The 56,535-nt window shown below is 61.9% G+C and carries 54 protein-coding genes (2 of these 54 running past the window's edge); 27 read left to right on the top strand and 27 right to left on the bottom strand.

All coding sequences use genetic code 11. The annotated features are described in order from the left end of the window. The 4 genes from HJC04_RS20130 to HJC04_RS20145 form a co-directional block, all read right to left on the bottom strand. A protein-coding gene (locus HJC04_RS20130; protein ID WP_221123060.1) for an AraC family transcriptional regulator crosses the window boundary here: on the bottom strand, nt 1-245 show its start. The gene continues 745 nt to the left of window position 1, outside the view; only the first 245 of its 990 coding nucleotides appear in the window; it begins with the start codon at nt 243-245; its stop codon lies beyond the left edge, outside the window. A 310-nt stretch (nt 246-555) separates the two neighbouring features. Beyond that, nucleotides 556-2,277, bottom strand: a complete 1,722-nt coding sequence (locus HJC04_RS20135; RefSeq protein ID WP_210631580.1) for a DEAD/DEAH box helicase — start codon at nt 2,275-2,277, stop codon at nt 556-558. Between the two features lie 248 nt (nt 2,278-2,525). Next, nucleotides 2,526-3,641 (bottom strand): DNA alkylation repair protein, encoded by a 1,116-nt coding sequence (locus HJC04_RS20140; protein ID WP_221146929.1) that lies wholly within the window; start codon nt 3,639-3,641, stop codon nt 2,526-2,528. Nucleotides 3,642-3,710: 69 nt separating this feature from the next. Next, the gene (locus HJC04_RS20145) at nt 3,711-4,016 is read right to left on the bottom strand and encodes a hypothetical protein (RefSeq protein WP_221146930.1); all 306 of its coding nucleotides are present in this window, start codon (nt 4,014-4,016) and stop codon (nt 3,711-3,713) included. 321 nt (nt 4,017-4,337) lie between these two features. Between HJC04_RS20145 and HJC04_RS20150 the strand changes: the two genes are divergently transcribed. Continuing rightward, on the top strand, nt 4,338-7,733 hold the full coding sequence (locus HJC04_RS20150; protein ID WP_210630342.1) for a response regulator: 3,396 nt from the start codon (nt 4,338-4,340) through the stop codon (nt 7,731-7,733). 4 nt (nt 7,734-7,737) lie between these two features. Here the strand turns inward: HJC04_RS20150 and mnmD are convergent, their stop codons facing one another. Then, nucleotides 7,738-8,466 (bottom strand): tRNA (5-methylaminomethyl-2-thiouridine)(34)-methyltransferase MnmD, encoded by a 729-nt coding sequence (mnmD, locus tag HJC04_RS20155; protein WP_210630344.1) that lies wholly within the window; start codon nt 8,464-8,466, stop codon nt 7,738-7,740. On the opposite strand from mnmD, the gene HJC04_RS20160 reads away from it, so the two are divergent. From HJC04_RS20160 to HJC04_RS20195, 8 genes are all read left to right on the top strand, one after another. Then, on the top strand, nt 8,465-9,643 hold the full coding sequence (locus tag HJC04_RS20160; RefSeq protein WP_221146931.1) for an FAD-binding oxidoreductase: 1,179 nt from the start codon (nt 8,465-8,467) through the stop codon (nt 9,641-9,643). The genes mnmD and HJC04_RS20160 overlap by 2 nt on opposite strands. A 114-nt stretch (nt 9,644-9,757) precedes the next feature. Beyond that, a complete protein-coding gene (locus HJC04_RS20165; protein ID WP_221123053.1) occupies nt 9,758-10,465 on the top strand; it encodes a DUF1045 domain-containing protein in 708 nt (235 codons plus the stop codon). A gap of 113 nt (nt 10,466-10,578) precedes the next feature. Further along, the gene (gene puuE, locus HJC04_RS20170) at nt 10,579-11,502 is read left to right on the top strand and encodes an allantoinase PuuE (protein ID WP_221146932.1); all 924 of its coding nucleotides are present in this window, start codon (nt 10,579-10,581) and stop codon (nt 11,500-11,502) included. Continuing rightward, complete coding sequence (uraD, locus tag HJC04_RS20175) at nt 11,502-12,002, top strand: 2-oxo-4-hydroxy-4-carboxy-5-ureidoimidazoline decarboxylase (RefSeq protein WP_221123051.1); 501 nt, start codon at nt 11,502-11,504, stop codon at nt 12,000-12,002. Before puuE ends, uraD begins: the two co-directional genes overlap by 1 nt. Further along, nucleotides 11,999-12,361: a DUF86 domain-containing protein gene (locus tag HJC04_RS20180; protein WP_210630351.1), complete on the top strand. Its 363-nt coding sequence runs from the start codon at nt 11,999-12,001 to the stop codon at nt 12,359-12,361. The genes uraD and HJC04_RS20180 overlap by 4 nt, the downstream gene beginning before the upstream one ends. Next, nucleotides 12,345-12,866 (top strand): ureidoglycolate lyase, encoded by a 522-nt coding sequence (locus HJC04_RS20185; RefSeq protein ID WP_221146933.1) that lies wholly within the window; start codon nt 12,345-12,347, stop codon nt 12,864-12,866. The genes HJC04_RS20180 and HJC04_RS20185 overlap by 17 nt, the downstream gene beginning before the upstream one ends. Next, entirely contained in the window at nt 12,863-13,219 is a 357-nt protein-coding gene (uraH, locus tag HJC04_RS20190; protein WP_210630353.1) for a hydroxyisourate hydrolase, read from the top strand. Before HJC04_RS20185 ends, uraH begins: the two co-directional genes overlap by 4 nt. Then, complete coding sequence (locus tag HJC04_RS20195; protein WP_221146934.1) at nt 13,220-13,960, top strand: metallophosphoesterase; 741 nt, start codon at nt 13,220-13,222, stop codon at nt 13,958-13,960. It abuts the gene before it with no gap. A 22-nt stretch (nt 13,961-13,982) separates the two neighbouring features. On the opposite strand, the gene HJC04_RS20200 is transcribed toward HJC04_RS20195, so the two are convergent. From HJC04_RS20200 to HJC04_RS20215, 4 genes are all read right to left on the bottom strand, one after another. Then, entirely contained in the window at nt 13,983-15,749 is a 1,767-nt protein-coding gene (locus HJC04_RS20200) for a flotillin family protein (RefSeq protein ID WP_221123048.1), read from the bottom strand. Continuing rightward, nucleotides 15,746-16,393, bottom strand: coding sequence for an OB-fold-containig protein (locus HJC04_RS20205; RefSeq protein WP_221146935.1), 648 nt, complete (start codon nt 16,391-16,393; stop codon nt 15,746-15,748). The genes HJC04_RS20200 and HJC04_RS20205 overlap by 4 nt, the downstream gene beginning before the upstream one ends. Before the next feature lie 5 nt (nt 16,394-16,398). After that, nucleotides 16,399-17,538: a PspA/IM30 family protein gene (locus HJC04_RS20210; protein WP_405047670.1), complete on the bottom strand. Its 1,140-nt coding sequence runs from the start codon at nt 17,536-17,538 to the stop codon at nt 16,399-16,401. 181 nt (nt 17,539-17,719) lie between these two features. After that, entirely contained in the window at nt 17,720-18,331 is a 612-nt protein-coding gene (locus HJC04_RS20215) for a CDP-alcohol phosphatidyltransferase family protein (RefSeq protein ID WP_210630357.1), read from the bottom strand. Between the two features lie 197 nt (nt 18,332-18,528). Between HJC04_RS20215 and HJC04_RS20220 the strand changes: the two genes are divergently transcribed. The 3 genes from HJC04_RS20220 to HJC04_RS20230 are packed head-to-tail and all read left to right on the top strand — an operon-like array spanning nt 18,529 to nt 22,090. Next, a complete protein-coding gene (locus HJC04_RS20220; RefSeq protein ID WP_221146936.1) occupies nt 18,529-20,313 on the top strand; it encodes a bifunctional alpha/beta hydrolase/class I SAM-dependent methyltransferase in 1,785 nt (594 codons plus the stop codon). Nucleotides 20,314-20,324: 11 nt separating this feature from the next. After that, a complete protein-coding gene (locus HJC04_RS20225; RefSeq protein WP_221123044.1) occupies nt 20,325-21,653 on the top strand; it encodes a phosphatase PAP2/dual specificity phosphatase family protein in 1,329 nt (442 codons plus the stop codon). Then, nucleotides 21,650-22,090: a hypothetical protein gene (locus tag HJC04_RS20230; protein WP_210630360.1), complete on the top strand. Its 441-nt coding sequence runs from the start codon at nt 21,650-21,652 to the stop codon at nt 22,088-22,090. The genes HJC04_RS20225 and HJC04_RS20230 overlap by 4 nt, the downstream gene beginning before the upstream one ends. Nucleotides 22,091-22,159: 69 nt before the next feature. Here the strand turns inward: HJC04_RS20230 and HJC04_RS20235 are convergent, their stop codons facing one another. The 3 genes from HJC04_RS20235 to HJC04_RS20245 all read right to left on the bottom strand — a co-directional run bounded on the left by HJC04_RS20235 (nt 22,160) and on the right by HJC04_RS20245 (nt 25,969). Continuing rightward, nucleotides 22,160-23,302: an alpha-hydroxy acid oxidase gene (locus HJC04_RS20235; protein ID WP_210630361.1), complete on the bottom strand. Its 1,143-nt coding sequence runs from the start codon at nt 23,300-23,302 to the stop codon at nt 22,160-22,162. 124 nt (nt 23,303-23,426) lie between these two features. Further along, on the bottom strand, nt 23,427-24,734 hold the full coding sequence (gene guaD, locus HJC04_RS20240) for a guanine deaminase (protein ID WP_221123042.1): 1,308 nt from the start codon (nt 24,732-24,734) through the stop codon (nt 23,427-23,429). After that, the gene (locus HJC04_RS20245) at nt 24,731-25,969 is read right to left on the bottom strand and encodes a urate hydroxylase PuuD (RefSeq protein WP_221146937.1); all 1,239 of its coding nucleotides are present in this window, start codon (nt 25,967-25,969) and stop codon (nt 24,731-24,733) included. Before HJC04_RS20245 ends, guaD begins: the two co-directional genes overlap by 4 nt. A gap of 351 nt (nt 25,970-26,320) precedes the next feature. Here HJC04_RS20245 and HJC04_RS20250 point away from each other — a divergent pair, with 351 nt between their 5' ends. Further along, nucleotides 26,321-26,653: a hypothetical protein gene (locus HJC04_RS20250; RefSeq protein WP_011426364.1), complete on the top strand. Its 333-nt coding sequence runs from the start codon at nt 26,321-26,323 to the stop codon at nt 26,651-26,653. A gap of 54 nt (nt 26,654-26,707) precedes the next feature. Here the strand turns inward: HJC04_RS20250 and HJC04_RS20255 are convergent, their stop codons facing one another. After that, nucleotides 26,708-27,604, bottom strand: coding sequence for a LysR substrate-binding domain-containing protein (locus tag HJC04_RS20255; protein WP_210630364.1), 897 nt, complete (start codon nt 27,602-27,604; stop codon nt 26,708-26,710). A 101-nt stretch (nt 27,605-27,705) separates the two neighbouring features. On the opposite strand from HJC04_RS20255, the gene HJC04_RS20260 reads away from it, so the two are divergent. Further along, on the top strand, nt 27,706-27,900 hold the full coding sequence (locus tag HJC04_RS20260; RefSeq protein ID WP_221146938.1) for a hypothetical protein: 195 nt from the start codon (nt 27,706-27,708) through the stop codon (nt 27,898-27,900). Here the strand turns inward: HJC04_RS20260 and xdhC are convergent. The 4 genes from xdhC to HJC04_RS20280 all read right to left on the bottom strand — a co-directional run bounded on the left by xdhC (nt 27,876) and on the right by HJC04_RS20280 (nt 33,688). Then, a complete protein-coding gene (gene xdhC, locus HJC04_RS20265; RefSeq protein WP_210630366.1) occupies nt 27,876-28,691 on the bottom strand; it encodes a xanthine dehydrogenase accessory protein XdhC in 816 nt (271 codons plus the stop codon). The two genes, HJC04_RS20260 and xdhC, sit on opposite strands and share 25 nt — an antisense overlap. A 114-nt stretch (nt 28,692-28,805) precedes the next feature. Beyond that, a complete protein-coding gene (xdhB, locus tag HJC04_RS20270; protein WP_221146939.1) occupies nt 28,806-31,145 on the bottom strand; it encodes a xanthine dehydrogenase molybdopterin binding subunit in 2,340 nt (779 codons plus the stop codon). Between the two features lie 274 nt (nt 31,146-31,419). Further along, nucleotides 31,420-32,883: a xanthine dehydrogenase small subunit gene (xdhA, locus tag HJC04_RS20275; protein ID WP_221146940.1), complete on the bottom strand. Its 1,464-nt coding sequence runs from the start codon at nt 32,881-32,883 to the stop codon at nt 31,420-31,422. Nucleotides 32,884-32,911: 28 nt separating this feature from the next. Beyond that, nucleotides 32,912-33,688 (bottom strand): 3-hydroxybutyrate dehydrogenase, encoded by a 777-nt coding sequence (locus HJC04_RS20280; protein WP_221123040.1) that lies wholly within the window; start codon nt 33,686-33,688, stop codon nt 32,912-32,914. 255 nt (nt 33,689-33,943) lie between these two features. On the opposite strand from HJC04_RS20280, the gene glpK reads away from it, so the two are divergent. From glpK to sbmA, 9 genes are all read left to right on the top strand, one after another. Further along, nucleotides 33,944-35,437 (top strand): glycerol kinase GlpK, encoded by a 1,494-nt coding sequence (gene glpK, locus HJC04_RS20285; protein ID WP_221123039.1) that lies wholly within the window; start codon nt 33,944-33,946, stop codon nt 35,435-35,437. A 110-nt stretch (nt 35,438-35,547) separates the two neighbouring features. Next, nucleotides 35,548-35,922, top strand: coding sequence for a YciI family protein (locus tag HJC04_RS20290; RefSeq protein ID WP_210630371.1), 375 nt, complete (start codon nt 35,548-35,550; stop codon nt 35,920-35,922). Then, complete coding sequence (locus HJC04_RS20295) at nt 35,919-37,178, top strand: RNA polymerase sigma factor (RefSeq protein WP_210630372.1); 1,260 nt, start codon at nt 35,919-35,921, stop codon at nt 37,176-37,178. The genes HJC04_RS20290 and HJC04_RS20295 overlap by 4 nt, the downstream gene beginning before the upstream one ends. Nucleotides 37,179-37,266: 88 nt before the next feature. Further along, the gene (locus HJC04_RS20300; protein WP_221123038.1) at nt 37,267-37,734 is read left to right on the top strand and encodes an SRPBCC family protein; all 468 of its coding nucleotides are present in this window, start codon (nt 37,267-37,269) and stop codon (nt 37,732-37,734) included. A 131-nt stretch (nt 37,735-37,865) separates the two neighbouring features. Then, a complete protein-coding gene (locus HJC04_RS20305; protein ID WP_210631581.1) occupies nt 37,866-38,156 on the top strand; it encodes a GIY-YIG nuclease family protein in 291 nt (96 codons plus the stop codon). Nucleotides 38,157-38,546: 390 nt separating this feature from the next. Continuing rightward, entirely contained in the window at nt 38,547-39,608 is a 1,062-nt protein-coding gene (locus HJC04_RS20310; protein ID WP_221123037.1) for an LLM class flavin-dependent oxidoreductase, read from the top strand. Nucleotides 39,609-39,647: 39 nt separating this feature from the next. Then, a complete protein-coding gene (map, locus tag HJC04_RS20315) occupies nt 39,648-40,406 on the top strand; it encodes a type I methionyl aminopeptidase (RefSeq protein ID WP_221123035.1) in 759 nt (252 codons plus the stop codon). A gap of 398 nt (nt 40,407-40,804) precedes the next feature. Beyond that, on the top strand, nt 40,805-41,989 hold the full coding sequence (locus HJC04_RS20320; protein ID WP_210630378.1) for a YbfB/YjiJ family MFS transporter: 1,185 nt from the start codon (nt 40,805-40,807) through the stop codon (nt 41,987-41,989). Nucleotides 41,990-42,112: 123 nt separating this feature from the next. Next, the gene (gene sbmA / locus HJC04_RS20325) at nt 42,113-43,378 is read left to right on the top strand and encodes a peptide antibiotic transporter SbmA (RefSeq protein ID WP_210630380.1); all 1,266 of its coding nucleotides are present in this window, start codon (nt 42,113-42,115) and stop codon (nt 43,376-43,378) included. A gap of 270 nt (nt 43,379-43,648) precedes the next feature. Here sbmA and HJC04_RS20330 read toward each other — a convergent pair whose 3' ends face one another. Then, complete coding sequence (locus HJC04_RS20330; RefSeq protein WP_210630382.1) at nt 43,649-44,638, bottom strand: polysaccharide deacetylase; 990 nt, start codon at nt 44,636-44,638, stop codon at nt 43,649-43,651. Between the two features lie 120 nt (nt 44,639-44,758). Between HJC04_RS20330 and HJC04_RS20335 the strand changes: the two genes are divergently transcribed. From HJC04_RS20335 to der, 3 genes are all read left to right on the top strand, one after another. Beyond that, a complete protein-coding gene (locus HJC04_RS20335) occupies nt 44,759-45,343 on the top strand; it encodes an NnrU family protein (RefSeq protein ID WP_221123034.1) in 585 nt (194 codons plus the stop codon). A gap of 105 nt (nt 45,344-45,448) precedes the next feature. Beyond that, nucleotides 45,449-46,132, top strand: a complete 684-nt coding sequence (locus HJC04_RS20340) for a tetratricopeptide repeat protein (RefSeq protein WP_210630386.1) — start codon at nt 45,449-45,451, stop codon at nt 46,130-46,132. A 16-nt stretch (nt 46,133-46,148) separates the two neighbouring features. Next, entirely contained in the window at nt 46,149-47,570 is a 1,422-nt protein-coding gene (der, locus tag HJC04_RS20345; RefSeq protein WP_221123032.1) for a ribosome biogenesis GTPase Der, read from the top strand. A 110-nt stretch (nt 47,571-47,680) separates the two neighbouring features. Here der and HJC04_RS20350 read toward each other — a convergent pair whose 3' ends face one another. After that, nucleotides 47,681-48,862, bottom strand: coding sequence for a glycosyltransferase family 1 protein (locus HJC04_RS20350; protein WP_221123030.1), 1,182 nt, complete (start codon nt 48,860-48,862; stop codon nt 47,681-47,683). Between the two features lie 237 nt (nt 48,863-49,099). Further along, nucleotides 49,100-50,140, bottom strand: a complete 1,041-nt coding sequence (locus tag HJC04_RS20355; RefSeq protein ID WP_064804195.1) for a glutamine synthetase beta-grasp domain-containing protein — start codon at nt 50,138-50,140, stop codon at nt 49,100-49,102. A 430-nt stretch (nt 50,141-50,570) separates the two neighbouring features. Between HJC04_RS20355 and gstI the strand changes: the two genes are divergently transcribed. Beyond that, nucleotides 50,571-50,762, top strand: coding sequence for a glutamine synthetase translation inhibitor GstI (gene gstI, locus HJC04_RS20360; protein WP_064804193.1), 192 nt, complete (start codon nt 50,571-50,573; stop codon nt 50,760-50,762). A gap of 84 nt (nt 50,763-50,846) precedes the next feature. On the opposite strand, the gene HJC04_RS20365 is transcribed toward gstI, so the two are convergent. The 7 genes from HJC04_RS20365 to HJC04_RS20395 all read right to left on the bottom strand — a co-directional run. Then, the gene (locus HJC04_RS20365; protein WP_210630393.1) at nt 50,847-51,770 is read right to left on the bottom strand and encodes a sugar kinase; all 924 of its coding nucleotides are present in this window, start codon (nt 51,768-51,770) and stop codon (nt 50,847-50,849) included. A 184-nt stretch (nt 51,771-51,954) separates the two neighbouring features. Further along, the gene (locus tag HJC04_RS20370) at nt 51,955-52,296 is read right to left on the bottom strand and encodes a hypothetical protein (RefSeq protein WP_210630395.1); all 342 of its coding nucleotides are present in this window, start codon (nt 52,294-52,296) and stop codon (nt 51,955-51,957) included. A gap of 175 nt (nt 52,297-52,471) precedes the next feature. After that, a complete protein-coding gene (locus tag HJC04_RS20375; RefSeq protein ID WP_210630396.1) occupies nt 52,472-53,458 on the bottom strand; it encodes an ABC transporter ATP-binding protein in 987 nt (328 codons plus the stop codon). Beyond that, complete coding sequence (locus tag HJC04_RS20380; RefSeq protein WP_221146941.1) at nt 53,451-54,452, bottom strand: ABC transporter ATP-binding protein; 1,002 nt, start codon at nt 54,450-54,452, stop codon at nt 53,451-53,453. Before HJC04_RS20380 ends, HJC04_RS20375 begins: the two co-directional genes overlap by 8 nt. A 1-nt stretch (nt 54,453) precedes the next feature. Continuing rightward, complete coding sequence (locus HJC04_RS20385; protein ID WP_221146942.1) at nt 54,454-55,371, bottom strand: ABC transporter permease; 918 nt, start codon at nt 55,369-55,371, stop codon at nt 54,454-54,456. Beyond that, the gene (locus HJC04_RS20390; protein ID WP_210630401.1) at nt 55,368-56,291 is read right to left on the bottom strand and encodes an ABC transporter permease subunit; all 924 of its coding nucleotides are present in this window, start codon (nt 56,289-56,291) and stop codon (nt 55,368-55,370) included. Before HJC04_RS20390 ends, HJC04_RS20385 begins: the two co-directional genes overlap by 4 nt. Nucleotides 56,292-56,339: 48 nt before the next feature. Then, nucleotides 56,340-56,535, bottom strand: partial view of a peptide ABC transporter substrate-binding protein gene (locus HJC04_RS20395; protein WP_221102657.1) — the final stretch only. 1,385 nt of this gene lie beyond the right edge of the window; the window shows 196 of its 1,581 coding nt (coding positions 1,386-1,581); the start codon falls outside the window, past its right edge; the stop codon is at nt 56,340-56,342.

Here is a 56,535-nt window from a genome sequence, read left to right on the forward strand (position 1 = left end):
AGCAGCACCAGATCGCCATCGTTCAACTCCTGCCAACCGTGGGCTTCGGTATGGATCCAGCACGGACCCTGGCTGACGAAGTGAAAACGAAGCAGCTGTTGTTGCGGAAAGGCGATGCTCCATGGATGCCTGAGCTCACAGCGTCCATAGTTGACTCCACTCAAGCGAAAGTCCTGCAGGACTTCGCTCAGGGCATCCATTGGGATGGTTGACGGCGACAACGGCCGGGACGGATGGTCAAGCATGGAGCCAATTTAGGTCTCAAGCGTCCGGGATGCAAGCGGTCCGGCTTCTCGGCGCGGTCTTTGCGGCGTTATGCTGCCCGTCGACGGCGGCTTCACAGCGCATTGTTTTGCAAGGCTCCCGCCAGTGCTGCGAAGGCGGCTTCGATCTCCTCAACCGGGGCCGTTCAGAAAACGGGAAGCGCGACCGAGTACTGCCGTCGCGGTGTTGCCGTCTGCACGCTGAGAAAAGGCCGGGGCATCTCACCCAATGCTCCGGCCTCATATTCAAGACCGAAGCACCGGCCTTTTCGCCTTGAAATCAATCGGCGCCTCAGGCGCGTTCGCGGCGCTGGCCACCGTTGCGGTTGCCGCCACGGCGGTTGCCGCCGTTGCCGTCGCGGCGCTGTTCGCCGCCCTGGGCCTGGTGTGGGCCGCGATCTTCGCCGTGTTTGCGGGCCGGGCGGCCGTGGGCGTGCCGGCCGTTGCCGCGGTGATGACCGCTCGGCTCCCCATTGGCGTGGTGGCCATTGCCGCCATGGGCGGGGCGCTGCGGCTTTGCCGGGCGGAAATCGGAGGTCGAGGCCAGATCATTGTCGGGGCCGAAATCCGGGGCCGCTTCGCCGCGGCGCTGGCCGCGGAAGTCCGCGTTGCGGCTTGGGCGCTCGGGACGCGGACGGCGCTCACGGCGTTCCTCACCGCCGGCGCGGGTTTCGCTGCCTTCGCCGTCGCGGCGCGGGCGGCGTTCCTGGCGGCTGCCGCGATGTTCCGAACGGTTGGCATCGTCACGGCCTTCGCCGCGGCCCTGGCCGCCGCCGCGATTGCGGTTGTTGCCATTGCCGTTGCCGCGGCGCGGGCCGCTGGCACTGATATGTGCCGGCGGCTCGCCGCTGGCAACTGATATGTCGATGCCCATCAGGCGCTCGATATCGCGCAGCAGCTTGGCCTCGTCGGGGGCGCAGAAGGCGATAGCGATGCCGTCGCGGCCGGCGCGCGCCGTGCGGCCGATGCGATGGACATAGGCATCCGGCACTTCCGGCAGGTCGTAGTTGTAAACGTGGCTGACGGCCGGGATATCGATGCCGCGGGCGGCGACGTCGGTGGCGATCAGCGTCTTGATGCTGCCGTCGCGGAAGGCCTTCAGCGCTCGCTCGCGCTGGCCCTGGCTCTTGTTGCCGTGGATGGAGGCGACGGAATAACCGATATTGTCGAGATGCTTCATCAGCTTCTCCGCACCATGCTTTGTGCGCAGGAAGACGATGGCGCGGCCGTCGGGGTTTTCGGTCAGCGACTTGCGCAGCAGTTCCGTCTTGTCGTTCTTGCCGGCGACGAAATGCACATACTGCTCGACCTTGTCGGCAGCCTTGCCGGGCGGCGTGACTTCGACCTTCACGGGATCGACGAGATATTCGCCGGCGAGATCGGCGATCGCCTTCGGCATGGTGGCCGAAAACAGCATGGTCTGGCGCTTCTTCGGCACCAGCTTGGCGATCTTGCGCAAGTCGTGCACGAAGCCGAGGTCGAGCATCTGATCGGCCTCGTCGAGCACGAGATAACGCACCGTCGTCAGCGTGATGGCGCGGCGGTTGACGAGGTCGAGCAGGCGGCCGGGCGTGGCGACCAGGATGTCGGTGCCCTTTTCGAGCTGCAGTTGCTGCTTGTTGATCGAGACGCCGCCGACGACGACGTTGACGCGCAGATGCGACTTGCGGATGAACTTCTTCAGGTTGTCGGCGATCTGGTTCACCAGCTCACGGGTCGGCGCCAGGATCAGCGTCCGCGTCGTCCGGTTATCAGGGCGGCGCTCGTCAGCGAGCAGCTTTTCGATGAGCGGCAGGCCGAAGGCGGCTGTTTTGCCGGTCCCGGTCTGGGCAAGGCCGATCAGGTCGCGGCCTTCGAGGAGGAGGGGGATGGCCTGTTCCTGGATCGGCGTCGGTGTTTCGATGCCGAGCTGGAACAAGGTTGCGACGATCGGCTTGGAGACACCAAGCGATTCAAAATTAGTCAAGGCATAACCTTTCGGGGCGCCACAATGATTAGCGCCGGAACGCACCATGCGATCCGGTTTCATTCTGGCGTCAAGAACCCCGCGTGAAGTGGGAACTTGCAAGTTGGAAAAAGCTTTCCAGCGCTTCTGGCCGCTGATTGGGAGTGCGGCGTTCTATCGAAATGCGCTTTTGTCCCTTCTTCCTGCGTTTCGTATTTTCTAGCAGGGGCACGCTCACGCGGCGGCCGGAAGGGTGAAAGCTGAGCCGCATTTGGGCTAGTTCGCTGGAAAAGTCAAGTGCAGCGCACAAAAAGGCATTAGCTCCGGTCGGGCGAGGGCATTCTGAGGACGAAACTTTCCGATGCGCTTTCCGCGCCGTTGACAAGGATGGCAATGCGATGCTCGCCGGGATAGTAGCGCCGCGTGGTGATTGGCCGCATGGCGTGGCGGCGTCCGATCGCATGGGTTTGGCGGGGGGCTAATGTAACCGTCTTGCATTTGAAGACCTTGGGCGAAAGCGAGCCATCGGCTTTCACGTGGTGGATGGCGTAGTCGATCATCAGTGAGTGGGTGGTTTCGCCTGAATTGGTCAGGCGGATTTCGAAATCCAGCCCTTCGCCGAACATCACCTCGCCGTTCAGAAGCCGCAGCTCGCACGTCAGCGCGGCAGCGGCACCGAAACCGAAATTGGCAAGCGCCCGCGCATGGCCTTTCTTCAGGAGTGTGCGAGAGGCATGTTTCAGCAGACGGCGGCGCTCGGCCGATGCACCCTCGATGTGGCCGGCGATGAGGGCGGCGACCAGATCCGGATGATCCTTGGCGATATCGTTCAGACTGTTGGCGACGGAGCGGCGCACATAATCCTCCGGATCATCCATCAGCGCGGTGAGGATCGGCAGGATTGGCGCGGGATCTTTCACGAGCTGCGGCAGCCGCATGGCCCAGGGCAGGCGCGGCCGCGTTCCTTCGCTCGCCAGCCGGCGCACATGCTGGTCGGGATCGCCGACCCAGCTGGAGATGATGGTAAGCGCGCGCTCCTGGTCACGATGGATGAAGGGACGGATGCCGAATTCGCCGGTGAAGTGCGGCGTCAGCGCCTTCAGGAGATCAAGGCCGAGATCGAAATGATCAGGGCCACGGGCAGCGATGAACTGATTGACCGGCAACAGCATCCAGCCGGAAAGCCCGGGTCTGCCCGATGCAGGCAGGCTCGCTATCAGGATGGCGGCGGCTTCGGGGAAATCGCCGGGAAGAGTGGCGAACAGCGCGTCGCGGATTAGCGCCGAGCGCTCCATTAGTTCCAGCGCTGCGATGCCGTCGGTCGCGAGCCTTATGAAGCGCTCCCTGTCGAAGGACGGCGCGTTGAAGGCGATGCGATCGGCCATATCGCCAGCCAGCCCTTCATGCAGCAGGTTCTTGAGCGGTTCCGGCATGCTGATCCTCCCTCTGTGGCAGGATTGGACCGGCGCCGCCGGGAGGTCAAGCGGCGCCGGATGCGGTTTTTATTCCGGGCAGACCTTGACGCGGTAGGGGTCGCCCCAATCGTCGTGCCGCCATTCGATGTGGCAAGACGGCCGGTAATAGGTCCGGTAGACGGGATAAGGGCGATAGGCGGGGTAGGCCGGATAGACGGAGTAGGCAGGGCGGGCGGCCTCTGACAGCAGGGCGCCGCCGACGACGCCAGCGGCAAGGCCGCCCCAGAAGGCATCGCGGGGATGGGCATCGGCTGTGGTGGCGGTGGCGAGAGAGGCGCCGGCACAGGTCAGCGCGATCAGGCCCGTCGCCATGGTCTTATGAAGAACGGACATGGTATTTTCCTTGATTTAGACTGGCTTCTCTAAAGCCATGGCCAGACTCCGCCCGGATCGCGGCGGAGCGATGGCCGCACAAGGGCTCTCCGGATTAAATTTTGGTCATGATTTCAACGGCAGTCGAGAGCGAAACGGATTGCGGCCGGCCGCATTTGCTGCCGACGATGCTTCGGGTTCGCGCAGAAAATGCGGCCTCTTCGCCTGATAAGCCGGCGTGTAAAATTCCGCTCTCGAAATTTATGGTTAAAACCTTGTTAAAAGCCTTGGCGTTATAGTCTTTGTCGTTGATATTTCATTCATTGCGGGAGCGACAATTATTTGAAATCAGCCGGCGACATTCTGGAATTGGCTTGCCGCCGGATCGCTGATCTGGACACCCCGGCCTATGTCAAGAATAGCGAGCTGCGCTACATCGCCGTCAACGAGGCCTATGCCGATTTCCTCGGCCGCGAGATTTCCGATTTCATCGGCAGGCGGAGCCGCGAGCTCTTCGACCGTCCCGAGGAAGAGGATCGCGAGGATAAGGAGCGCCGTGCGCTGGTGTTCGGCACCGAGGAAAACGCCGTCTGCTTTGATGCCGCGGGCGTTGGCCACGAGCGCATCCAGATCGAAAGCTTCTCGCCGTCGCCGGAGCGGATTTACGTCCTCGGCATCTTTGAAGACCGCGAGCGCCGGGCCGTTGCCGGCAGGAAGGCCGCCGGCAGCTCTCAGGCTGTAAACGATTCCGGAACTGCCGCCGACCTCGCCCAGGTGCGCGAGGCACTGGAGAATCTCGCTCATCCGATCGGCATCATTGCGGCGGACGGGCGCCCGCTGGTCGTCAATGCAGCCTATCGCAACGGCGCGACGCCGGTGGCCGCCGGCGAATCGGCTTGGGGAGAGAGCGTCAACGAACTCGACGTTCTACGTACCGTCCTGGAGGACCTGCCGGTTGCGGTTTTCGTCCGCGACGACAAGCACCGCCTGGTCTATGCCAACAAATATTATGAGACCTTCAGCGGGCGCGCCCGCTCCGAGTATCTGGGAATGACCGAACACGAAATGTTCGGGCCGGAAGGTGCTGAGGCGATCTACCAGGAAAACCTGCTGGCGCTCAGGGACGGCATTTCGGTGGAGCTCGAGAGCGAGATGCCGAGCAATAGCGGGCATGTCTATCCCGTCATCTCGCGCGTCAACCGTGTCATGACGGCGGATGGGCGAACCTATGTCGTCGGCTCCTTTTCCGACATCTCGCCACTCAAGGAACGCGAAAAGGCGCTGATTGAATCGCGCAAGCAGCAAGAGATACTGCATCGGGACATCGAGAGCATTCTGCGTTCGCTGCCGATCGGCGTGCTGATCCTCGATAACGACCACCAGATTCTCTACGTCAACGACGAATTCTACAGCATCTGGGAACTGCCGCTCGACGATCGCTTCGACGGCCGCCCGTTCATCGACGTCATCCGCCGCAATGACGAGCTCGGCCGCTACGACGGGACGCAGACGCCGGAAGAGATCTACGCCTTCCGCAAACATCTGTTCGAGGCCGAAGAGCCCGAGCCGATCGAGCTTGGCTGGGCGGGCGGCAAATCCGTGATCTTCGACAGCCGCCGCATCTCCAACGATCGTATCCTGCTGACCTATGCCGATATTTCGGCGGTGCGCGAGCGGGAAAAGGAAATCCACGAGACGCGTGCAGCCCTTGAGCGGCTCGGCGAAATGATGCGCGACGCGACGCACGCCATGTCGCAGGGCATTGCCATCGTTCAGGACGGAATCATCAAGATGTCCAATGAGGCGATGGCCGATATCCTGCAGATCCCGCCGCACTATATCGAGGCTGGCCAAGGCTGGCTCGGCATGTTCGAATTCTGTGCGGCGCGCGGCGATTTCCACGATGCGGCGGAACAGATCCTGCAAGAGTGGCGCGCCAACATCGCGGCCAGGCAGCCGATTTCCACCGCCTTCCATGTCGGCGGCGAGCGCTGGGTAAACATGGATGCAACGGTCAGCCGGGGACAGCATTGGGTGGCGCTGTTCACCGACGTCACCGAACTCAAGAGCCGCGAGGAGGAATTGCGCCAGCTCCTGTCGCGCGCCGAAGCCGCCGACCGCGCCAAATCCGAATTCCTTGCCAATATGAGCCACGAGATCCGCACGCCGATGAATGGTGTACTCGGCATGGCGGAACTGCTGGCCAAGACCAATCTCGACGCGCGCCAGAAAACCTTCATCGACATCATCGTCAAGTCGGGCAATGCGCTGCTGACTATTATCAACGACATCCTCGATTTTTCGAAGATCGATGCCGGACAGATGAAACTGCGCAAAGCCGCTTTCGATATCACCGAAGCGGTGGAGGATGTGGCGACACTCCTCTCCTCGCATGCAGCCGAGAAGAATATCGAACTCCTGGTGCGGGCAGCACCGGACCTGCCGGCCGCGGTGATCGGAGACGCCGGTCGTTTCCGCCAAATCGTCACCAATCTCGTCGGCAACGCCGTCAAGTTCACCGAGCGCGGCCATGTCTTCGTCGATGTCGGCTTCGAGACGATCGCTGGTGGGGAGATCATGGCGATCATCCGCATCGAGGATACCGGTATCGGCATTCCCCGAGAAAAGCTCGAAACGGTCTTCGACAAGTTTTCGCAGGTCGACACCTCGTCGACCCGCCGGCATGAGGGAACGGGGCTCGGCCTTGCGATCACTGCCGGCCTCGTCGATCTCTTCGGCGGCTATATCAATGTCGAGAGCGAATGGGGCAAGGGCTCTGTCTTCACCATCAATCTGCCTTTAGCGGTGGCGGCCGCCCGCCTCGAGCCGAAGCCGCTGCCGATCAATGTACAGGGCGCGCGCATCCTCGTCGTCGACGACAATGAGGTGAACCGCCGCATTCTCACCGAGCAGCTTTCGCTCTGGGGCTTCGACGGAGTGGCTGCCGAGGGTGGCGGCACCGGTCTGGCGATCCTCAAGGCAGCGGTCGATCTCGGTGTCACCGTGGACGCTGTCGTGCTCGACTATCACATGCCCGACATGAACGGCGCCGATGTCGCGCGCCGGCTGCGCGCCGATCCCCGCTTCGTCGAACTGCCGATCATCTTCCTGACGTCGATGGATATTTCCGGCACGGAAAAGGAATTCGCGGCGCTGAACGGCCATGCGCATCTGATGAAGCCGGCACGCGCCAACGTGCTGCGCAACACCGTCGTCGAAGTGGTGCGCGCCCGCCGCGTGAAGCAGGCTTCGGAAGCCGAGATCGCCCGCCTGCGGGTTGAGGCGGCCGTGCCGGCGCCCGCGCCTGCCCTGGTGCCGCAGAAGCGGACGGCCGAATTCGTCGACGTCCTCGTCGCCGAGGACAACGAGGTCAACCAGATCGTCTTCACCCAGATCCTGCAGTCGACGGGGCTTTCCTTCCTGGTCGTCAACAACGGGCAGGAGGCGGTTACCGCCTGGGAGAGCCACACGCCGCGCATCATCATGATGGACGTTTCGATGCCCGTCATGAACGGTCATGAGGCGACACGGACGATCCGCGAGAGGGAAAAGGGGCAGGGCCATCGGGTGCCGATCATCGGCGTCACCGCCCATGCGCTCGAAAGCGACCGCGAGGCCTGCCTCGATGCGGGCATGGACGACTACATGTCGAAGCCAATCAGCCCGGAACTGCTGGAGGAGAAGATCCGGCAATGGCTCGGCAAGGACGAGCTGCAGCCGGAGCGCACCAGCTACTGATCTTTTATTCGCTGAACGCCTTTATGCCGCAGAGCATTTCGCGCTTGCCGGCGAAGCCCTTGCGGCGTTCGACGGCAAAGCCGGCGGCGATGAGGTTGCGGCGCACGAAGCCGGCCGCGGCGTAAGTTGCGAAGGTGCCGTCGGCCACGGTCTTTTCGTTAACCTCACGCATCAGTTCCACCGACCACATGTCGCCGTTGCGCGAGGGGGCGAAGCCATCGAGATACCAGGCGTCGAAGCCGGGCTTTGCCGCCGCGACGCCGTCGAGCGCCGCGCCGCAGACGACGCTGAGCCGCGTCTGGGCATCGAGATCGAGCGAGACAGTGCGAACAGGCGTCTGCGGCCATGCCGCCGTCAGGGCTTCCCTCTCGGCATCGATTTCCCCCCAGTGCGAGAGCGCCCGGCCGATCTCTTCGCCGCGCATCGGATGCAGTTCGAAGGAGATGAAATGCAGGTGCTGACCGTCTGCTCGGTGCAGTTTCCATTGCCGCCAGGTCTCGGCAAAGTTGAGCCCGGTGCCGAAGCCGAGTTCGCCGATCACAAATTCGGGCCGCCCACTCCAACGCTCCGGCAGGCCGTTGCCGGCCAGGAAGACGTGCCCGCATTCCAGCCGGCCATCGGTCTGGCAATAAAAATGATCGCCAAAGGCGGTGGAATAGGGCATATCGCCGTCGCGCCATTCGAGCGGCTGCGGCGCGCCCGCGCCAATCTTATCGGGGTTCACGTCTTTCATGGAAAAAGCCGATAGTCCTCAGCAAGCGCCCGGTCAATCTTCTTGCGATTTGCTGATCGTCGGCGGTGGCATCATGGGTCTCTGGGCTGCCGTCCATGCCGAACGCCGCGGCATGAGCACCCTCCTCGCCGACGCCGCCAGCTTGGGCGGAGGCGCGAGCGGCGGCCTGCTCGGCGCGCTGATGCCGCATATGCCGGACCAGTGGTCGGAGAAAAAGCAGTTCCAGTTCGACGCGTTGGTCTCGCTTGAAACCGAAATTGCCACGCTTGAGGCCGAAACCGGGCTTTCGGCTGGCTACAACAGGTCTGGGCGGCTGATCCCGCTGCCGAAGCCGCATCTCAAGCGCATCGCCCGCGGCCATTCCGGGGACGCCGAACGCCATTGGCGGGCAGGCGAACGCCACTTCCACTGGCATGTGCTCGACAGGGCGCCAGTCGGTGGTTGGCCCGACGCATCTGCCGGCGAAAGTGGCTTCGTGCATGATACGCTCGCCGCCCGTGTTGCGCCCCGCTCATTGATCTCAGCGCTCATCGCCTTGCTGCGGCGGGCAAAACACGTGCGTATCATGGAGCATGCGGCCGTTGCCGCCCTCGATCCCGATCGTGGCACCGCGGAAATTGGCGGCGAAACCATTGCCTTCAGCCGCTGCATCCTGGCTGCCGGCCATCAGTCCTTTCCGTTGCTGCAGGAGCTGACGCCGGGGGCGAAAAGGCCGCTCGGCCAGCCAGTGAAGGGGCAGGCGGCGCTGTTGAGGGCCGATGTCGACCCGGCGCTGCCGACGATCTTCCTCGATGGGCTCTACTTGGTGGCGCACGAAGGCGGGTATGCGGCAATCGGCAGCACCAGCGAGAACCGCTTTGACGATCCCGGCTCGACCGACGCGCAACTCGACGCGCTGATCGAGGCGGCGCGGGCGATCGCGCCGGCGCTCCGCAACGCCCCTGTCATCGAGCGCTGGGCAGGGCTTCGCCCGAAGGCCATCGACCGCGATCCGATGATCGGCCGCCATCCCGTCCATCCCCGATTGATCGCACTGACCGGCGGTTTCAAGGTCAGCTTCGGACTGGCGCATCGGCTGGCGGAAGCTGCGATTTGTATCGCCGGCGATACAGATTGTGAATTTTCGCTGCCGGAAAGCTTCGCGATATCAAGCCATATTGCTGTCGCTTCACGTTAAACGTGAATTAGATACAGCTGCGTTTCGTTATTCTGTCATGCAAATCACCTATCTGCTTGCGCATCGGCAGCGCCGGATCTTGCCGGCGCTCACTTCCTTGATGGAGGAAATTGCATGCGCTATGCCATTTGCTTCACGCCTCCGGCGAGCGACCCCCTGTCGCTCGTGGCCGCCAATTGGCTAGGCCGAAACGTGTTTTCGGGCGATATGGTGGAGCCTCCGGCCGTCCGCGGCCTCGGCATTCACGAGATCGCCTTTTATACCGCCGTGCCGCGACGCTATGGTTTTCACGGTGTTTTGAAGGCGCCTTTTCACCTGTCCGCCGGCACGTCGGAATCGCAACTCCTGCGCGATCTCATGCGTTTTGCCGGGACCTATGCCCCTTTCCAGATTCCCCGTCTGGAGATCGCCCGGCTCGGCAGTTTTTACAGCCTGATGCCGAGCGCTCCCTGTGAGCCGATCCAGTATCTGGCTTCGGCGATCGTCCAGGAGTTTGATCGTTTCCGGGCGCCGCTGAGTGAAGCCGACATCGAGCGAAGTGATCCCGACGGATTGTCGGCGGCGCAATTTGCCAATCTGCATCGTTGGGGCAATCCCTATGTGATGGAGGAGTTCCGCTTCCATATGCCGGTGACGGGCCCCATCAATGCGATCGACATGCCCCGCATCGAGCCGGTGCTGCGAACGATCTTCGAGCCCGTCTTGAGGGAGCCGGTGATGGTTTCGAATGTGGCTTTGATGATCGAGGAAGGCACCGGCGGCCCCTTCCGCGTTCACTCGCTCCACCCGATGGGCAAGGTCAGCGCGCGCAGGATCGCCTGAGCCGATATCAAGCTAAGCCATTGTGAATGAGAGAGAAATTTTGCTGCGCAGTTTCCGTCTCGACATTCCGGCTGCGGATGATACCGTTCCCCGTCTTTTCAGAAGGTGATTTGATGGTATCCGAGACCTACCCGCGCAATCTCGTCGGCTACGGGCGTCAGACGCCCGATCCGAAGTGGCCGGGCGACGCCCGCGTCGCCGTGCAGTTCGTCATCAATTACGAAGAGGGCGGCGAAAGCTGCATCCTCGAAGGCGATCCGGCTTCCGAAAACCTGCTGTCGGAGATCGTCGGCGCGGCCGCCTGGCCGGGGCAGCGCAATCTCAACATGGAATCGATCTACGAATATGGTTCGCGGGCAGGCTTCTGGCGGCTCTGGCGGATGTTCACCGGTCTCAAGGTGCAGGCGACCGTCTACGGCGTGACGCTGGCGATGGCCCGCAATCCCGAAGCCGTCGCGGCCATGAAAGAGGCCGGCTGGGAGATCGCCAGCCACGGTTATCGCTGGCTGGAATACAAGGATTTCCCCGAGGATCTGGAGCGCAAGCACATTCTCGAAGCCGTGCGCCTGCATACCGAAATTACCGGCGAGCGGCCCTTCGGGATGTACCAGGGAAAACCTTCCGACAACACGCTGCGACTGGTGCAGGAAGAGGGCGGTTTCCTCTATTCCTCCGATTCCTATGCCGATGACCTGCCTTACTGGGTGAAGGGCATCGACGGGAAGCCCTTCCTGATCATCCCCTATACGCTCGAAACCAACGACATGCGTTTTGCCACGCCGCAGGGTTTCAACGCCGGCGATCAGTTCTTCACCTATCTCAAGGATGCTTTCGATACGCTTTATGAGGAAGGGAAGGACGGCAGCCCGAAGATGATGTCGGTCGGCCTGCATTGTCGCCTCGTCGGGCGTCCGGGCCGGGCGGCCGCTCTGAGGCGCTTCATCGAATATGTGCTGAAGCACGACAAGGTCTGGATCCCGCGCCGCATCGAGATCGCCGAGCACTGGCACAAGCATCATCAGCCGGATGCGCTTTAATGCTGTCGCGCGAGGATTTCGTTTCCCGCTTCGGCGGCGTCTTCGAGCATTCCCCTTTCATTGCCGAACGCGCCTATGACGCGGGCAGCCTAACGGAGCCGCTGACGGCATCAGCTGTGCACGCAGCGCTCACCGCCGTCTTCCGTGCGGCAAGCCGGGATGAGCGTCTCGGCATTCTGCGCGCCCATCCCGATCTTGCCGGGCGTCTGGCGATAGCAGGTGAACTCACGGAAGACAGCCGCAAGGAGCAGGCCGGCGCCGGTCTCGATCGGCTGAGCCCGGCCGAACATGCCCGCTTCACCGAACTTAATGCAGCCTATGTCGAAAAATTCGGCTTTCCCTTCATCATCGCCGTCAAAGGGCTCGATAAGGACGATATCCTTTCTGCCTTCGAAACGCGGATCGGCAATGACCTGGATGAGGAATTCGCGACCGCCACGACACAGGTCGAGCGGATCGCGCTGCTGCGCCTGACATCGATGTTGCCGGAGGGCGAATGAGCGAGCATCGTGCTATCGACTATCTCAATGAAATGCAGAAGGCGGCAGCCGAAGCGCTATACTTCGTGGGCGGAATGGATGAGGCGGCCTTCGCCGAGGACAATCTCACCTTCAAGGCGGTTGCCTTCTGCCACTTCACCATCGGCGCGGCTGCGTCCCGACTGCTCGTAACCCATCCGGAATTCGCAACCGAGCATCCCACTCTGCCGTGGACAAAAATCTGCGGAACGGGCAACCGTATCCTGGAAGACGTCTTCGCCCTCGATGCCTCCGACATCTGGGATGCAACCTATCGCACGCTGCCGGAACTTCTCGTCGAGATCGACGCCATTCGTCACTGGCATGCCGAAGGCGAGTGAACCATTGTCTGATTTTCTCGACATCCGCCCGCTTACCAGATCGGCCTTCGCCCCCTTCGGCGAAGTGATCGAAGCCGATCCAGCCTCGATGCGGCTCATCAACGGCGGCACGACCGAGCGCTTCCATGCATTGGCCGCAGCCGAGGCGGCGGGCGAGGGCGCGCGCGTCATCATCAATATCTTTCGCGGCCAGCCGCGCAGCTTCCCCTATGACGTCGACATGATGGAGCGCCATCCGTTCGGCAGTCAGAGTTTCTCGCCGATTTCCGGCCGCCCCTTCCTCGTCGTCGTCTCCGAGGACGAGGGCGGACGTCCGGGCAGGCCGCAGGTGTTTTTCGCGCGCGGAAACCAGGGTGTGAACTATCGCCGCAATGTCTGGCATCACCCCCTGATGGCGCTCGGCCAGACCTCCGATTTCCTGGTCGTCGACCGCGACGGCCCTGGCAATAATCTTGAGGAATTCTTCTTCGAAACCCCCTATGTCATCAAAGAGCCAGCCCCATGACCGGACTGACGACACATGTGCTCGACACCGCCCTCGGCAAGCCCGCCGAGGGCCTCAGGATCGATCTTTTCCAGCTCGACGGCGAGATCCGCAGACATCTGAAAACGGTGGAGACCAATGCGGACGGCCGAGTCGATGGTGGCCCGATGCTTGCCGGCGAAAACTTTCACGTCGGCACCTACGAATTGGTCTTCCACGCCGGTGAGTATCTCAGGGCCTGCGGCACGCCGCTGCCGCATCCGGCCTTCCTCGACCTAGTGCCGATCCGCTTCGGTATCGCGGATGTCACTGCGCACTATCACGTGCCGCTGCTGCTTTCGCCCTATGGCTATTCCACCTACCGGGGAAGCTAGATGCGTTTTGCCGCAATCGCCGACATTCACGGCAACTATCTGGCGCTCGAGGCGGTGCTTGCCGATATTCAGGCGCAGGGCATCGAGGAGATCGTCAATCTTGGTGATTTCTTCAGCAGTCCGCTGAATGCCGGCCGGACAGCTGATCTGCTGATGGCGCTCGGCCTGACCTCGGTGCGCGGCAATCACGACCGCTATCTCATCGAGCAGGACCCGGCCCTAATGCACGCCTCGGATGCCGTCGCCTACCGGCAACTGACGCCATCCCATCTCGATTGGCTGCGGGGTCTGCCGTTCGATACCGTCTATCGCGGCGAGGCCTATCTCTGCCACGCGACGCCGAAGGACGACAATCTCTACTGGCTTGAGTCCGTCTCGCCGGAAGGGCTTGTCTTCCTGAAGCCGATCGAAGCGATCGAGGCGCTCGCCGAAGGCATCGACCTGCCGCTGATCCTCTGCGGCCACAGCCATGTGCCTCGCGCCGTTCGCGTCTCCAATGGCCGGCTTATCGTCAATCCCGGCAGTGTCGGCTGCCCTGCCTATGATGACGTGCTGCCCTATTATCACAAGGTCGAAGCCGGCCATCCGTTGGCCGGCTATGCCATTCTAGAAAAGACGGCGGCGGGATGGACATGGCAGTTCAGGAACGTCGCCTACGACCATATGGCGATGTCGGCACTGGCCGCCGAAAGGGGCCGTGCCGACTGGGCGAGCGCGCTGGCGACAGGCTGGGTGCGATAGCCCGGACCTGTCTGCGCTCTGATCAATCCTTCTCCGGCGCCTGAGGGGCGATCGTCTGTGCAGGAGCCGCGGCCGGTGCCACAGGCTTTACTGGCGTGGCAGGCGGGGTTGCCTGTTTTGCAGGAGCCGCGGCTGAAATTACCGGTTTTGCGCCATCAAGCTTTCCAAGCAGGGATGAAATGGCATTGTCGCCGTCGAAGCCGGCCTCCTTCAACAATTTGTCGAGGATCGGCTTGTTGGCCTGATAGGAGAGCAACTGGCCGGCCAGCCCATCGCCGAGACCAATGCCGCTTTCACCGTTCGCGCCGTTTCCGCGGCCGAGCATGCCGCCGGTGTCGAAGATCCTGATGTCGGAGATCTTCTCGATCGGCTTGACCGCCTCGGCGAGTGCCTCGGGAATGATGCGGATACGCTCGCGAGTGATCTCGAACTCGATGATGGTCTGGCTGAGCTTGTTGCGGGCTTCGTTGAGCAGGGCTTCGCTTTCAGCCTGAGCCCGGCCGGTTTCGAGAATGCCCTTGGCCTTGATGATCGCCGCATCCGCTTCGGCGGTCGCAAGCGTCTTGATGGCTTCCGCCTGGTCGATCGCGGCCTGTTTCTCGGCTTCGGCGCCGACGGTGACGGCGGTGGCTTCGGTTTCGGCAGTCTTGCGCGCGTCGATCACGGCGATCTGCTTTTCGCGCTCGGCGATTTCGATGGCCTTGGCGGTGCCGACCTTTTCCTCTGCCGCGATGGCGCGGGCGCGGGCCATTTCGGCAGTGGCCTTCGCCTCGGATTCCTCGCGGCTCTTGTTGGCAACGGCGATGGCGCTTTCCTGGGCGACGATCTGAAGGTCGCGCTTGGCTTCGGTATCGCGCTGCTGGACGGCGCGGGCGGCATCGATGTTTGCGCTTTCGCGGGCCTGCTTGGCGGCTGCCTCGCGCTCGGCGATCGCCTGTTCGGAGGCGATGCGGGCCTCCTCCTCGGCGCGTTTGGCCGCCTGTTCCTGCTGCGCGGTTTCGGCGCGGGTCGCGGCGGATTTGTTGGCGATGTCGCGTTCCTGGTTGAGCTCGGCTTCGCGCTTCGTCCGTTCGATCGCCAGCGACTGCTGGCGGGCTTCCAGATCCTTCTGGGCAATGGCGACTTCGGTATCGCGAACGATTTCGTTTCGCTCCTTCTTGCGGCCCTCGGTGATGCGGGTCAGCGCCGCCAGACCCTGGGCGTCGAAGAAGTTGTTGGCGTTGAAATGCTTGATGTCCGTTTGATCGAGGCGGGTGAGCGACACAGATTCCAGCTCGAGACCGTTCGACTGGAGGTCGGCGCCGACGGCTTCCTGCACCGCCTTGACGAAATCCATGCGCTGCTCCTGCAGCGCGTCGAGGTTCATGGTCGCCGCCACCGAGCGAAGGCCATCGACGAATTTCGCTTCGATGAGGATGCGGAGCGCCTCGGCGTCGTTGGTGCGGCTGCCAAGCGTCTGGGCGGCCAGCGCGATCGAGGAGCCGTCGGGTTTGACGCGGACGTAGAATTCGGCGCCGATATCGACGCGCATGCGGTCCTTGGTGATCAGCGCATCGCCTTCGCCGCGGCGGACTTCGAGGCGCAGCGTCTTCAGGTTCACCCGGGCGATCGAGTGGAAGATCGGCAGAACGACTGAACCGCCGTCGAGCACGACCTTCTGGCCGCCGAGACCGGTGCGCACATAGGCCTCGTCGCGGCTGGAGCGCGTATAGAGAGAGGCGAGGACAAAACCGATGCCGAAGATCAGAACGATGCCGATGCCGGCCGGTAGAATAATGTCATACATCATGGCTGCTCCCTGAAAGATTGATTATCCGCTGCAGCGGGATCCGCCAGTGCGGGAATGGCGATAAATACATCTGCCTTGCGATCGACGAGGAGAACCTCGGTGCCGACCTTGAGAGGGCCTTGGTCTCTGGCGGCCTTGGCTCTCAGCACGTGCCAGTTTCCATGCTGGTCCTTGACGCGGACGCGTCCGGGCAGTCCCTGGTCGAGCGGGCCGAGCGATACTTCGGCGGTCCGGCCGATCAGCGCGTCGAGATCGACGGCATAGGTCTCGTCGTGCGGCACGATCCGCGCCACGGTCCTGCTCGATGCCCTGACCATGGGAACCGTGACCAGGATGGCGGGAATGGCGGCGACGGCGGCGGGAAGCGGCGCCCAGAAGGCGTTGGCGACGGCCTGTATGGCAAAGCCCGTCATGGCGAAGAAGCCGAGCGCCAGCATGATGAGGATGAGCAGGGGAACGCCGCCGACATTGAGCCAGGACAGATAGCCCGAAAGCCCGTCATGGCCATGGAAATCCGGTTTTCCCAGAAATTCCATGATCGAAAAACCCATGACGGTCGCAAGCATTTCGATTGCGGTCAGGCCTGCGAGCACGGCGGCGGCGATGGCGAAGGGAGCACATTCGGGGGCGAAGAGAAGTGCCATCGGCGTTACCGGTTATCCGCCTTAAAGCGCGCGAGGCGCGCCTCGATTGCCTGTTCGCGGTGCAGCCGGTCGAGTTCGTCCAGTTCGGAACTATGGATATGCTCGTCTGATGGAACGCCGGTCAGCCGCGAGACCGCGGCGGCGGCGCGGGCCGCACCCGCGCCCGGCGTGGGCCTGCCGTGCCCGGCCGCGGCCTGTTCGGGATGCTGGGCGATGCTACGCTTGAAATCGGCAAGGCGGGCGTCGGCCTCGCGGCGCGTTGCAAGCACAGCCTGCAGGGCTTTCTGGCCGTCGTCCACCTGCTCGCTGGCATCGGCCAGCGCCTTGTCGAGCGCGGCGATCTGGGATTCCAGATCGATCTGGCGGGCGACGCCGGCCTTTGCAAGATCGTCGCGCCCGGAGGAGACGGCGAGGCGGATCTTTTCATCGAGCGCATTCATGTCCTCGACGATTTCGTCCCTGCGGCTCTGGATACGGTATTCCTCGGCGCGCGCCTTGCCGAGGTCGGTGCGGGCCTCGTCCGCCGCCGCATCGATCTCGCGGATCGCCTGTTCGATAACGGCGATCTTGTTGACGCCTTCCGCCTTGTCGACCGCTGCATTCGCGATGCCCGCGATCAGGCGACCCATGCGTGAAAGAATGCCTTCATTCGCCATGTTTTCCTCCATCCGAGCGGAATTCGGCGTGACGCCGATGTGAATCTCGTAATGATTGTGGCCGGCAACAAGATAGGCCGGAAAAATACTCTCCCATCCCCTGGAATAACCTGCGACGTCGAAGGGTACGGCAACGCGTCCGTGCACGGTGGCGATCGTCAGGTCCGCAGGGCCTTTGATGGCGAAGAGCTTGTCGTCGAGCGGCAGCTGCGGCGGATCGGCGATCACGCCGCGATTGGCGGCGAAATCGCGAAGGCCGAGTGTGACCAGCCGTGCCGGCAGGCCCGTCTGGTCGCGAACGGTTTCATAGGCAAGCTCATGCAGGACGACGAGATTGGCGCCCGCCTTGTCGTCGATGATCTCAGTGAGGATGTCGATCATCCTGCGATAGGCGGCAATGGTGTCGTCAAGCGCCTGCCGGGCCTGATGATCCGGCGCCAGTGTGTAGCGCAGCAGCGATGGGTGAGATGTCTTACCTATGTTTGCCATAGCATAAAACATAAAGCACCGCTTTTGTGCTTTCAAGAGGTTGCGCTGAAAATACAACCTGGTTTTAACGGAGGGAGGTTTGGAAGGACCACGTGCCAAGCAACTCGAAAGAAACAGCGTTCGACATAGTTTCCGGAATACCTTGCCGATGCAAGGACCAGCGCCCGATCGGCTCCGCTTCCTATCCGGCGGCCGTTTGCGCCTCACGAATACCGGCGCGGATACGGTTGATGGTGGTCCATACGAGAAGCAGAGCCACAACTGCCCAAAGCCACGAGGTCCACGCTGCAAATGTACCTCCAACCGCGATAAAGATGCCGAGCGCGCCGAACAGCACCGCACGGTCGCTCTTGCCCAGCGGCCCGTCGTAACGCCGGCTTGCGCCGACCGTTTGACCGAGGATGCCGGCAACTTCCGTCAGCGCCGAGAGGAATATGACAGCCATGACCGGCATCAGATCGTTCGGATCGATGAGCGCAAACGGCAAATAAAGGGCGGCATCCGACACGACGTCCCCGATCTCGTTGAGATAGGCGCCCAAAATGCTCGTCTGCCCATGTTCGCGCGCCAGCATGCCGTCAATGGCATTGAGGCCCATGCGCAGCAGAAACCATACAGGCACCAAGAGAAACCAATGCGGAAGCGGGGCGACGCTCAGAAAAAGGCCAAGTGCAACCGAGATGGCGGCAGCAACCGAGGTCACCTGATTGGCGGTGACGCCTCGTGCCGCCAGGGAGCGCACCAGAGGGCGGAGAATATCCTGAAATCGGGACTTCAATTGGTAAACGGACATGCTACCTCAGTGGAATTTCGTGGCATGATCATAGTCTATCGGCTCGGACGTGCAGATCGTCGTACTTGTGAGGAAAGTCCCATTCCATGTCGGTCTTCTCAAGGACTTACATTTGCAGCTAGACTTTTGCAATAAAAGCAAATCACTGTTGCCGCTAATGGTTGCAACTCATCCATCAATCAGAATTGGAGAAGATCATGCTGCAAACTGCCGATAGCGTGCAACCGGCCTTGACGGCCAGACCAGTGCGTGAATCCGAATTTGTCTCGCATGACGGCGCCCGACTGTTTTATCGGACATGGCCTGCGACCGGCGCTGTAGCGAAGGGCGCGATCATTCTTCTCCATCGCGGCCACGAGCACAGCGGCCGGGTCGCCCATCTCGCCACCGAACTCGGCCTCGATGATTTTGCCTTCTACGCCTGGGACGCACGCGGCCACGGGCGTTCGCCGGGAGAGCGCGGTTATTCGCCATCCTTTGCCGCCTCGGCGCGTGATCTCGATTGCTTCGTCCGTCATGTCAGCGAGACCAGCGGCACTGCTGTCGAAAACATCGCCGTCATTGCGCAGAGCGTCGGCGCGGTGCTGGCCAGCACCTGGGTGCACGACTATGCGCCGCCGATCCGTGCGCTGGTGCTGGCCTCGCCGGCCTTCAGCGTCAAGCTTTACGTGCCGTTTGCCAGGGAAGGCATTGCGCTCCGGGAAAAGCTCAAGGGAACGTTCTTCGTCAATTCCTATGTCAAGGCGAGGTTTCTGACGCATGATCCCGAGCGCATCGCCTCCTTTGAAGCCGACCCATTGATATCTAGGCCGATTGCCTCCAACATTCTGTTGCAACTCTATGAGGCGGCAGCCCGCGTCGTCGACGACGCCCGCGCCATCACCGTTCCGACCCAGTTGCTGATTTCCGGCAGCGACTGGGTGGTGCGGCATGCGCCGCAGCACCGGTTTTACGAAAACCTCGGCAGCCGCATCAAGGAACGGCATGTGCTCGCCGGCTTCTACCATGACACGCTTGGCGAAAAGGACCGCGCGATTGCGCTCGCCGAGATCCGCCGTTTCATCGATGCGCGTTTCGCCGAGCCTCGGGCGCCTGCCGACCTTCGCACAGCCCATGTCCAGGGCTATACCAAGGACGAGGCCGACCGGCTCGCGAGCCCTCTGGAGGCCACATCCCCGCGCGGCATCTACTGGGCGCTCAGTCGTCTCAACATCAGGCTCGGCGCGCTGGTGTCCGAAGGCATAAAGACCGGGGTGAAGACCGGTTTCGATTCCGGCTCGACGCTCGATTACGTTTACGAGAACGAGCCGCGCGGGCTCGGTCCCGGCGGGCGATTAATCGACAAGGTGTTCCTCGAGGCGATCGGCTGGCGCGGCATCAGGCAGCGCAAGCTGCACTTGCAGGAACTGATCGACCTGGGGCTGCAGCGCCTGAAGGCAGCCGGCCGGAGCACCCACATGCTCGACATCGCGGCCGGGCACGGCCGTTATGTCCTCGATGCCATCGAGACGGCTGTCGTGCGTCCCGATAGCGTGCGGCTGCAGGATTATTCCCCCATCAACGTCGAGGCCGGCCGCAACAGCATCGCCGCGCGTGGACTGGGTGATTTCGTGAGCTTCCGCCAGCAGGACGCCTTTGACGGCGAGGGGCTGGCTGCAATCACGCCGGCTCCGGATCTCGCGATCGTCTCCGGCCTTTACGAGCTGTTTTCCGACAATGCGATGATCGCCGCTTCGCTCGATGGGATCGCCCGCGCGATTCAGCCCGGTGGCCTGCTCATCTACACCAACCAGCCATGGCATCCGCAACTGGAGATGATCGCCCGCGCGCTCACCTCCCACCGCGGCGGCCAGGCGTGGGTGATGCGGCGGCGGACGCAAGAAGAAATGGACCAGCTGGTCGCCGCCGCCGGTTTCCGCAAGATCGAACAGCGCATCGACCAGTGGGGCATTTTCACCGTCTCGCTGGCGGAGAGAGTTTGAGGGCAAAGCCGTTGGAGCAGGCACGTTCTCCTCTTTCCCGGACAGCGCCGGTCCTGAAGCGGGCCGCACTCTGGCTCGCCTTCCTGGCGCCGTTCTTCTATCTGACCTATGGCGGCGCCAACTGGCTGGCGTCGCAACGCGCTGATGTGCCGAACATCGCCTTCACATGGGAAAGCGCCATTCCGTTTCTCGGATGGACGATCATTCCATATTGGTCGATCAACCTGTTCTACGGGCTCTGCCTGTTCATCAACACGACGCCGCGCGATGTGGATATGCTGGCGAGGCGTTATCTGACGATCCAGTTGATCGCGGTCGCCTGCTTTATCGTGTTTCCGCTCGAAGCGATCTTCGTGCGGCCGGCAACGAGCGGCCTGCCTGGTTTCATGTTCGCCGTCCTCGGCGGCTTCGATAAGCCGTTCAACCAGGCGCCGTCGCTGCATATCGCGCTGCTGGTGGTGATCTGGGACCATCTGCGCGGCCGGCTGCCGCGGAGGGCGCGGCTTGCCTGGCATGTCTGGTGCTTCCTCATCGGTGCCTCCGTGCTGACGACGTGGCAGCATCACGTCATGGACATACCGACCGGCGTGCTGCTCGGCCTTTTTGCCACCTGGCTTTTCCCGCGCGATGCCCGTTCCCCTCTTGCCGATTTTGCGTTGAGCGGCGATCCGAAGTCGCGCCGTCTCGGCACTTATTATCTGTGCGGTGCCCTGGCATTTCTCGGCATCGCAGCACTCTTTACTCCTCTATCGCCTGCAGCGCTTCTGTTGCTCTGGCCGGCCGTTGCGCTGGCGATCGTCGCAGTCGGATATCTCGGCGCCGGCCCGCAGATATTTCTGAAACGTGCCGATGGTCGAGCCGCACTTACCAGTCGCTGGCTACTGGCGCCCTACCGGCTCGGCGCTCTCATCAACGTTTGGCTCTGGACACGCAGAATGCCGGCATCCGTGGCGATCGCCGATGGCGTCCATCTCGGCCGTTTTCCGCGTCGCCACGAGGCCGACCGTTTTGCCACGGTGATCGATCTTACCGGCGAACTTCAGCGCCCGAGCGGGACGTCAACGCAATGGTGCAGCTTTCCCACCCTTGATCTCATAGGCCTCGACAAGATCCAGACGCTTGCCGCGGCGGACCTTATCGAGGTTGCCCGCCACCAGGGACCGGTTCTTGTCTGCTGTGCGCTCGGTTTCCAGCGGAGCGCCGGCGTCATCGTGCGTTGGCTGCTCATCAGCCGACGTTGTGAAAATCCAGCCGAAGCGCTGCGGCTGATCGAACGGGCGGGGCGGCGGGTTCATCTGCCCTTGGAAAGCATTCATGCCGTGACGGAGGGCTTGCAATGACGCAGTGGAATGCCACGGCCTCGGCGGCGGCGCGAAGTCTCGGCCGCAATTCGATCGTCTGCGGGCTGACGGCGCTGTTGCCGCTGACCGCCGGCCCGATCCTCGGGGGATATCGAGGCTTCGCTCCCGGGCTCGGCTGGCTCTTGATGCTCGTTTTCTGCGGGATCGTCCTTGCGCTGGCGATCCATCTCCTTTTCGATGCGCTGTTGTTCCGCCTCGCGTCGAGCCACGAGACAGAGGCCGCCGCTCTCGCCGCCGTCGACGACGTGCTGTCCCGGATGCAGCTTCGCAAGTTTGACGGGGCCGCGCGTGGCCTCGAGCGGCGGATTGCTGGATCGCGCCGCATCATCTGGCGGCAGCGTTTCGCGCTCGCCATCTATCTCGTGATTTTCGCGATCCTTCTGTTCAATGCCGCCGATGGCCAGCCGCTATGCTGAATGGCACGGCAGGTGATTGAGAGGCTCGCCAGCACGTCTGGCCGGCCTCGCCCGCGCAATCAGAGCAGGTCATTGCCGCCCTGATATGATCGACGAGTCTATGTCGTTGATGTCGCGCTTGCCGCAGAGCGCCATGGTGATGTCCATTTCCTTGCGGATGATGTTGAGCGCCAGGGTGACGCCTTCCTTTCCCATGGCGCCGAGCCCGTAAAGAAAGGGGCGGCCGATATAGGTACCCTTGGCGCCAAGCGCCACGGCCTTCAAGACGTCCTGGCCGGAGCGGATGCCGCCATCGAGATGGACTTCGATGCGGTCGCCGACGGCATCGACGATCTTCGGCAGCATGCTGATCGAGGAGGGGGCGCCATCAAGCTGGCGGCCGCCGTGATTGGAGACGATGATCGCATCGGCGCCGGTGTCGGCTGCGGCCTTCGCATCCTCCGGATCGAGTATGCCCTTGATGATCAGCGGGCCGCCCCATTGTTCCTTGATCCAGGCGACATCCGACCAGGACAGCCGCGTGTCGAACTGCTCGTGCGCAAATGTCGGCACCGAGGCGACATTGGCGACATTCTTTGCATGGCCGACGATATTGCCGAAATATCGGCGCTTCGTCTTCAGCATATCAAGGCACCAGAGGGGCCGGGTTGCCATCTGCCAGAGATGTTTCGCGGTCAATTTCGGCGGGGCCGAGAGACCGTTGCGCAGGTCCTTGTGGCGCTGGCCGAGGATCTGCAGGTCGGCGGTCAGCACCAGCGCCGAGCATTTCGCGGCCTTGGCGCGACGGATGAGGTCGAGGACGAAATCCTTGTCTCTCATCACGTAGAGCTGGAACCAGAAGGGACGCGTCGTCACTGAGGCGACGTCCTCGATCGAGCAGATGCTCATCGTCGAGAGCGTGAAGGGAACGCCGAATTCTTCCGCTGCGCGCGCGGCCAGCATCTCGCCGTCGGCATGCTGCATCCCGGTCATGCCGGTCGGCGCGAGCGCCACCGGCATGGACACTTTCTGGCCGATCATCGTCGTTTCGAGCGTGCGGTCGCTCATGTCGACCAGCACGCGCTGGCGCAGCTTGATGTCGCCGAAATCGCTTTCATTCGCCCGATAGGTGGATTCCGTCCAGGCGCCCGAATCCGCATAGTCGAAGAACATTTTCGGCACGCGGCGCTGCGCGAGTTTTTTCAGATCGTCAATGGTGAGCGGAGTGGCCATGAATCGAACCTTCTACACGTATAAATGCGACCATCGCCCATAACATGAATCCCAAAAGGAGCGTTACGGGAAACGGCCGCCCCAGACGGTCTTCACTGTACCTTGTTGGCGGGAACCGATATCGTCAAAGCCCTGTTTTCAAGGCAATGCCGGAAACGTAGGTCTCGGCGATCGCTCTGTCGTCGCCCATCGTCTGAAGCAGGAAGAGTTCCTCGGGCAGGGTCTTTACCGTTTCCATCTTCAGCGCCATGGCCGGCGTCGCGGCCGCGTCGAGGACGACGAGGTCGGCTTCGGTGCCAGGGTCCAGCGTGCCGATCCGGCCGGCGAGCGACAGCGCCTCGGCATTGCCGCGGGTCATCAGGTAGTAGCTTTCCAGCGGGTTCAGCCGTTCACCAAGCAACTGCTGGATCTTATAGGCCTCGTCCATTGTTTTCAGCATCGAATAGCTGGAGCCGCCGCCGATATCGGTTGCGACACCGATGCGGACCGGCTTTTCGCGTCGCGCCAAGGCCTTCAATGGAAAGAGGCCGGAGCCGAGGAAAAGGTTGGAGGTCGGGCAGTGAACGGCGACGGCGCCGGCCTCGCTCATGACATCGGCCTCGCGTTCGGACAGGTGGATGGCGTGGCCGAAGAGACTCTTCGGCCCGAGCAGACCATAGCGGGCGTAAATGTCGGTATAGTCGATCGCCTCGGGATAGAGCTCGCAGGTGAATTTGATCTCGTCGTGGTTTTCCGACAGATGCGTCTGAATGTGCAGGTCGGGAAATTCGCGGGCGAGCGCTGCTGTCGCTTCCATCTGCGCCGGCGTCGAGGTGATGGCGAAGCGCGGAGTGATGGCGACGTGGTTGCGGCCCTTGCCGTGCCAGTCCGCTATCACCTGGCGGGTCTCGTCATAACCCATCTCGGGCGTGTCGAGCAGGCCCTGGGGGGCGTTGCGGTCCATCATCACCTTGCCGCCAACCATGCGCATATTGCGCTTCATCGCCTCGGCGAAGAAGGCGTCGGCCGAGGTCTTGTGCACGGAGCAGTAGGCGACCGCCGTCGTCGTGCCGTGGCGGATCAACTCGTCGTAGAAATGTGTGGCGATCCTTTCGGCATGCGCGCTTGCGACGAAGCGGCATTCCTCGGGGAAAGTGTAGGTGTTCAGCCATTCGAGCAGGTTGGCGGCATAGGAGGCGATCACCTGCATTTGCGGAAAATGCAGGTGCATGTCGATGAAGCCGGGGAGGATCAGATGCGGGCGGTGATCGATCTCGGCCGTGCCTTCGGCGGCTTTCGCCTTGATCTCGGCATAGGGGCCGACAGCGGCGATCAGCCCGTCCTCGATCAGCAGGCCGCCGTCTTCCTCGTAGAGATAACTCTGGCTGTCGGCGAGACTCAGGGGCGCGCGATGGAAAGAGAGGAGGCGGCCGCGAAGAAGTGTCGACGTCATTGTTTTTTGCCTTCGACTGCGCTTTCGAACCAGGCGACGAGCAGCCTGCGTTCGTCCGGCGTAATATCGGTCACGTTGCCGGGTGGCATGGCATGGCTGCGGCCTGCCTGTATATAGATTTCCCGGGCATGGGCGGCAATTTCCGCGTCGTTTTCGAGCATCACGCCTTTCGGTGGCCGCACGATGCCTTCATAGGCGGGCTCGGCGGCATGGCACATGGAACAGCGCGTCGAGACCAGCTGCTTGACGGCAGGAAAATGCGGATCGCCGGCGAAGTGCCGGAAGGCGGGGGCGACCGCCGCCGTATCCGCATCGCCGGTCAACAGCTTTGGCGCGGTCGAAAGCCACATGATCAGGATGAAGAGGACGACGGTGACGATCCAGGTCCAGGTCGGGCGGCCTTTCCTCGCATGGGTGGTGTTGAACCAGTGGCGGATGGTGACGCCCATCAGGAAGACGAGCGCCGCAATCACCCAGTTGAACGCCGTACCGAAGGCCAGCGGATAATGGTTCGACAGCATGAAGAAAATGACGGGCAGCGTCAGATAGTTGTTGTGCAGCGAACGCTGCTTGGCAATTTGACCGTATTTCGGATCGGGCGTGCGCCCGGCGATGAGATCGGCGACGACGATCTTCTGGTTCGGAATGATGATCATGAAGACGTTGGCCGACATGATGGTCGCAGTGAAGGCACCGAGATGCAGGAAGGCGGCGCGGCCGGTGAAAAGCTGCGTATAACCCCAGGCCATGAAGACGAGCACGACATAGAGCACTGCCATAAGACCCCAGGTATTCCGGCCAAGCGGGGATTTGCACAGCAGATCGTAGACGACCCAGCCGAAGGCCAGTGACGCCAACGAGATCAGGATTGCGACCGTCGGCGTGATATCAAGGACGTGGCGATCGATGAGAAAAAGGTCGGCACCGCCATAATAGACGATGCAGAGCATCAGGAAGCCCGAGATCCAGGTGAAATAGCTCTCATATTTGAACCAGGTCAGATGCTCAGGCATCTGAGCGGGCGCCACCAGATATTTCTGGATATGATAGAAGCCGCCGCCATGAACCTGCCATTCCTCGCCATAGGCGCCGGGCGGCAGATGCGGGCGTTTCACCAGTCCGAGATCGAGCGCGATGAAATAGAAGGACGATCCGATCCAGGCGATCGCGGTAACGACATGGAACCAGCGCGCCGCGAAGGCGAGCCATTCCCATGCTATGGCATATTCATACATCGAGTTCCCCTATCTTCCTCCGACTCGTGACATTGCGGAAAATTTGCCGGGGAGGGAAGAGGAGAATGATGAACCGCACATGCCCTTTGCAACGTGGCGAGCGTCGCGGGTCACGCCAGTCGCCAGCGATGTTGCCGAGGTCGCCAATCGCGGACGCACAGCCGATCTGTTACCCCCGTGCCTAAAAGCTGCCGAGAAGGCCATGCATTATTACTGTCTCATATTGGATCTGCTAAAATTGGCGGATCTTGAAACTATGATGAGCGGATACAGTTAGGTTTGCAGGCCGCCGGCATGAAATAACAAGAACCGTTGGAGATCGGCGGCGCATTCATCGACGGAGAGATGCCCATGCGCAGCATTCTGACGTGTGTAATGATGGCATACGCATCGTTGGCGATGGCTCACGACGCACCTTCGGGGTGGAGTTATGACCCCTATTGTTGCAATGGCGACAGTCATAATGGCGATTGCCAGATGATTCCGTCCAAAAGCGTCGCGGTGACACCAAACGGATATCGTGTGACATTGATGCCGGGCGACCACCGGCTGGTCACGCATGCTCACGTCTTTCTGCTGCCGATGACGAAGGCGATGCAGTCCGGCGATGGTGATTATCACCTCTGTCTGTTCCCCAACGAGAACACGCCGCGCTGCTTCTACGCGCCGGAAATGGGATTTTGAAGCCGAACCTACTAAGCCCTGTTCAGGTTGATTGGCCCTGATGCGTTTGTCGGGTCAGGTTCCGGCGGCGTTCATCTCCTCCAGGATCCAATTGCGGAAGGCCTTGATCTTCGGCACGTTGCGGCGATTTTCGGGATAGGCGAGCCAGTAGGCCTTGCCGTCGCTGCGGGTTAGATCGAAGGGCTGGTAGAGCCGGCCGAGCGCGATTTCGGCCTCATAGAAGGCAGGGTGAAGGATGGCGATGCCGTGGCCGGCCATCGCCGCGTCGGCTTCCATCGCCTGCGAGCCCAGCTGGTTGCGCGGGCGTCGATCGAGATCCGTATCGGTGACGCCGGCAGCCTCGAACCATTGTTTCCACCAGATGTCGCCGGCATCGAAGAGATCGAATTTCAGCAGATCGCGCGGCTCTTTGATGCCCCCTGCCGATTCCGCCAGCTTGGGGCTCAGCATCGGCGTGAACTCCAGGCCCATCAACCGGTGCAGCGCGAGCCCCGGCCAGTTACCGTCGCCCCAGCGGATGCCGACGTCGATCTGCTCGCGGCCGAAGTCGATGATGTCGGAGGTCGCCTGAAACCGAACCGCGATCGCCGGATGCTTCAAATGGAAGGAGCCGAGGCGCGGCGCCAGCCATTTCGACGCGAAGGTATGGGTCGAGCTGATGGCGAGCGTGCCTTCGACGCTGTCGCGCGCCGTCGCCATCGCGTCATGCAGCATGGCGAAGGCTTCGGTCACCTTCGGGGCCAGCCGCACACCGGTCTCCGTCAGCGCGATCTGGCGTGGGCGACGCAGGAAGAGCGGCTCGCCGACATTATCCTCCAGGAGCTTGATCTGGTAGCTGACGGCCGTCTGCGTCATTCCGAGCTCGTCACCCGCCTTGGTAAAGCTGCCAAGCCGGGCGGCGGCTTCGAAGACGCGCAGCGCATTCAGCGGAAATTGCTTCGAAAGTTTCATGGATAAGTTCTCTTGATGCAGGCAGACGATCGTTCGATTGGAATTGCAGCATTTTTCGCGGCAGACTGCAACTCATACCATCAATCTGATGAGGTGACGTCATGGATTGCCATGCTATCGAAGAGAGCCAGCCGCAACGGAACAGCAGTGTTTTCCTACGTCTTGCCGGCTGGCTCATGGCCAGTTTCCACCGCTTGCCGCGCCTCGATCTTACGGCCGCGCCCGATCGGGTTAAGCGCGATCTCGGTTTCCTCGACGGGCGCGATCCCCATTATGAGGACGAGCGCATGCGGTAGGCCGCAAGCGCCGTCAGGATCTCGGCAGCGGTCATGGCGGCGATCACTTCGGGGCGCTTGTCCCTGACCGTCGAGCCGCCGATCGGCAGCGTCAGCCGCTCCATCCAGCCGTGCTCGCCGTCGCCTTCGCGTGAAAGCCAGCTTGCGAGGGTGGCGCGCTTGGTGGCGGAGCCGATCATGCCGGTATAGGCGAGGTCGGTTCTCGCAAGCGCCTCGCGAGCGATGAGGAAATCCAGCGCGTGGTCATGGGTCAGGATGACGACCGCGCCGCCGGCGGAAATATCTTTCACCAACGCTTCCGGCATTGGCACGAGCCGGGCCTTGATTTCATCCGGCAGGTTGGCAAGCTCTTGCTGTCTCGTTTCGACGACCGTCACCGACAGCGGCAGCGGCGCAAGGGCTGCCGCCAGCGCCCGGCCGACATGGCCGGCGCCAAAGAGAAAAACCTCCGGCAGGCGCTCAATCTCGCCTGCAAGCCTTGCCTTGAGCTCATCCGTCAGCGCTTGCGTCAACCGCCGAAACCGCAGTTGCGTGCGCCCGCCGCAGCATTGGCCGATTTCGGGGCCGAGCGGGATGTCCATGATGGCCGTTCCGCCGGTTCCAGCCAGAATCTCGCGCGCTTTTGCGATTGCCATGAACTCGAACTGCCCGCCACCGATCGTGCCCCAGAGGGCGTTCGCCGAAACAAGCATGAAAGCGCCGGCCTCGCGCGGAGTGGAGCCTTGCGTGCCGGTGATGTCGACCAGGACGCTCTCGGGGTGGGCGGCGAGGAAGGTGGGGAGGTCCTTCATGGCAAGACAACCGATGGGTATGTGGCTGCGGTCCCCCCCTCTGTCCGGCAGGACAGAGGGGGGTGCCACCCACTCGGCCCGTCCTGCTCAAACAACAAATCAGCCGGACGCATCCTACACCCGCTTCATCCGCTCCACAGCCATCAGCACCCGTTCCGGCGTCGCCGGCGCATCGAGTCTCGGGCAGACCTTATAATCGGCGACGCTAGCGACCGCCATCGACAGGGCTTCCAGCACCGAGATCGCCAGCATGAAGGGCGGTTCGCCGACCGCCTTGGAACGGCCGATCGTCGCTTCGGCATTCTCTGACCATTCGGCCAGCCGCACGTTGAAGATTTTCGGCCGGTCGGAGGCGAGCGGGATCTTGTAGGTCGACGGGGCATGGGTGCGCAGCCGTCCCTTGTCGTCCCACCAGAGCTCTTCCGTCGTCAGCCAGCCCAAACCTTGCACGAAGGCCCCTTCGACCTGGCCGAGGTCGATCGCCGGGTTCAGCGAGCGGCCGACATCGTGGAGAATGTCGGTGCGGTCGATCAGATATTCACCGGTCAGCGTATCGATCGAGACCTCGGTGCAGGCGGCGCCGTAGGCGAAATAATAGAAGGGGGTGCCGCGGCCGGCCTTGCGGTCCCAGTGGATCTTCGGCGTCTTGTAGAAGCCGGCGGCTGAAAGCTGGACGCGGGCGAAATAAGCCTGCTTGATGAAATCGCGGAAGGGGATCTCGAACTCGCCGACGCGCACGCGGTTTGGCAGGAAGACGACGTCGGAGGGGGCCACATCCCATTTTTCGGCGGCAAAGGCCACCAGCCGTTCCTTGATCTGGCGGGCGGCATCGTAGGCCGCCATGCCGTTCAGGTCCGAGCCGGAGGAGGCGGCGGTGGCCGAGGTGTTCGGCACCTTGGCGGTCGTCGTTGCGGTGATCTTCACCCTAGAGATATCGATCTGGAAGCTGTCGGCCAGCACCTGCGCCACCTTGGTATAGAGGCCCTGGCCCATTTCGGTGCCGCCATGGTTCAGGTGGATCGAGCCGTCCTGATAGATATGGACGAGGGCGCCGGCCTGGTTGAAGGCGGTCATGGTGAAGGAGATGCCGAATTTGACCGGCGTCAGCGCGATGCCCTTTCTGATGTAGCGGCTGTCGCGGTTGAAGGCGATGATGGCGTTGCGTCGCGCCCGGTATTCGGCCGTCTCCTCCAGTTCGTCGACGACACGGGCGATGATGTTGTCCTCGACCTCCTGGTGGTAAGGCGTCAGCGTGCGCCCGGAGCCCGGCTGGCCGTAGAAATTCAGCTTGCGAATATCGAGCGGATCCTTGCCGAGGGCGTAGGCGATCTCCTCGATGAAGCGCTCGGCGCCGAGCATGCCCTGCGGACCGCCGAAGCCGCGGAAGGCGGTGTTGGAGACCGTGTGCGTCTTCAAGGGTTTCGACTGCAGATGCACATGCGGGTAGAAGTAACTGGAATCAGCGTGAAAGAGGGCCCGGTCGGTCACCGGCCCCGAGAGATCGGAGGAGAAGCCGCAACGCGCCGCATAAGTCGCATCGACAGCGTGAATACGGCCGTCAGCGTCGAAGCCCACTTCGTAATCGACGAGGAAATCATGGCGTTTGCCGGTGGCGCTCATATCCTCGTCGCGGTCGGGGCGGAACTTGATGGCGCGGCCGAGCTTCTTGGCCGCGAGGGCGGCAAGGGCCGCGAACTGGCTGCCCTGTGTTTCCTTGCCGCCGAAGCCTCCGCCCATGCGGCGCACATTGACCGTCACCGCGTTCGAAGGGATGTCGAGCACATGGCCGACGATGTGCTGGATCTCGCTCGGATGCTGGGTCGAGGACCAGACGGTTACCTCGTCATCCTCACCGGGAATGGCGACGGCGATATGGCCTTCGAGATAGAAATGCTCCTGTCCGCCGATGCGCATTTGGCCTTTCAGCCGCATGGGTGCGTTCGGCATTTCCGTTTCCGGCTCGCCGCGCTGCAGCGTCATCGGCGTGGTGACCAGCGGGCTGCCGTTTGCAAGTGCGCCGTCGATATCGCTCCAATGCGGGAGGTCGCGATAGGCGATCTTCGCCAGCCAAGCGGCGCGGCGGGCGGCCTCGCGCGTCTCGGCGATGACGGCAAAGATCGGCTGGCCGTGGAACTGAACCAAAGTTTCGGCGAGCAGCGGCTCGTCATGGCTGCCGTTGGAGCTGACGTCGTTGACGCCGGGCACGTCCTTGCCGGTGAAGACCCAGACGACGCCGGGATAGGCGGCGACCTCGGAGAGATCGATGCTGAGGATTTCGGCGTGTGCCCGGTCGGAGAGGCCGAGCGCGCCGTGCAGCAGGCCGGCGGGTTCGGGGGTGTCGTCGATATATTCGGCCGTTCCGGTAACGTGTTTGTGCGCGGAATCATGGCGCAGAGAGCCGTACATTGGGCCCGAGATGACGACTTTGGGGTCTTCGAAGGTGGACTTGTCCATTAGATCAGCCCTCCGCGAACGGAGTTAGGAAATGCGGCTACTCCGCACTCCCTCATTCCTTTGCCCTCAGGGCTTCGCCCGAGGGATGTCACAGGAATCCAGCCACGGCGCGTCTGCGCCGTGAATGACTCATATGACGCTGAGGAAATGTCTCCTGCGCCCAGGGACTTGGGCGCGCTGAATTCCTGTGCCAAGCACAGGAATGAGGGAGAGGAGGAGACCGCGACTATTCCCATCAAGGCTTGCATTCCGGGCGTTCTGATCAATTTCTCCATCACGCCACCTCCTCGAACCGCTTCAGCTCCGCCGGCGCGCCGACAGTTTCCAGATAGAACCGCGTCAACAAATTCTTCGCCGTCAACTGGCGGTATTCCGCCGTGGCGCGCCAGTCGGTGAGCGGTTGGAAATCGACGTCGAAGGCGGGGCGGGCGGCCTCGATCGTTGCTTCAGTCCAGGATTTGCCGATCAGTTCGGTCTCCACCGTGCGAGCGCGTTTCGGCGTTGCCGCCATGCCGCCGTAGGCGATGCGGATGTCGGTGACGATCTCCGCGTCGTCGAGGGTCAGCAGGAAGGCGCCGAGCACGGCGGTGATGTCCTCGTCGCGGCGCTTGGTGATCTTGTAAGCGGCAAAGCGGCTGTTTGCGGGATAGGGCACGAAGACGCTCTCGACGAACTCGCCGGGCCTGCGGTCCTGTTTGCCGTAGGCGATGAAGAAGTCCTCGAGGGGGATTTTGCGCTGGCCTTCGAGGGAGCGCAGCGTCAACGTCGCCCCGAGCGCGATCAAGGGCGGCGGACTGTCGCCGATCGGAGAGCCGTTGGCGATGTTGCCGCCAATCGTGCCCATGTTGCGCACCTGCTCGCCACCGATGCGGTCGATTAGCCGCCCGAGCGCCGGGATTTTCCGGGCGATCGCTTCGAAGGCCCTGGTGTAGCTGACGCCAGCGCCGATGGTGACGCCGTCCTCGCTTTCGGTGACGGTCTGCAATTCGCTCAGGTGGTTGATGAATACGACCGGGCTCAGCCGCCGCATCTGCTTCGTCACCCAGAGGCCGACATCGGTCGAGCCGGCAACGACGGTCGCGTCGGGCTCCTGCGAGAGAACTTCGGCCAGTGCCTGGACAGAAGCCGGCACGATCAACCGGTCTTCGCCTTTGGCAATCCGGATGGTGCCGCTCGCCTGCATGGCCCAGAGCCGTGCGATGATTTCCGAGCGCGTGCGCTCCAGCGGGTCGAACAGCGCGCTCGGGCGCATCAGGCTCACCTGCTCGGCGGCCTTGACGATTGGCTCGTAGCCGGTGCAGCGACACAGATTGCCTTGCAATGCCTTTTCGATCTCGCGGCGACCGGGTTTTTCCTTTGTCAGCCATAACCCATAGAGCGACATCACGAAGCCCGGGGTGCAGAAGCCGCATTGCGACCCATGACAATCAACCAGCGCCTGCTGCACCGGATGCAGCGCGCCATCCCGGCCGGCCAGGTGCTCGACCGTCACCACGTGCGTGGCGTGCAGCGAGCCGGTGAAACGGATGCAGGCGTTGACGGATTCATAGGCAAGCTTGCCGTCGACGAGCCGGCCGACGAGCACGGTGCAGGCCCCGCAATCGCCTTCCGCGCATCCCTCCTTGGTGCCAGTGAGGCGCCGCTTCAACCGCAGAAAATCGAGAAGCGTCTCGGTCGGCCCGACATCGGTGAGCTCGATGTCCTCGCCATTCAGGATGAAGCGAATGCTGTCGTTCATGATATTCCCGGTTATGTTTTCCAAATGGTTAGGCCGCCGTCCAGCCACCGTCAATCGAGATGTGGGTTCCGGTCACCTGGCAGGCGGCATCGCTCGCAAGGTAGATCGACAGCGCACCGATCTCCTCGGCCTTGACGAATTCGCGCGTCGGCTGCGCCTTGAGGATGACTTCGCTCTTCACCTGCTCCTCGGTCATGCCGCGCGCCCTGGCGGTATCGGGTATCTGCTTTTCGACGAGCGGCGTCAGCACATAGCCGGGGCAGATGGCGTTGACCGTCACGCCGAACTCCGCAAGTTCCAGCGCCGCTGTCTTCGTCAAGCCTAATATACCATGTTTTGCCGCCACATAGGCGGATTTGAAGGGGGAGGCGACGAGCCCGTGAGCCGAAGCGATGTTGATGATGCGGCCATATTTCTTGGCCTTCATCAGCGGAATGGCGGCGCGCATGGTGTGAAAGGAGCTCGACAGGTTGATGGCGATGATCTGATCCCATTTTTCGACCGGGAAATCCTCGATCTTCTCGACATGCTGAATGCCGGCATTGTTGACGAGGACATCGACGGTGCCGAAGGTTTTTGCGGCGGTTTCGATCAGGTCGGCGATCTCGGCGGGCTTGGTCATGTCGGCGGGATGGTAGATTGCCCGGCCCTTCGATACCGATTCAAGCCGCTCGACGATCGCGTTGATTTCATCGGCATTTCCGAACCCGTTGATAACGACGTTGTCGCCGGTTTCGGCGAAGGCGGTGGCGATCGCAAGACCGATGCCGCTGGTGGAGCCGGTGACGACGACTGATCTGCTCATGCTGTTTCTCCGTGAATGCCGATGCTGCGTCGCAGCGTTAGCCTCGAGGTTATTCCCAAAGGCGGCAGGCTGGCAATTCCGCTTTATTCGCTTTTCTCGCCCGCATCCGTGTCCTATTGATTTGCCATGATAATCAGCGTGGAGCATTTCCGTTTTTCTCCGAATCACGGAAATGCTCTATCTCTTTGATCCACGCAATTCCGGACGCAAACCGCTACGCGCTTTTGCTGGAATTGCTCCAGGGAGAAGGATTTCATGAGCGGATATGTTCTGGCGATCGATCAGGGAACAACGTCGACACGGGCGATCGTTTTTGATGGCACCATGCAGGTCGTCGGCAAAGGCCAGAAGGAATTCACTCAAATCTATCCGCGCTCCGGCTGGGTGGAGCATGATCCTGAGGAGATCTGGGATTCAGTCGTCTCCACCATCCATATGGCGCTGCGTGAAGCCAAGGTGATGGCGAAGGACATTGCCGCGCTTGGCATCACCAACCAGCGCGAGACCGTTGTTGTGTGGGAGCGCGAGACCGGCCGGCCGATCCAGAATGCCATCGTCTGGCAGGATCGACGCACGGCGAGCTACTGCGACAACCTGAAACGGCAGGATCTGGAACGGGTTTTCACAAAGAAGACCGGACTCATCCTTGATCCCTATTTCTCCGGCACGAAGCTCTCCTGGATGCTTGCTAATGTGAAGGGGGCGCGGGCGCGTGCGGCCCGGGGCGATCTCTGCTTCGGGACGATCGACACCTTCCTGATCTGGCGGCTCACCGGCGGCAAGAGCTTCGTGACGGATGCCACCAACGCCTCACGCACGCTGATGTACAACATTGCCGAAAATGCATGGGACGAGGATCTGCTCGACATTCTGAGAGTGCCGGCCGCCATGCTGCCTGAGGTCAAGGATTGTGCCGCCGATTTCGGCACGGTCGATTTAGAGATATTCGGCGCTGCCATCCCGATCCTCGGCGTCGCCGGCGATCAGCAGGCGGCGACCATCGGCCAGGCCTGTTTTGCGCCGGGCATGCTGAAATCGACTTACGGCACGGGCTGCTTTGCGCTGCTCAACACCGGCACAGACATGGTGCGTTCGAAAAACCGGCTGCTGACAACAATCGCCTATCGCCTCAACGGCGAGACGACCTATGCGCTTGAGGGCTCGATCTTTATCGCGGGTGCTGCCGTGCAATGGCTGCGGGACGGGCTTCGCATCATCGGCAGTGCCGCCGAGACCAACACGCTTGCCGAAAAGGCCGATCCGACGCAGGAGGTCTATCTCGTGCCCGCCTTCACCGGCCTCGGCGCGCCATATTGGGATGCCCAGGCGCGCGGCGCGATTTTCGGGCTGACGCGCAACAGTGGGCCCGCTGAGCTTTCCCGGGCGGCGCTCGAAGCCGTCTGCTACCAGACCCGCGACCTGCTCGACGCCATGCAGAAAGACTGGAAGAACGGCACCGAAGATACGGTGCTCCGCGTCGACGGCGGCATGGTCGCCTCCGACTGGACGATGCAGCGCCTCGCCGACCTGCTCGACGCGCCGGTCGATCGCCCGGTGATCCTGGAGACGACGGCGCTGGGCGCGGCCTGGCTCGCCGGCAGCCGGGCGGGGGTGTGGCCTGACAGGGATGGGTTTTCGGCGACATGGAAACGCGACCGGCGTTTCGAGCCTGACATGGACGAGAAGGTGCGGGCGGCAAAACTCAAGGGTTGGAAGAATGCGGTCAAGCGGACGCTTACCGAAGGCTAGCCTTCGGTAAGCGCCTTGGTTCCTGCAACCGCCGCTGACCCGGATAATTTTTTGATGCGGCCTGTCGGCTAAGCGGTTACTCCTTCGTCATTCGGAAAGAGGAGTGACCGATGCTTTATGCAATCCTTTGTTACGCCCATGAGGAAACCGTCTTCGCCTGGACCAAGGAGGAGGAGGCTGCCGTCATGGAAAAGCTTTACGCCGTGCAGGAGCCGCTTGCCAAAGCCGGTAAGCTGGGTCCCGTCGGTCGGCTGATGCCGACGACGGCGGCGACGACCGTTCGCAAGGGCAAAGACGAGGCTCTCGTCATCGACGGGCCTTTCGCGGAAACGAAAGAGGCGCTTCTCGGCTTTTACGTGGTTGACTTCGAAACGCTGGAGGAGGCGGTCGCCTTCTCGAAACAGCTATCCGCGGTCAATCCCGGCTCCTCCTCTTACGAAATTCGGCCTTTCTACGTGTTCAGGCCGGGAGATGCTGCATCATGACCGACATTGCCTGGATCGACCTCGCGCTTGCCTCGGCCCGCCCGAAGGCGCTGGGCGCGCTGCTGCGCTATTTCCGCGATCTCGATACCGCGGAGGAGGCGTTTCAGGAGGCATGCCTGAGGGCGATCCGGACATGGCCGGAAAGAGGACCGCCGCGCGATCCGGCGGCATGGCTCATTTTCGTCGGTCGCAACAGCGGCATCGATGCGGTGCGCAAACGATCGAAGCTGCAGGCGTTGCCGGACGAGGACGTCATTTCCGATACTGAGGATGCCGAAAGCGACATTGCCGAGCGGCTGGATGCTTCCAATTATCGCGACGATATCCTGCGGCTTCTCTTCATCTGCTGCCATCCCGATCTGCCGGCGACGCAGCAGATCGCGCTGGCGCTGCGCATCGTCTCCGGCCTTTCGGTGACGCAGATCGCGCGCGCCTTCCTGGTCTCCGAAAGCGCCATGGAGCAGCGCATCACTCGGGCCAAGGCGCGCGTCGCCAAGGCGGGCGTGCCTTTCGAAACGCCGAGCCCTGAGGAGAGGGCCGAACGCCTGTCGATCGTCAGCACGATGATCTATCTGATCTTCAACGAGGGCTACACCCAGGCGAATCCCAAACATGAGGCGGCCGCCTTCAGCGACGAGGCGATCCGGCTGGCACGGCTGATGCTGCACATGTTTCCGTCCGAACCGGAACTGATGGGGCTGCTTGCGCTCATGCTTCTGCAGATATCGCGCCGCCCGGCGCGTTTCAGCGCCGAAGGCGAGATCGTGCTGCTCGAGGATCAGGACCGCTCTCTCTGGAACCAGCTTTTCATCAATGAGGCTCTGGCGCTGCTCGACAAGGCGCTACGCCACCGCCGGCCCGGCCCCTACCAGCTTCAGGCGGCCATCGCCGCCATCCATTCGCGCGCGAAACGTGCCGAAGACACCGACTGGACGGAAATCGATCTGCTTTACCGGGCGTTGGAGCGTATTCAGCCCTCGCCTGTCGTAACGCTTAATCGCGCGGTCGTCGTTTCCAAGCTGCATGGGCCGCAGGAGGCGCTGGATCTCATCGATCCGCTCGGCGAGAAACTCGGAGGCTATTTCTATTATCACGGTCTGCGGGGCGGGCTGCTGAAGCAGCTCGGTTTGACCAGCCAGGCGCGCGAAGCCTTCGACCATGCCATCGCGCTTGCCCATTCGGCGGCGGAAGCCGCGCATATCCGCCGGCAGATCGACAAGATGCAGGAAGAGGCGGCGCAGCCGATTGCAAATTAATTCTTCGTGGTGTCGGAACGGCGAAGTTTACACGTCCTTGTAACAACCTGAGACGAAACAGGTTTCATTCAAACGGAGAGATGTTGAAATGACCGCCAGCACGCAACATGAACTCGTCCTTATCAGGGAATTCCACGCCCCGCGCGATAAGATCTTCAAGGCATGGACCGATCCGGATCTCGTGAAGCAGTGGTTCGTCCCGCGCCCGTGGAGTGTGGCAGACGCGACGCTCGATGTGCGCCCCGGCGGCGCGAGTGTTGTCGTCATGCAGGATCCCGAGGGCAATCGGTATCCGAATCATGGCGTCTATCTCGAGATCGTCGAGAATGAGAAGATCGTCTTCACCGACGCCTATACCAGCGCCTGGGTGCCTGCCGAAAAGCCTTTCTTCACCGGCGTCATTCTGCTCGAAGACCTCGGTAACGGCAGGACGAAATATACAGCCAAGGCGCTGCACTGGCGCGCCGAAGACAAGGAAGCGCACGAGAAGATGGGCTTCCACGAGGGATGGGGCAAGGCGGCCGATCAGTTGGCGGAATTGTTGGCGAAAATGTGAGCGGCGGGGACGGCGTGGTGAAGGCTGTGCCGTCCCGTGCTTCAAGTGTGGCACGAGGCGGTTTGGAAGATGATTCCACCTGTGCTTCGAAGTCGTTGAATTCAGATTCTATCCTGTGCCAATCTGCTGGTATGAAAGGGTACGTCTATATCCTCGCATCCGGACGCAACGGCACGCTCTATACCGGCGTGACGCGTGATCTTGCCGGCCGGCTATACGAGCATCAGAATGAGCTGACGCCGGGTTTTACGTCGAAGTATGGTGTCAAGACACTGGTGTGGTTCGAGGAGCATGATCTGCTGACGACAGCGATCACGCGCGAAAAGACGATTAAGAAATGGCCGCGACTGTGGAAGCTCAATCTGATCGAGCGGGAGAATCCTGAATGGGAGGACATTTCGTTTCATCTCTTGGGCCTGTGAGAGGAGAAGTCTCCTGTCGCGCGGACGCGCGACTGCTGGATTCCTGTGACAAGCACAGGAATGAGGGAGTTCTTGGCAGTCGCAGAGGTCAACAACGATGGTTCACGCAGTTCAGCATCTAACAAAAACGCTCTGAATAGTATGGGATATGGTTGGCCAGGTGCGCACCATTTGCTCCCTCATTCCTGTGCTCGTCACAGGAATCCAGCAGCGCCATGTCCATGGCGCAGGGACTCTTTGCCATCGTACAATGTTCGCTCAGTTAGATGTAGCTGAGGGTGCGAACCGCCGCCGCCTATCAAGATTCTCGAACAATCCGTTCCACAATTTGTGTTTGCGCTCCATCGCCGCCATCCTTATCTCCGGATCGAGTTCAACAGGATGCCGACGATGGAACTGGGCCTTTACACATTCGCCGATGTCAATCCCAATCCCTCCCGCAGCAAGGGAGCGGAAGGGGCCGAACGGCTGAAGCATCTGATCGAGGAGATCGAGCTTGCCGATCAGGTGGGGCTCGATGTCTTCGGGCTTGGCGAACACCATCGGCCGGACTATGCGGCGTCCGCTCCCGCGGTGGCGCTGGCGGCTGCGGCCGTCAAGACCAAAAACATCCGGCTGACGAGCGCGGTTACTGTGCTCTCCTCCGACGATCCGGTGCGTGTGTTCCAGCAGTTTTCGACGCTTGATCTCATTTCGAACGGCCGTGCCGAGATCATGGCAGGGCGTGGCTCGTTCATCGAGTCTTTCCCGCTGTTCGGCTACAACCTCGAGGATTACGACCAGCTTTTCGAGGAGAAGCTCGATCTGCTGCTGGCGCTGCGCGATGATGAGACTGTCGCGTGGAAGGGTGAGCTTCGCGCGGCGATCAACGGACGCGGCGTCTATCCCAGGCCGCTGCAGGATCCACTGCCGCTGTGGATCGCGGTTGGCGGCACACCGCAGTCGGTGGCGCGCGCCGGCGCGCTCGGACTGCCGGTGGCGCTCGCGATCATTGGCGGCGAGCCGCGCCGTTTCGCGCCGCTCTTCGATCTCTACCGCGAGGCTGCGCGCCGGGCCGGGCAGGATCAGGCGAAGCTGAAGACCAGTATCAATGTCCATGGCTTCATCGCGGACACGACGGAGAGAGCCGCCGACCAGTTCTACGGACCACAGGCGGAGGTGATGAACCGCATCGGCCGCGAGCGCGGCTGGGGACCGACGAGCCGGGCGCATTTCGATCTTTCGCGCGGGCCGAACGGCGCGCTTTTCGTCGGCGATCCCGAGCTGGTCGCGGAAAAGATCATCGCCCATCACGCGATATTCAAGAACGACCGCTTCCTGCTGCAGATGGCGATCGGCCTGATGCCGCATGATCAGATCATGCGTGGCATCGAGCTCTACGGGACGAAAGTGGCGCCGATCGTCAGAAAGGCATTGACTGAAAAGAGCGAAGGAGTGAAAGCCTCAGTTTGAGGCGGCCGCGGCCGCCCTGTGGAAGGGCGGAACAGACGAATGGTTATCGCAAACGACGACGAACTGGTGAAGCTCAAGGAGATCGGCCGCATCTGCGCCAATGCCATCCAGGTGATGGCGGCAACGATGGAGCCCGGCATGACGACGCTGGAGCTCGACCAGATCGGCCGCAAGGTGCTCGAAGATGCGGGCGCACGCTCGGCGCCGGAGTTCTGCTATCAATTTCCGGGCGCGACCTGCATCAGCATCAACGAGGAAATCGCCCACGGCATTCCCGGCCCGCGCGTCATCCGCGCCGGCGATCTCATCAATATCGACGTCTCGGCCGAGAAGGACGGCTTCTTCGCCGATACCGGCGCCTCCTTCGCGGTGCCGCCCGTCAAGCCGAAAATCGAGCGGCTCTGCCGCGACGGTAAGCGGGCGCTCTGGGTCGGGCTCAACCAGGTGAAATCGGGCGAATCGCTGGCAAAGATCGGCACCGCCGTCGGCGCTTTCGCGCAGAAGAACCGCTATACGCTGGTCGCCAATCTGGCGAGCCACGGCGTCGGCCGCTCGCTGCACGAGGAGCCGGCCGAGCTCTCGACCTGGCCGGATCCTTCGGAAAAGCGTGTGATGACGGATGGCCTCGTCTTCACCGTCGAGCCATTCCTTTCGCTCGGCGCGACATGGGCCGAAGGCGGCGACGACGCCTGGACGCTCTATGCCGATCCGAAGGCGCCGACGGTGCAGTTTGAGCATACGGTGGTTGCGACGCGGAATGGGCCGGTGATATTGACGCTGCCGGATGGGCGGGTGTAGGGCTGGGGTCAGTGGGCTCGCCCTTGGGCTTGGAATCTTCAGGTCGCTTCGTGGGGAGCGCTCACCTCTCCTTTTTGTTCCTGTGCTTGTCACAGGAATCCAGCCACCGCGCGTCTGCGCGGTGATTGACCCATATACAATTGAAGAGAGTCTCCAGCGCCCAAGGACTTGGGCGCACGGGATTCCTGTGACAAGCACAGGAAATGAGGGTGGTTGTGGTGGGCGCACATGTCAATTCATTCGGCTTGACCGCCACGTCCCTTCGCTCCCGCGCTTCGATCTGCGCCCTAGATATTGTGGTTCAAAAACGGCGGTGAAAATCCTACCTTTCGCAGAATTGATCGATCGATCAGAAATAGTCGTTTGTGGCCTTTGCGTTGCAGCGCGATAAGCGGTGCATGCTTTCCCGTCCGCCTCGCTCCGCGCCCAACCTGGTTTCGATTGCTGCTGCCGGCGCCGTGGCCATGGCGGCAGCCATGGGCTTCGGGCGCTTCTCTTATACGCCGATCCTGCCCGGCATGATGAGCGGCGTGCCGCTTTCGGCGGCGGATGCCGGCTTTATCGCGTCGGCGAATTTCGTCGGTTATCTCGTTGGCGCCGTGCTGGCGGCTTATGGCTGGGCGGCGGGGCGCGAACGGCTGGTGGCGCTCTTGGCACTGCTTGCCAACGCAATCCTGCTCGCTGCGATGGCGGCCACCGATTCCGTTGCGATCTTTGCGGTCATCCGGCTCCTGGCCGGCCTTGCCAGCGCCTTCGCGATGGTGTTCACCTCGTCGATCGTGCTCAGCCACGGGGCTGCTGCCGGCAATGACCATGTGCAGGCGGCGCATTTCGGCGGGCCTGGAGCGGGCATTGCGCTTTCGTCGGTCATGGTGCTCCTGATTGGTCTTGGCTTTCACGATGAGCCGGGCGGCTGGCGCGCCGATTGGATCGGCGGGGCGCTCTATTGCGCGGCAAGTCTCGCCATCGTCTGGTGGCTCTTGCCCACGGCGCCGGCACAGGCAGCGCGGTCGGGCAAGGAACCGGCGCTCAACTGGAGCCGGCCGATGGTGCTTGTCACGCTGTCCTACGGCCTGTTCGGCTTCGGCTACGTCATCACCGCGACCTTCCTCGTCACCATCGCACGCATGGCGGCGACGGGAGCTTTCGTCGAATTTCTCTGCTGGTTCATTGCCGGCGTGACGGCGGCGGTGGCGCTGTTTGCCTGGAAGCCGCTCGTCAGACCGCTTGGACTCGGCGGCGTCTATGTCGCGGCGCTTCTCATCGAGGCCGCCGGTGTGCTCGCCACCGTAGCGCTGCCGCCTTCGGTCGCGCCGCTGATCGGCGGGGCGCTATTCGGGGCGACGTTCCTGGCGATCACGGCCTACGGACTGCAAATCGGCCGCAAGCTTTCCCCGAAGAGTCCGCGGCGGATCCTGGCGATGATGACGGCCGCCTTCGGCGTCGGCCAGATCGTCGGACCGATTGTTGCCGGCTGGATTGCCGAACGCTCGGGCAGCTTTACCCTGCCGACGGTGATCGCTGCCGCAGCACTTCTTGTCTGCGCGGCGCTCGTAATGCCCGTCATCAGGAAAATCGCCTAACCGATTACATCTGCGTAACAATCGGCTGAACCCATTGCTGCTTCCTTCGAACTGCCTTAGTTTCCGGCACAATCAGTGTTCCGACACTCCCGAGACTCACAGTTCAGGAAAGCAAAGCTCCCCGTGTTTCATTCCTTCTTTCCCCAGCCGAAACCTTTCTTCATTTCGCTTGTCGTCTGGACGCTAATTTCAATATTGGGCTGGTATTTCTTCGCGGCCGGTCTCGGCGCGTCGCTCGGATTTGCACCGGTTGCAGAAGAGCAGCAGCCGATCGATCTTTCCTTCTTCTTGCTGCCCGAAAATGTTTGGTTTTACAGCTATTTCTTTCTCTCGGCGATCATCTTCTGCGGCGCTTGGCATCTGAAGGCGCTGCACCATCCCTGGAAGCTGTGGTCGATCTGGGGTTCTGCGCTCATCATTTTTGTGACCTATTTCGGCGTGCAGATCACGGTCGTGATCAACAATTGGCGCCGCCCATTCGGCGACCTTCTGCAGAACGCCCTGTCGAAGCAGCCGGGCATTTCCGTCGACAATTTCTACAGTCTGATGTGGGTCTTCTGTCAGATCGCGTTCCTCAGCATGTTCGTGTCGATCATGACCGACTTCTTCACCAGCCACTACATCTTCCGCTGGCGCGCCGCGATGAACGATTTCTATATGTCGAAGTGGGAAAAGCTGCGGCACATCGAAGGTGCTTCACAGCGCGTGCAGGAAGACACGATGCGTTTTTCGAGCACGCTCGAGGGTCTCGGCATCAGCCTCATCAATTCGGTGATGACGCTCGTGGTCTTCCTTCCGATCCTTCTGGCACTGTCGCACTATGTGACTGAACTGCCGGTCATCGGCCCGCTGGCGAATTCCCTGTTCTGGCTGGCGCTGTTCTGGTCGGCATTCGGCACGCTGCTTCTGGCGGTCGCCGGTATCAAGCTGCCGGGCCTGAACTTCCGTAATCAGCGCGTGGAAGCCGCCTATCGCAAGGAACTCGTCTATGGCGAGGACCATGCGGAGCGGGCGCAGCCGCTGACAGTCAGGGAGCTTTTCAACAACGTTCGGCGGAACTATTTCCGCATGTATTTCCACTACATGTATTTCAATGTCGCCCGCTATTTCTACATTCAGGCGGACGCACTCTTCGTGGTCTTCATGCTGGTGCCGACGATCGTGGCCGGGACGATCACCTACGGCATCTTTCAGCAGATCTCGACGGCCTTCGGCCAAGTCAGCAATTCGTTCCAATATCTGGTCAATTCCTGGACGACGATCATTGAGCTGCTCTCCATCCACAAGCGCCTCAAGGCCTTTGAGGCGGCCATTGACGACGAGCCGCTGCCTGCGATCGATCGACACTATCTGGAGCGCGAGGCTGGTGTCGTGCATGCGGATGGTTGATGCCTAGGATTTGGCTGGAGCGGGCGAGGTGGTGCCATGCGGCCCCCTCATCCGGCTGCCACCACCGACCGGGGTCGAGCCACTGGTCTCGACCCGTCCTTCGGACCCCCGAGGGGAGAAGAGACTCGTGGCAATGCCTCGCCTTGATCCATCGCTCGAGAGAATTTTCGTGGACTTTGCGATTCCCTCTTCTTCCCAGAGGGGAGAAGGTGCCCGTCAGGGTGGATGAGGGGGCCACACGGCACCACCCCCCGTTCTCAAAAGCTTTCGTCAGAGCCCCGACGTCCGCTCCAATTTCCCACGCGCCTCGATCATCGGAATCGCTTCGGAATAGCTCACACAGGCCACGTCCGCCCGGTGGCAGACGTCGCTGACCAGGCGGTCAAGCGCGCGCCAGTAGGCGCCGCCGTTCATTTCGACGAAATGGAAGCCGAGCTGGAGGGGGATGCGGTCGCCGTTATACTGGCTGTCGAAAACCTGGGAGAAGGCGGCGTAGGCGCGGTCCTCGAATGCCTTCGTATCCGCGCTGTCCTCCTGACCCTTGGAATGGCGGACGAAGAGGTTGTAGTCCATGCCGATGACCGGCTTTTCGCTGGGGCCTTCGGGAATCAGGGGGAGGCCGAAGCGGAGGATGCCGTCTTCCTCGACAGGCATCGCCGGGCCTTTGGTCACGAGGCTTGCGTCATAGGTGAAGCCCGCCTTCTTTTCGGCGGCGATCATGTCGGCGCCCGCCGTCGCCGAGAGATAGGGGGCGCGAAAGCCTTTGATGCCATGGTCGACCAGATCCTGCCAGCCGGCGGGTTCTTCGAGGCCGACGCTCTTCCAGGCATTTTTCAACGTAGCATGGAAGGTCGCGTATTCGGCCGACCAGTCGGCCTCGCTCCAGAGGCGGCCGTCAAAATGGCCGCACGCATGGCTTGCTATGTCGTGGCCTTCGAGATGGGCGTGCCAGATATTGCCGAGGCGCTCGCGGATCTCGTCGTCGCTCCGGGCAAAGCCGACATTGGATTTTCCGGGTTTCTGGTGCGGCGCCTGATAGGCCTTTTTCGCCGCCTCGTTCATCAGGAAGGTGCAGGAAAGGAAATAGGTGAAATGGGCGCCGTTCCTGGCGGCCATCTCGCGGCTTTTCAGCCAGAGCGCGTTGTTGTGGGCACCGTCGAAGGAGATGATGACCAGTTGCTTTGGCCGGTCGGCCGCCTCTGCCACCGCGGGAAGAACGAGAGAGGCAATCAGACAGGTGGCGAGGAGAGGGCGAGACATGGGCACCGCGACAATTTGTTCGCGGTTTCCCTCCGATAGAATTGCGGCGAAGCTGCGGTCTTGCTGGTATTTTTTCCCGCCAACCGCTAAGTCATGTCAAACTGCACGGAAGGGACCGCAATGGCACTGCTTATCGTCGGCATCATACTTTTTCTCGGTGTGCATCTGGTGCGGGTGGTGGCTCCGGATCTGCGTCGCTCGATGATCGCGCGCCTCGGCGAGAATGGCTGGCGTGCCGGGTATTCGGTTGCGAGCATCCTCACACTGATCCTGTTGATCTACGGATTCGGGCAGGCCAGGCAGGTGACCGGCATGCTCTACAATCCGCCGGTCTGGATGGCGCATATCACCATTACGCTGATGTTGATCGCGCTGATCTGTCTCGTCGCCTCGCTGTTGCCGGCCGGATACATTGCGACCAAGACCAAGCATCCGATGGTGCTGTCGGTGAAGATCTGGGCGCTGGCGCATCTGCTAGCCAATGGCGAGACGTCGTCGGTCCTGCTGTTTGCGGCGTTCCTTGCCTGGGGCGTGATCGTGCGCATTTCGCTCAAGCGTCGCGAGCGGGCGGGCGAAATCAGGCGCCGGCCCTTCGTCTCGGCCAAGTACGACCTCTATGCCCTTGTCATCGGCATCGTCGTCTGGGCGCTGATCATCTGGAAGCTGCACGAATGGCTGATCGGCGTTTCGCCGCTCGCCATGTGACGAATCTTTCACATCCCCCTTACAATGGCGGCAAAATGGGGTAGAAGGCCGGAAATGTGCGTGTCATGCACATGCGTATAGGTATTTCCGCGGCCGGAGACGAGAATGGCATTCAACGACGACAGCTTCATCCGTGAAGTCAACGAGGAATTGCGGTCCGACCAGATGAAGGGCGCCTGGCGCCGGTTCGGCCGCTATATCATTGTCGTCGCCATCCTGATCGTCGCCGGCACTGCCGGCAAGGTTCTCTATGAATATTGGGACGACAACCGCTCCTCCAGCGCCGGCGACCAGTTTCTGGCGGCGATGAAGCTTGCCGACGAAAACAAGAACGACGAGGCGCTGGCCGCGCTTGAAAAGCTGGAGAAGGAAGGCCATGGCGCCTATCCGGTGCTGGCGCGCATGCGGGCGGCGACCGTCAAGGCGCAGAAGGGCGACGCTGCGGCGGCGATCACCGCCTTCAACGAAATCGGCAAAGACAACAGCGTTCCGGCTGCCGTGCGCGATGCCGCCAAAATGCGCGCGGGCTGGCTGCTGATCGAGAACGGTTCTTATGAGCAGGTTTCGGCCGCGATCGAAGAAATGGCCGTGCCGAGCAGCGCCTTCCGCCATTCGGCGCGCGAAGCACTCGGTCTGGCCGCCTACAAGGCCGGCAACATGGCGCAGGCGCGGCAATGGTTCCAGTCGATTGTCGACGACACCGGCAGCCCGCGTCCTGTTGCCAATCGCGCTCAGATGATGCTTGATCTCATTACCGCATCCGGCAAGGCGCCCGCCGCGCAGGGCTGAGTTTTAAGGAAAAAGAATGAGTTTCACGGTCGCCATCGTCGGTCGTCCGAATGTGGGCAAGTCGACGCTTTTCAACCGCCTGGTGGGCAAGAAGCTTGCGCTCGTCGACGATACACCCGGCGTGACGCGCGACCGCCGGCCGGGTGACGCGCGGCTGATGGGTCTGACCTTTACGATTATCGACACGGCCGGTCTGGAAGAAGCCGACGAGGAAAGCCTGCAGGGCCGGATGCGCGCGCAGACGGAAGCGGCAATCGATGAGGCTGATCTTTCGCTTTTCGTCGTCGACGCCAAGAACGGGCTGACGCCAGTCGATACTGCCCTGGCCGAAATGCTGCGCCGGCGCGGCAAGCCGGTCGTGCTCGTCGCCAACAAATCCGAGGCGCGCGGCTCCGACAGCGGCTTCTACGACGCCTATACGCTCGGCCTCGGCGAGCCGACGCCGATTTCGGCCGAGCACGGGCAGGGAATGCTCGACCTGCGCGACGCGATCGTCGAGGCGATCGGCAAGGACCGTGCCTACGCCAAGGAGGATGTCGCCGTCACGGACGTTGATATCTCCCACTCGGCCGATGAAGGTGAGGACGAGGACGAAGAGCCCGCTTATGACGAGACCAAGCCGCTCCGGGTGGCGATTGTCGGCCGTCCGAATGCCGGCAAATCGACACTGATCAACCGTTTCCTCGGTGAGGACCGGCTGCTAACCGGGCCGGAGGCGGGCATTACCCGCGATTCCATCTCGGTCGAATGGGACTGGCGCGGCCGCACTATCAAGATGTTCGACACGGCCGGCATGCGCCGCAAGGCGCGGGTGACCGAGAAGCTGGAAAAACTTTCCGTGGCCGACGCGCTGCGCGCCATCCGTTTCGCCGAGACCGTCGTCATCGTCTTTGACGCGACGATCCCTTTCGAGAAGCAGGACCTGCAGATCGTCGACCTCGTGCTGCGTGAGGGCCGCGCGGCCGTACTTGCCTTCAACAAGTGGGATATGATCGAGGACCGGCAGGCGGTGCTGGCGGATCTGCGCGAAAAGACCGATCGGCTGCTGCCGCAGGCGCGCGGTATCCGCGCTGTGCCGATCTCCGGCCAGACCGGCTGGGGCCTCGACAAGTTGATGCAGTCGATTATCGATACCGACAGGGTCTGGAACAAGCGCATTTCGACGGCGCGGCTCAATCGCTGGCTGGAGACGCAGCAGATCCAACATCCGCCTCCGGCCGTTTCCGGCCGCCGCATCAAGCTGAAATACATGACACAGGTCAAGGCCCGTCCGCCGGCCTTCATGATTTCCTGCACCCGCTCCGACGCGCTGCCGGAATCCTATACGCGCTACCTGATCAACGGGCTGCGCGCCGATTTCGATATGCCGAGCGTACCGATCCGCATCCATTTCCGCTCGCCTGATAATCCGTACGAGCCGAAGAAGAGGCGGACGTAGGGTTTAAGGGTGGTTGGGCTCTTACGCGGCATTGTTGCGCCGCGCGCCCGTTCTTCTGCTCGTCTAGCGGCGACGACACGCTTCGCAGCGCCCTGCACAGAAAGAACTGATCAGTCTGCGGATGAGAGAGGCCCGGCGGTTTCGCCGGGCTTTCTGCTTCTTGGAAGCGACTTGGCAAATTGCCAGGCCTTTTTCCATTTGGGCGTGATGACCCCATTGGCCGCGCGAATATTGTTGATGAATTGCTGCGTTGCCGCTTCCCAGGAATATTGCATGGCAAGCTCACGCGCCTTGGTGCGCGAGGCGGAGAGAGCGGCCAGGCACGCGGCCTGCAGGTCGGCGTCCAATGATCCGACCTCGCTGTCCTCGCCGATGATATCGAGCGGGCCGGTGACGGGGTAGGCGGCGACCGGCACGCCCGATGCCAGGGCTTCGAGAATGGTATTGCCAAAGGTATCGGTGAGCGAGGGGAAAACGAAGACATCGGCCTGCGCGTAGATTTTCGCCAGATCCTCGCCGAATTTCACTCCGGTGAAATGGACGTTCGGATAGCGCTGCTCCAGCTCGGCGCGCGCCGGACCATCGCCGACGACGACTTTGGAGCCTGGCAGGTCGAGGTCGAGAAATGCCGGCAGGTTCTTTTCCAGCGCCACGCGGCCGACGGTCATGAAAATCGGGCGAGGGAGGCCAAGGGGCTCCGGCTCAAGCGGCATCGGATGGAATTGCGTGGCGTCGATGCCGCGGGTCCAGGGCATCAGGTTCTTGATGCCTCTCGCGGCCAGTTCGCGCGCAAGGCTTGGCGTCGCGACCATGCAGCCGGCGCCGCCATTGTGGAACCAACGCACGAAGGCATAGAGCCAGCTCTCCGGGATCGGCAGGCGGGCAGACACATATTCTGGAAAGCGTGTGTGATAGCTGGTGGAGAAAGGCATGCGCTTGCGCAGGCACCAGCGGCGGGCGGTCAATCCCAGCGGACCTTCGGTGGCAATATGCACATAGGTCGGATTGTGCTTTTCGATCTCTCGCGCGACACGTCGGTAATTGGCAATCGACAGCCGGATTTCCGGATAGGTCGGGCAGGGGATGCTATGGAAACGCTCCGGCGTCACCATCGCAACCTCGACACCCATTTTCGCCAGTTCGCGATTGGTGTTCTCGATCGAGCGAACGACTCCGTTGACCTGCGGATGCCAGGCGTCGGTAACGATTACCAGCCTTTCCGGCAGGTTTCCGGCGGCTGCGGCATGGGCCCAGCTCTCGCCGCTATAAGTGTTTGCCGGACGTTGCAGCATGTCGCGATTTCCATCCGCGTTGCAGTGATCTGTCAACGCTCAACCCCAAAGCGGGGTTCCGGAACGGCGATTCCCGCTTGCCTATTTTGAGGCATGACCATGATGGAAATATTACAGCCGCTTGCCAGTATTTCAGGCGTTTAGCGGCTCGATCGGCGCGAATATGTCAGCGGCCGACGATGTTTTTCAGGCAGAAAGAATGACGGCGCCGGTCGGAGACCGGCGCCGCTTGGGAGGTTAGGCGGCAGCGGAAGCCGAACCGGCGAGCGGAACTTCCGAGATCGTCTTCAGAACCTGCGAAGCGATCTGGTAGGGGCAGCCCTGCGAGTTCGGGCGGCGATCTTCCAGATAGCCCTTGTAATCGTTCTTGACGAAGGAGTGCGGCACGCGGATAGAAGCGCCACGGTCGGCAACGCCGTAGGAGAACTTGTTCCACGGAGCCGTCTCGTGCTTGCCGGTCAGGCGCTTGTCGTTATCGGGACCATAGACGTTGATGTGATCCATCAGGTTCTTTTCGAACTGCGCCATTAGCGCTTCGAAATAGGCCTTGCCGCCGACTTCGCGCATGTACTTGGTCGAGAAGTTGCAATGCATGCCCGAACCGTTCCAGTCGGTGTCGCCGAGCGGCTTGCAGTGATATTCGATGTCGATGCCGTATTTTTCGGTCAGGCGCTGCAGGAGGTAACGTGCCATCCAGATCTGGTCGGCGGCCTTCTTGGAGCCCTTGCCGAAAATCTGGAATTCCCACTGGCCCTTGGCCACTTCGGCGTTGATGCCTTCGTGATTGATGCCGGCAGCGAGGCAGAGATCGAGATGCTCTTCGACGATTTCGCGGGCGACGTCGCCGACATTCGAATAGCCGACGCCGGTGTAGTAGGGGCCCTGCGGAGCCGGATAACCCTGCTCGGGGAAGCCGAGCGGGCGGCCGTTCTGGTAGAAGAAATATTCCTGCTCAAAGCCGAACCAGGCATCTTCGTCGTCGAGGATGGTGGCGCGGGCGTTGCTCGGGTGCGGCGTGACGCCATCGGGCATCATGACTTCGCACATGACGAGCACGCCGTTGGTGCGGGCCGGGTCAGGATAGATGGCGACGGGCTTCAGCACGCAATCGGAGCTGCGGCCTTCGGCTTGCATCGTCGACGAGCCATCGAAGCCCCAGAGCGGAAGCTGTTCCAGCGTCGGGAATGCGTCGAATTCCTTGATCTGCGTCTTGCCACGCAGGTTTGGTACCGGGGTGTACCCATCGAGCCAAATATACTCGAGCTTATATTTTGTCATCGTGACTCTCTCAATGCGACGAAGGTGAGCAAACCCGGATGATCTGGGCGCGCAAACGCATCCGACCGCCAGGGGATGCACCTAGTGAAGCACGTAGCGTGCCAGTTTGATCGCCGGCGAAAGAAAAATCTTCAATGAGCCGCTCGATCCGCGCTTTTTCTTTCTCGAAAAGAAGCCCGTTTGAACGGTCGAAGGCTGATTCCTCAGGAGGATAAAGAGGTTTTCTGCCTTGGAACCGGATGAAAATTTGGGCGTTTTGCTTGAAATGGTGAAGTGTTGAACAAATAGGCGGAAGCTTCGGGCGCAGACAGCATATGGATCAATCATAGTTACTTCATGCATATATTTTGTGCAATTTGCATAATCTATGTGCATCATGCTATGGTCGCAGTCCTGATATCGATGCGCCGAACGGAATGGAGGCGATCTCATGCCCACCGGTTTCCATCGCGAATCCGCGACGATCTACCAGTTTCCCGTCAAGCCGACCCGGGCCGCAAACCGGTTCGAACGCGCAAGGCTGATGGAGCGCGAGGCGGCTGATGTCTGCGACGCCGCACTCGACAGCTGCTGGTATCATGACGAGGCGGTTCGCGAGACAGATCGGCCGACGAAGTCCTGATTTTTACACCCTTAACCGGGAAGAATGCTGAGAAGGCGGGGAGCGCCCGCGCATGGCATATCTGCGCGGCGGTCACGCGCGGGCTCAGCCACCACTCAACCCGAGTTTTTCTCTTGCAACCAAGGCCCCATGCTCGCTGACGACGCGAGCCGCCACGCCTGCGGCGAAGCGGGCGGCTGCCGGCGCGTCCTGACTCTCAAGATAGCGTGCGAGGAAGGCACCATTGAAACTGTCGCCAGCACTGGTGGTGTCGACGACGTTTTCGACCTTTTCGGCCGGAACGAAGGTCTCCTCACCGGCGAAACTCAAGGTGACGCCGTCGGCGCCGTTCTTGACGACGACATTGATGGCGCCGAGTGCGAGATAGCGCTGGATCGTTGCTTCGATGGAATCGTCGCCGAAATGGGCGGCCTCGTCGTCGAAGCTCGGCATGACGAGCACGGAAGAGCGGGCGCCCTCGCTGATCGTCGCGTGCATGACATCGTAGCTCGACCACAGACGGGGACGGATGTTCGGGTCGAACACCACGAGCTTGCCGGCTGCCTTGGCGCGGCGGACCTCCGCGAGCAGCGTCGCGGCATCCTCCTGCGGCAGGATGGCAAGGGTGATGCCGGAGAAATAGACGAGATCGGCGCTCTCCACCGCCTCGCGCAAATGATCTGGATCGGCAGCCAGGCTGCGGGCGGCCGAACTGTCGCGCCAATAGCTGAAGGAGCGTTCGCCGTTCTTCAGGTTGATCATGTAGAGGCCCGGCGTCCTGCCCTTGATGCGGCGGATGAGGTTCGTGCCGATACCCGCTCCGGCGATAAAGGCAGCCATCTCGTCCGACATGGCGTCGTCACCGAGCGCCGTGAAATAATCGACCGACCAATCGGGACCGAGGCAAGCGCGAGCATACCAGGCGGTGTTGAAGGTATCGCCGGCAAAGCCCTTGCGCAGCAGACCGTCGCCGGCCTGCGAGAGCTCCACCATGCATTCACCGATCGACAGAAACCGTCTTCCGTTCACCTTGCCCTCCCGGCATCGGAGCGCCGCTGATGCAACAGCCGCTCTATCGCTTTGAATAAACGCTTCATGCGCTGATACGCGGAGCCGGGCGGAGTGACAAGGGTCGATATTGCGAGCGCCATTGCGACCAGGAACGGAAAGCCGCCTTCGCAGGCTAAGCGAAGGCGGCGCCGGCGAAGGGTGTCTATTCGTGAATGGTGTAACTGCCGAGCGCGCAAAGGTCCTGCGTGTCTTCGGTGGTGTCGAGGTTCGAGTCTTCGTCGAATTCGAAGCGCATGTCGTATTTGCAGACGGTGCGGCCGTCGGCGATGGTGATGTTCACAGTCTCGCCCGGATTGAGGACATCCTCGCCAAAGACGTCTTCTTCCCAGTTGTTGACGCCGGTCGGCGAGCTGTAGAAGCGCGTCAGGACGGAATTGGTCCCGTTGGTGAGCTGGAATTTCAGATCTTCGGCATACGACGATACGGCGGAGGTGGCGATGATCGCGGCTGCAAGCGCGATCAATCCGGATAGTTTCGATTTCATATATGCGTTCCCCAGGCCCATGATCAGGCGGAGGCAGGGATAGCATATCCGCATCTAATTCTTTGTTATCGGAGACTATGGATTCCGAAGTAAGTGTGTTTTGGCCGTTTCGCGGCGAAGGGGACGTGAGAAGTCTTTGGAAAAGGCGGGCCGCTTCATAGGGCCCGCGTTCCATTCACGGCCTGTCCATATGATAGCAGGCCGCCTTCTGGCCGGGACGAACCTCCTCGGTCGGCGGCATTTCGGTGCGGCAGATGTCGGTTGCCTTCCAGCAGCGGGGAGAGAAGACGCAGCCTTTCGGCGGGTTGAGCGGCGAGGGCGGATCGCCCTGGAGGCGGATGCGGGTGCGCAGGCGCGCGAGCTTCGGATCCGGGATCGGCGCGGCGGAAAAGAGCGCCTGTGTATAGGGATGGGCCGGATGATCGAAGACGGTGGCGCAGTCGCCTGATTCCACTACCCGACCGAGGTAGAGCACCAGCACATCGTCGGAGATCAGGCGCACGACCGAGAGGTCGTGGCTGATGAAGATCAGCGTCAGCCCGAATTCCTTGCGCAACTTGCGCAGAAGCGTGATGACCTGGCCCTGGATCGAAACGTCGAGAGCCGAAACGGGCTCGTCGCAGACGATGAGCTTCGGTTTGGTGATGATCGCACGCGCAATGCCGATGCGTTGCGCCTGGCCGCCGGAGAATTCGTGCGGATAGCGGTTGATCATCTCCGGCACCAGGCCGACGGCGCCCATGATGTCGCGCACCCGCTGGGTACGCTCGGACTTCGAAAGTTTCGGTTCGAAGACAGTGAGCGGCTCGGCGATGATGTCTCCAACCGTCATGCGCGGGTCGAGCGAGGCGATCGGATCCTGGAAGATGATCTGCATGTCGCGGCGCGCGGCGCGCATTTCCTCCTCCGACAGGTCGAGAAGATTGCGGCCTTGCCAGAGAATGCGGCCCCTCTGCGATTTCAAAAGCCGCAGGATGGAGCGGCCGAGTGTGGATTTGCCACAGCCGGATTCGCCGACGACGCCGAGCGTGCGGCCTTCGGCGAGGTCGAAGCTGACATTATTGACGGCGGTAAGGAAGACCGGCGGCTTGAAGAGGCCTTTCGCCGGCAGTTCGAACTGGGTGGTGAGGTTTTCGACTCTCAGCAGCGATCGCTCAGCCATGGTTCAGCAACTCCTCACGACGCGGGAACGGGTGGTAGCAGGCCGCACAGTGGCGCGGCGCCAGGGTTTCGAGCGGCGGCGGGCGGTCGATGCAATCGTCCTGAACCTGCGAACAGCGTGGCGAGAAATTGCAGCCCTTTGGCAGGTGCTGCAGGTTCGGCGGGCGCCCCGGAATGACGACGAGGTGGTCGACATCCTGGTCCGGCCGCGGGATCGAGGCGTGCAGGGCCGCCGTATAGGGATGGGCGGGACTATCGAAGAGTTCGTCGACAGGCGCCTCCTCGACAATGCGGCCGGCATACATGACGGCGACGCGGTCGGCGAGGCCGGCGACGACGCCGAGATCGTGGGTGATCATGATGAGCGCTGTGTTCATCTCCGCCGTCAGATCGTTGAAGAGATCGAGGATCTGCGCCTGGATCGTAACGTCGAGCGCCGTCGTCGGCTCGTCGGCAATCAGGAGCTTCGGCTTGGTGAGCAGCGCCATGGCGATGACGATGCGCTGACGCATGCCGCCTGACAGTTCGTGCGGATAAAGGTGGAAGCGCCGCGTTGGGTCGGGGATGCCGACGCGTTTCAGCATGTCGAGGGCAGCGTCCGATGCGGCGCGCGCCGTCAGGCCGCGGTGAACCTCGAGCTGTTCCGTCAGCTGCCGGGAAATCTTCAGCGACGGGTTCAGCGCCGTCATCGGGTCCTGAAAGACCATGGCCATGTCCTTGCCGCGGATCTGGTCGAGCTCGCGCGGTCTCAGCGACAGCACGTCCTTGCCTTCGAGCAGCGCCTGTCCTGTCGTCTTGCCGTTCTTGGCGATGAGGCCCATGATGCCGAGGAAGGTCTGGCTCTTGCCGGAGCCGGACTCGCCGACGATGGCGATGCGCTCGCCGCGCCGCACGGTGAGGTTCATGTTGGAGACCGCCTTCACCTCGCCGTCGGGCGTCGCGAAGGTGATCGAGTAGTCCTTGAGTTCGAGCAGGATGTCTTTTTCTTGGAGCATTCTATCGATCCTTCGGGTCGAACGCGTCGCGCAGGCCGTCGCCGATGAAAAGCAGGCTGAGCAGCAGCATCACGAGGAAACTTGCCGGGAAAATCAGCAGCCAGGGCATGCTTTCCATGGCGTCGGTTCCCTCGGCAATAAGCGTGCCGAGTGAAGTCAGCGGTTCCTGCACGCCGAAGCCGAGATAGGAAAGGAAGCTTTCCGTGGCGATGATTTCAGGCACCGTCAGCGCCGCGAAGATGACCACCGGCCCGACGAGGTTCGGGATGATGTGCTTGACGATGATCTTGAACGGCCGCTGCCCGGAGGCCCGCGCCGCCTCAATGAACTCGCGATGCTTGATCGACAGCGTCTGGCCGCGCACGATACGGGCCATAGTCAGCCATTCCAGCGCGCCGATCGCGGCAAAGAGCAGGTAGACGTTGCGGCCGAAGATCACCATCAGCAGGATGACGAAGAGGATGTAGGGAAGCGCGTACATGATGTCGACGAAGCGCATCATGATCGCATCCAGCCTGCCGCCGATATAACCTGAGATCGCGCCATAAAGCACGCCGATGACGACCGAGACGACGGTCGCCGTCAGCGCGACGGCAAGCGAGACGCGGGTGCCGTAGAGCACACGGGCGAGAAGGTCGCGGCCGTTCGGGTCGGTGCCGAAATAATGGCCCGTCTCGATCGAGGGCGGGATGCGGAAGGCCGCCCAATCCGGATCCTCGTAGTTGAAGGGAATGAACCAGGGGCCGAGGAAGGCGGCGAGGATCAGGAGCCCCAGGACGGCGATCGACAGCACGGCGGCCTTGTTGCGCGCTAGGCGACGCAACGCATCCTTGGTCAGCGAACGGCCTTCGGGTGCGAGACCCTCCGCTTGCAGAAGCTTCTGGGCGAGCAGCTCGCGCTTTGCGGGATTGAGGATCATCGGTTTCTCACTTTCGGATCGAGCCACGCATAGGCGATATCGACGAGAAGGTTCAGGAACACGATCAGCACCATGTAGAAGATGACCGTACCGAGAACCATTCCATAGTCGCGGTTCAACGCCGCATTGACGAAGTAGCGGCCGATGCCGGGCAATCCGAAGATGCTCTCGACAACCAGCGAGCCGGTGAGAAGGTAGCTTGCCGCCGGTCCGAGATAGGAGACGACAGGCATCAATGCAGGCTTCAGCGCGTGGCGCATCACCGTCAGCCGCGGGCCGATGCCCTTGGCCTTGGCGGTGCGGATGAAGTTCTGGTTCATCACCTCGATCATCGAGCCGCGGGTGATGCGCGAGATGCGCCCGGCATGCGGCAGGGCCAGAACGATGATCGGCAACACGAGGAATTTGAGCGAGCCGTCACCCCAGCCGCCGACCGGAAACCAGGCGAGGTGGATGCCGAAGATCAATTGAAGGATCGGCGCGATGAGGAAGTTCGGCAGCACGACGCCGATCAAGATGAGGCTGCCGAGAATGTAGTCCGGCGTCTTGTTCTGGTAGAGCGCCCCGAGACAGCCGACGGTCACGCCGACGAGGATGGCGAGCAGGAAAGCGGCCGTGCCGATCGTGAAAGTATAGGGCAGACCGATCATGATCTGCTGAGCGACGCTGAAATCCTCACTGGAGAAGGAGGGCCCGAGATCGCCCTTGAGCAGATCTCCGACGTAGAGCAGGTATTGCTGGATCAGCGGCTTGTCGAGATTGTAGTGGGCCGCGAGGTTCTTGAGGATGACCGGCGGCAATGGCCTTTCGCCATCGAAAGGGCCGCCGGGGGCAAGGCGCAGGACGAAAAACGAGGCTGTCACGGCGATCCACATGACGGGGATCGTCGACAGCAGGCGACGGAGAGCGTATTTGATCATGGTCGTGGGCCGGTCCTTCCCGCGCGGGGCGGGAAGGACCGTTTTCCCTTACTCTTTCATCGACAGCCAGCGCGTGCGGTGGATGTCCTGGATGTTGTCGACGAAGCCTTCGACCTTCGGTGAGACGACGTTCTTCGAGACATAATAATAGATCGGCAGGGCGGCGGATTCATCAAGCGCCAGCTGCTCGGCCTTCTTGAAGATTTCGGCGCGCTTCTTCAGATCGGTTTCCGCGTTGCCGTCC

This window comes from Rhizobium sp. NLR8a, assembly GCF_019685235.1.
Taxonomy (GTDB): domain Bacteria; phylum Pseudomonadota; class Alphaproteobacteria; order Rhizobiales; family Rhizobiaceae; genus Rhizobium.

Bases quoted from the DNA above. Each gene is read 5' to 3' on its own strand.
- HJC04_RS20135 (WP_210631580.1), bottom strand. From the start codon at position 2,277: ATGGTGCGTTCCGGCGCTAATCATTGTGGCGCCCCGAAAGGTTATGCC.
- HJC04_RS20140 (WP_221146929.1), bottom strand. From the start codon at position 3,641: ATGCCGGAACCGCTCAAGAACCTGCTGCATGAAGGGCTGGCTGGCGAT.
- HJC04_RS20145 (WP_221146930.1), bottom strand. From the start codon at position 4,016: ATGTCCGTTCTTCATAAGACCATGGCGACGGGCCTGATCGCGCTGACC.
- HJC04_RS20160 (WP_221146931.1), top strand. From the start codon at position 8,465: ATGGAAAAAGCCGATAGTCCTCAGCAAGCGCCCGGTCAATCTTCTTGC.
- mnmD (WP_210630344.1), bottom strand. From the start codon at position 8,466: ATGAAAGACGTGAACCCCGATAAGATTGGCGCGGGCGCGCCGCAGCCG.
- HJC04_RS20165 (WP_221123053.1), top strand. From the start codon at position 9,758: ATGCGCTATGCCATTTGCTTCACGCCTCCGGCGAGCGACCCCCTGTCG.
- puuE (WP_221146932.1), top strand. From the start codon at position 10,579: ATGGTATCCGAGACCTACCCGCGCAATCTCGTCGGCTACGGGCGTCAG.
- uraD (WP_221123051.1), top strand. From the start codon at position 11,502: ATGCTGTCGCGCGAGGATTTCGTTTCCCGCTTCGGCGGCGTCTTCGAG.
- HJC04_RS20180 (WP_210630351.1), top strand. From the start codon at position 11,999: ATGAGCGAGCATCGTGCTATCGACTATCTCAATGAAATGCAGAAGGCG.
- HJC04_RS20185 (WP_221146933.1), top strand. From the start codon at position 12,345: ATGCCGAAGGCGAGTGAACCATTGTCTGATTTTCTCGACATCCGCCCG.
- uraH (WP_210630353.1), top strand. From the start codon at position 12,863: ATGACCGGACTGACGACACATGTGCTCGACACCGCCCTCGGCAAGCCC.
- HJC04_RS20195 (WP_221146934.1), top strand. From the start codon at position 13,220: ATGCGTTTTGCCGCAATCGCCGACATTCACGGCAACTATCTGGCGCTC.
- HJC04_RS20200 (WP_221123048.1), bottom strand. From the start codon at position 15,749: ATGATGTATGACATTATTCTACCGGCCGGCATCGGCATCGTTCTGATC.
- HJC04_RS20205 (WP_221146935.1), bottom strand. From the start codon at position 16,393: ATGGCACTTCTCTTCGCCCCCGAATGTGCTCCCTTCGCCATCGCCGCC.
- HJC04_RS20210 (WP_405047670.1), bottom strand. From the start codon at position 17,538: ATGGCAAACATAGGTAAGACATCTCACCCATCGCTGCTGCGCTACACA.
- HJC04_RS20215 (WP_210630357.1), bottom strand. From the start codon at position 18,331: ATGTCCGTTTACCAATTGAAGTCCCGATTTCAGGATATTCTCCGCCCT.
- HJC04_RS20220 (WP_221146936.1), top strand. From the start codon at position 18,529: ATGCTGCAAACTGCCGATAGCGTGCAACCGGCCTTGACGGCCAGACCA.
- HJC04_RS20230 (WP_210630360.1), top strand. From the start codon at position 21,650: ATGACGCAGTGGAATGCCACGGCCTCGGCGGCGGCGCGAAGTCTCGGC.
- HJC04_RS20235 (WP_210630361.1), bottom strand. From the start codon at position 23,302: ATGGCCACTCCGCTCACCATTGACGATCTGAAAAAACTCGCGCAGCGC.
- guaD (WP_221123042.1), bottom strand. From the start codon at position 24,734: ATGACGTCGACACTTCTTCGCGGCCGCCTCCTCTCTTTCCATCGCGCG.
- HJC04_RS20245 (WP_221146937.1), bottom strand. From the start codon at position 25,969: ATGTATGAATATGCCATAGCATGGGAATGGCTCGCCTTCGCGGCGCGC.
- HJC04_RS20250 (WP_011426364.1), top strand. From the start codon at position 26,321: ATGCGCAGCATTCTGACGTGTGTAATGATGGCATACGCATCGTTGGCG.
- HJC04_RS20255 (WP_210630364.1), bottom strand. From the start codon at position 27,604: ATGAAACTTTCGAAGCAATTTCCGCTGAATGCGCTGCGCGTCTTCGAA.
- HJC04_RS20260 (WP_221146938.1), top strand. From the start codon at position 27,706: ATGGATTGCCATGCTATCGAAGAGAGCCAGCCGCAACGGAACAGCAGT.
- xdhC (WP_210630366.1), bottom strand. From the start codon at position 28,691: ATGAAGGACCTCCCCACCTTCCTCGCCGCCCACCCCGAGAGCGTCCTG.
- xdhB (WP_221146939.1), bottom strand. From the start codon at position 31,145: ATGGACAAGTCCACCTTCGAAGACCCCAAAGTCGTCATCTCGGGCCCA.
- xdhA (WP_221146940.1), bottom strand. From the start codon at position 32,883: ATGAACGACAGCATTCGCTTCATCCTGAATGGCGAGGACATCGAGCTC.
- HJC04_RS20280 (WP_221123040.1), bottom strand. From the start codon at position 33,688: ATGAGCAGATCAGTCGTCGTCACCGGCTCCACCAGCGGCATCGGTCTT.
- glpK (WP_221123039.1), top strand. From the start codon at position 33,944: ATGAGCGGATATGTTCTGGCGATCGATCAGGGAACAACGTCGACACGG.
- HJC04_RS20290 (WP_210630371.1), top strand. From the start codon at position 35,548: ATGCTTTATGCAATCCTTTGTTACGCCCATGAGGAAACCGTCTTCGCC.
- HJC04_RS20295 (WP_210630372.1), top strand. From the start codon at position 35,919: ATGACCGACATTGCCTGGATCGACCTCGCGCTTGCCTCGGCCCGCCCG.
- HJC04_RS20300 (WP_221123038.1), top strand. From the start codon at position 37,267: ATGACCGCCAGCACGCAACATGAACTCGTCCTTATCAGGGAATTCCAC.
- HJC04_RS20305 (WP_210631581.1), top strand. From the start codon at position 37,866: ATGAAAGGGTACGTCTATATCCTCGCATCCGGACGCAACGGCACGCTC.
- HJC04_RS20310 (WP_221123037.1), top strand. From the start codon at position 38,547: ATGGAACTGGGCCTTTACACATTCGCCGATGTCAATCCCAATCCCTCC.
- map (WP_221123035.1), top strand. From the start codon at position 39,648: ATGGTTATCGCAAACGACGACGAACTGGTGAAGCTCAAGGAGATCGGC.
- HJC04_RS20320 (WP_210630378.1), top strand. From the start codon at position 40,805: ATGCTTTCCCGTCCGCCTCGCTCCGCGCCCAACCTGGTTTCGATTGCT.
- HJC04_RS20330 (WP_210630382.1), bottom strand. From the start codon at position 44,638: ATGTCTCGCCCTCTCCTCGCCACCTGTCTGATTGCCTCTCTCGTTCTT.
- HJC04_RS20335 (WP_221123034.1), top strand. From the start codon at position 44,759: ATGGCACTGCTTATCGTCGGCATCATACTTTTTCTCGGTGTGCATCTG.
- HJC04_RS20340 (WP_210630386.1), top strand. From the start codon at position 45,449: ATGGCATTCAACGACGACAGCTTCATCCGTGAAGTCAACGAGGAATTG.
- der (WP_221123032.1), top strand. From the start codon at position 46,149: ATGAGTTTCACGGTCGCCATCGTCGGTCGTCCGAATGTGGGCAAGTCG.
- HJC04_RS20350 (WP_221123030.1), bottom strand. From the start codon at position 48,862: ATGCTGCAACGTCCGGCAAACACTTATAGCGGCGAGAGCTGGGCCCAT.
- HJC04_RS20355 (WP_064804195.1), bottom strand. From the start codon at position 50,140: ATGACAAAATATAAGCTCGAGTATATTTGGCTCGATGGGTACACCCCG.
- gstI (WP_064804193.1), top strand. From the start codon at position 50,571: ATGCCCACCGGTTTCCATCGCGAATCCGCGACGATCTACCAGTTTCCC.
- HJC04_RS20370 (WP_210630395.1), bottom strand. From the start codon at position 52,296: ATGAAATCGAAACTATCCGGATTGATCGCGCTTGCAGCCGCGATCATC.
- HJC04_RS20375 (WP_210630396.1), bottom strand. From the start codon at position 53,458: ATGGCTGAGCGATCGCTGCTGAGAGTCGAAAACCTCACCACCCAGTTC.
- HJC04_RS20380 (WP_221146941.1), bottom strand. From the start codon at position 54,452: ATGCTCCAAGAAAAAGACATCCTGCTCGAACTCAAGGACTACTCGATC.
- HJC04_RS20385 (WP_221146942.1), bottom strand. From the start codon at position 55,371: ATGATCCTCAATCCCGCAAAGCGCGAGCTGCTCGCCCAGAAGCTTCTG.
- HJC04_RS20390 (WP_210630401.1), bottom strand. From the start codon at position 56,291: ATGATCAAATACGCTCTCCGTCGCCTGCTGTCGACGATCCCCGTCATG.